This window comes from Methylobacterium sp. 142-1Y (assembly GCF_057747795.1).
The window spans coordinates 2,775,554-2,832,430 of record NZ_CM173224.1; the positions used below are offsets into that span (position 1 = coordinate 2,775,554).

The window sequence follows — 56,877 nt, forward strand, 5'->3', positions numbered from 1 at the left end:
CCCGGTGAGGTACTTGGCGGTGGCATCGGAGCTGGACAGGAAGACGGTGGAGACCACCACCAGCACGATGCCGCGCAGCGGCTGGTCGCCGAGCAGGGCCGGCAGGGCCGGGCGGGCGGACGGGGCGGCGATGGGGAGCGTCAGGGAGGCCACGGGTGTCACGGCGGGTGTCGATGAGGGGCCTCATCTGTAGCACCGCCCCGTCCGGCCAAGCCGTGCCGATTGCGCGCCGCGGCCATGCTGCCGGATCAGCCCTAGTTAAGGCGGGCTTTACCCGATCGTGTCGGGGCAGCGGCGACTTGCGAGAGTGTCGCCATCATCCCGCCGCAAGCGTTACGGGTGTATCCTGAAAGACTCGTGAACGAAATTCGTCTTGGCCGGAACCGGATCCGGCATTGCGTGTTGTTTTGCCCGCGCAAGGTTAAGACCCTTGCGCGGGCAAGCAGATTCAGCAGCAGCGGAAGCCGCCGCGGCCGCCGACGCCGAACCGGGCGTTCTGCCGCTCGCGGAAGAACTCGGTCGGGGTCATCGGCTGCTGGTCGGGGTGGGTCTTGCGGATATGGGCGACGTAGGTGTCGTAGTTGCCCTGGCCGACCATCAGCCGCGCGCCGTCGCAGACGCAGCGCGTCAGGGTCGCCCAGCGCTCCCGCAAGGTCTCGGCATCCATCGGCTTTACTCCGCCGCCGCCGGCACGATCCGCGGATCCGCCTCGACGGCGGTCCACCGGTCGGCCCGGTAGGCCTTGAGGCAGGCCTGCACGCCGAAGGCGATGATCGCCACCACGACGCCGACGAAGACCAGCGCCAGCACCGCGTCGATGCGGTCGTTGAGGACGATCTGGCGCATCTGGTCGGCGGTCTTGGCCGGGGCCAGCACCTTGCCCTCGGCGAGCGCGGTCGCGTAGCGCTCGGCATGGGCCAGGAAGCCGACCCGCGGATCGGCGGAGAAGACCTTCTGGAGGCCGGCGGTGAGCGTGCAGGCGACGAGCCAGAGCGTCGGCACGATGGTGACGAGGGCGTAGCGCTCCCGCTTCATCTTGAAGATCACCACGGTGCAGAGCGTCAGCGCGATCGCCGCCAGCATCTGGTTCGAGATGCCGAAGAGCGGCCACAGGGTGTTCACGCCGCCCAGCGGATCGGTGACGCCCTGGTACAGGAAGAAGCCCCAGGCCGCGACGCACAGACCCGTCGCCACGATGCTCGGCCCCCAGGACGAGGTGTCCTTGAAGGCCGGCACCGCGACGCCGATCAGGTCCTGGAGCATGAAGCGTCCGGCCCGGGTCCCCGCATCGACCGCCGTGAGGATGAACAGGGCCTCGAACAGGATGGCGAAGTGGTACCAGAACGCCATCATCGCCTTGCCGCCGACGACGTTCGAGATGATGTGGGCCATGCCGACCGCGAGCGTCGGCGCGCCGCCGGCCCGCGAGATCACGCTGTGCTCGCCGACATCCGCGGCGGTCTGCTTGATGGTCTCAGGTGAGATCGGGAAGCCCATGGCGGTGACCGCCGCCGAGGCGCTCTCGGGCGTGGTGCCGATCACGGCGCCGGGCGAGTTCATGGTGAAGTACACGCCCGGATCGATGACGGTGGCGGCGACGAGCGCCATCACGGCGACGAAGGACTCCATCAGCATGCCGCCATAGCCGATGAAGCGGGCATTGACCTCGTTGTCGATCAGCTTCGGCGTCGTGCCCGACGAGATCAGGCTGTGGAACCCTGAGACCGCGCCGCAGGCGATGGTGATGAACAGGAACGGGAACAGCGAGCCCGACCAGACCGGGCCGGTGCCGTCGACGAACTTCGTCACCGCGGGCATCTGGAGATGGGGCGCCAGCACCAGGATGCCGAGCGCCAGGCCGACGATGGTGCCGATCTTGAGGAAGGTCGAGAGGTAGTCGCGCGGCGCGAGCAGCAGCCAGACCGGCAGGATCGAGGCGACGAAGCCGTAGCCGATCAGCATCCAGCAGAGCTGCGTGCCGGTGAAGGTGAACATGGCCGCGAGCGTCGGGTCGGCGGCGACGGTCTGGCCGTAGAGGATCGCCGCCATCAGCAGCACGAAGCCGAGGATCGAGACCTCGCCGATGCGGCCCGGGCGGATCCAGCGCGAATAGACGCCCATCAGCAGCGCGATCGGGATCGTCGCCATCACCGTGAAGGTGCCCCAGGGGCTCTCGGCCAGCGCCTTGACGACGATGAGCGCCAGCACCGCCAGGATGATGACCATGATCAGGAAGGCGCCGAACAAGGCGACGATGCCGGGAATCGTGCCGAGCTCGGCGCGGATCAGCTCGCCGAGCGAGCGGCCGTCGCGGCGCATCGAGACGAACAGCACCATGAAGTCCTGCACGGCGCCGGCGAGCACGACGCCGGCGAGGATCCAGAGCAGGCCCGGCAGGTAGCCCATCTGCGCGGCGAGCACCGGGCCGACGAGCGGGCCGGCGCCCGCGATCGCCGCGAAATGGTGGCCGAACAGCACGTATTTGTCGGTCGGGACGTAATCGAGCCCGTCATTGTGGCGGACCGCCGGGGTCTGGCGGGTCGGGTCGAGCCGCATGATGCGGTCGGCGATGTAGAGCGAGTAGTAGCGGTAGGCGATCAGGTAGACCGAGACCGCCGCGACGACGATCCAGAGGGCGTTGATGCTCTCGCCGCGCTGCGTCGCCACCACGGCGAGGGCGGCGGCCCCGAGCGCGCCCACGAGGGCCCAGGGTCCGTGCTTCCGGACGGCAGTCATGAGGGTTTCCTCCCGGCTCCGCCGCCGGGCTCACGACTTGCTTCGGCGGCTTCCTTCGACTTTCGGGTAAAGGAAACGTCGAGAGCTGCCAATGCGGCGACGGGTCGAGGGTGCCGCTCGGAAATTAGACTTTCGTCGCAGGCCTGAAGGAGCGGCGGCGCGGCGCCGGTTGGTCATGAACTGACACGCCGCATCGGCGTCCTGAATTGGTCTCGGGCGCGCGCCAGGGCCGTCGAAGGGGGTGGACATCGGGCGTCTTCTCTGCGGCGGACCTGCGCGCCGCCGCCGGGAGACACGCTCGATGCCAGCCCTGCCGGCCGGCCGATCGTCTCGCGGTTGCCCTTGGCCCGACCGCAATCTCGGGATGAGAGTGCGGGCGGGATGACGTCAAGCAATCGAGCCGGCGCCCCGTGACCGGACACGGCGCTGCCGAAGAGCACTCCGCCTCGAACGGGACCCGCTCAGCTCGACGGCAAACCCGCCAGGATGTGATCGTAATCCAAATTCGCGGTCTCGATCACGATCTGGGTCCGGCTGATGACCCCGAGCTTGCGCAGGATCTCCGAGACGTGCGCCTTCACGGTCGAATCACCGACGCCGAGCTCGTGGGCGATCTGCTTGTTGAGCTTGCCCTGGCGGATCATCAGCAGCACCCGGACCTGCTGCGGGGTCAGCTCGGCGATGCGCTCGGCGATCGGCGCCTTGCCGGCCTTGCGGCCGGGGGCCTCGGCCGGGCCCGACACGCCCTCGGGCACGAAGACCGCGCCGTTGAGCACGTCGGTGATGGCGCGGATCAGCACCGGCTTGCCGGCGGCCTTCGGCACGAAGCCGGCGGCGCCGTGGGCGAGCGCCTCGCGCACGATGCGTGGATCGTCGAGCCCCGAGACCACCAGCACCGGGATGCGCGGGAAGCGGGTGCGGATGGCGATCAGCCCGTCGAAGCCGTTGACGCCCTGCATGGTGAGGTCGAGCAGGGTCAGGTCGATCGAGCGGCCGCGGGACAGGGCCGCGCAGGCGCTCTCGATGCCGTCCGCCTCCTCGACCTCGGCGGCCGGGAAGGCGAGGCGCACCGCGCTGCTCAGGGCATCGCGGAACAGCGGATGATCGTCCACGATGATCAGGTGCATGTCCGACCCCTCGGCGACGGGCGTCGGCGCCCCGTCCGGCCGTGGAAGAGACACCCCGGGGGCCGAACTGGTCAATCCCACCATCGCAGCGGATCATCCTCTCGCAGGCACGCAGCCGCGGCGCAAGGGCCGCGCGGCGCACGCTGGTAGATCGGGCACAGCAAAACCGCCGCACCCTTAAGTCGAGGTAAAAATTACCATGCGGCTCCCTCAGCAGCCACCATGCTTTGGTATGGAGCCGCGGCGACCGGCCCGGCCCTGCACATTGGTCCAATGGTGGCTGGCGCCAAGCCGGTCCTATCGTCGTGTGACCTCGGCGGACGAAGGACCTCCTCAACCGCGGAGTGGGTGGGAGCGGAGCGTGGCATCTGGCGGCGGCGTCGCGTGGGGCGGCGCGGCCGCTGATCGCGGGGGCGATCGCCCGTCCGCCCCCCAGCGCAGGCGCGGCCGCCGCACCGGCCGCGCCTGCGCACCCGTTTTCCCCGATCCGGGCCCCGTTGCGGGGGGGGGGGCGTCCGGGAGCCGTTGCCAGTCGCTCGCCGCCGCCGCATAATGCAGGCCAATGCCGCTACGGAAATCGGCGTGTCGGGAGGGAGATTTCGGTGCGGGGACACTCGGCGCAAGGCACGCGCACGCGCTCGCATCGCTGCGGGATCCAGACTGCCTGGACCGAGGCGGCCGGGGCCGAGGCCGCCGTGGCGGCGCTCGCCGCCTCCCTCGACGTCGCCCGCATCGCCCATCTCGTCATCTTCTTCTCGCCGGTCTACGGAGTCGAGGCGCTGAACGCCGCGCTCGCCCGCGCCTTTCCGGGGGTGCGGGTCGCCGGCTGTACCTCCTCGGGCGAGATCAGCCCGATGGCCGGGCTCGACCGCGGCCTCGTGGCCATCGCCTTCCCGCACGAGGGCTTCCGCATCGCCTCGACGGTGCTGGAGGCGGTCGACAACCTCGACGCCGAGCGGGCCGCGGCCTCGATCCGCGGCTTGCGCTGCGCCATGGAGAAGATCGGCCGCGGCGGGCAGCGTTTCGCGATCTCGCTCATCGACGGCCTCGCCAATGCCGAGGAGACGGTGATCGCCGCGATCGGCTACGGGCTCGACGGGGTGCCCCTCGTCGGCGGCTCGGCCGGGGACGAGCTGACCTTCTCCGAGACGGCGCTGATCCATGACGGGCAGGTGCATCGCCGGGCCGCGATCCTGCTGCTGATCGAGTCCGATTTCCCGGTCGAGATCTTCAAGAACGACAATTTCGAGCCGACCGGCGTCAAGTTCGTCGTCACCGAGACCGACCAGGAGCAGCGCACCGTGCGCGAGCTCAACGCCGAGCCGGCGGCGGTCGAGTACGCCAATGCGCTCGGCCTCGATCCCGACGCGCTGACCCCGACGAGCTTCGCCGCCCATCCGCTGGTGGTGCGGGTCGGCGGCGACTATTTCTGCCGCTCGATCCGCCACCTCAACCCGGACCAGTCGCTGAGCTTCCACTGCGCCATCGAGAGCGGCGTGGTGCTGACTCTGGCGCGCCAGAAGGACCTGGTCGAGGCGACCCGGGAGGAGCTGGCCCGGCTCGACGCGCGGCTCGGCGGCGTCGATCTGGTGATCGGCTTCGAATGCGTGCTGCGCCGCCTCGACGCCGAGATCCACCAGGCCCGCCACAGCATCGCCGAGCTGTACCGGCACTACAACGTCGTCGGCTTCGAGACCTATGGCGAGCAATACCGCTCGATGCACCTGAACCAGACCTTCACGGGCATCGCCATCGGCCGGCCCGCCGGCCCGTGAGCAGGGACGAACCGGGGGCAAGTCGGGCGTCATGACCGAGGACGTCGCGGCCCTCCACCGCCGCATCGCCAAGCTGGAGCGCATCAACGCCGCCCTGATGTCCCAGGTCGAGCGCACGATGGACCAGCGCGGCAGCGCCTATTCCCTGTTCCAGACCGCCATCACCCTCGAGGGCCAGGTCCGCTCCCGCACCGAGGAACTGACGGCGCTGATGCGCAGCCTCGAGCGCTCGAACCAGGCGCTCACCGCTGCCAAGGAGGAGGCGGAGCGGGCCAACCGCTCGAAGACCCGCTTCCTCGCCGCCGCGAGCCACGACCTGCTCCAGCCCCTCAACGCCGCCCGGCTGTCGATCTCGGCGCTGGCCGAGATGCGGATGGGGCCGGAGCCCCGCATCGTCGTCGGCCAGGTCGAGCGCGGGTTGCAGACGATCGAAGACCTGATCAAGACGCTCCTCGACATCTCGAAGCTCGATGCCGGGCTGATCCAGCCGGTGGTGCGCCCGGTGCGGGTCGCCGACGTGCTGGAGAGCATCGAGGCGAGCTTCGGGCCGCTCGCCGCCCGCAAGGGCCTGCGCCTGTCGGTGCGCGGCGGCCGGTACTGGGTGTCGAGCGACCTCGTGCTGCTCCAGCGCATCCTGCAGAACCTGGTCTCGAACGCGATCCGCTACACCGCCGCCGGCGGCGTGCTGGTGGCGGCCCGCCGGCGCGGGCCCGAGATCCGGATCGACGTGGTCGATTCCGGCTCCGGCATCCCGGAGGACGAGCGGGAGCTGATCTTCGAGGAGTTCCATCGCGGCGGGCGCGAGAGCGTCGACGGCGAGATCGCGCTCGGCCTCGGCCTGTCGATCGTCCGGCGCTCGGCCCAGGCGCTGGGGCATCCCTTGAGCCTCGAATCCCGGGTCGGCCACGGTTCGCGCTTCAGCCTGCACCTCACGCCCTGCGCGGCCGAGCCCCCCCGGCCCGCCCCCTCGCTGGTGCCGCCGACGAGCCTCACCGGCGCCCGCATCGCGCTGATCGAGAACGACAAGGCGGCGTTGGAGGCGCTGGCGCGGCTCTTCCACGGCTGGGACGCCAACGCCTTCGCGGCCCGCGACCACCTGAGCCTGGTGCGGCTGCTCGGGACGACCTGGAGCCCGGACGTGGTCGTCGCCGATTTCCACCTCGACGGCGGCGCCTGCGGCCTCGACACCGTGGAATGGCTGCGCTCCGTCCACGGCCACGACATCCCGGCGGTCATCACCACCGCCGACCATTCCTCCGAGGTCGAGGCCCGGGTGCGGGCGGCGCGCTGCGAACTGGTGCACAAGCCGCTCAAGCCCGCCCAGCTGCGGGCTTTGCTCGCTCATCTGCTGAGCCGCGGCTGAGCCCGCGCTGCGATTGTTTCCGAAAGATGTCTGAGTCGCGCGCCGCCGTGATCCGCGGCGGACGAACGATCTTGCATGCTATGACATAGGCCGTTTGGCTTATATCTATAGTTTCTATTGTGTTTCTTGGATCGTTTTTGCTCAGATGGACTAACCAAAACGAGAAATAGACGGTTGCTCTGGCGCAACATACTGCGTGAATGAGAGGATGATGCCGCCAGGGTGGATTTATTGCCTGATCGTCTGTGGCATCTCTCCAGGGCACGGGGAGGTCCAGCGTGGCACGGATATTACTGACGGGCGCAACCGGTTTCCTGGGTGGCGCCGTCCTTCATCAGGCCTTGAGCCGGCGCGACGGTGCCGAGTGGGTCTGCCTCGTGCGCTGCACCAGCGTCGAGCAGGGCCGGCAGCGGATCGCCGCGCGGCTGTCGCGCTTCACCGACCCGTTCACCGCCCAGCGCCTCGCGCGCCTCGTCGAGGTGGTGCCGGGCGACTTCACCCGCGCCGACCTCGATGCCGACCCGCGGCTCGATTCGATCACCCACGTTCTGCACCTGGCCGCCGATACCTCGTGGTGGGGCGAGGAGCGGGTCAGCCGCACCAACCACGACGGCACCCTGGCGCTGGCCCGCCGCGCCCGCGCCATGCCGCGCCTCGTCCGTTTCCTGCACGTCAGCACCGCGATGATCTGCGGCGCCGAGGCGCCCTCCCTCGTCGAGGAGGCGGCCTATCCCTCGCCCCAGGCCCGCCACCTCGTCGCCTACACGGTCTCGAAGGCGGCGGCCGAGACGTCGCTCGCCGGCAGCTTCTCCGACCTGCCGATCGTGGTCGCCCGCCCCTCGATCGTCGTCGGCCATTCGACCCTGGGAGCGGCGCCGAGCTCGAGCATCCTGTGGGTGATCCGCGCCGCCGACCGCCTGCGGCTGGTGCCCTGCGCGCCCGAGAGCGCCGTCGACATCATCCCGGTCGACTGGGCCGCCGACAGCCTGCTCGGCCTTTTGCGCAAGCCGCAACTCGCGCATGACCTCTACCATATCTCGGCCGGCGAGGGCGGTCGGGCGCGCTGGGACGACCTGATGCGCGCCTTCGCGGCGGCAGACCCCGAGGGCGGCCCGCGCGACGACTTCACGCGCTTCGATCTCGTCGCCGACCGGGCGCTGCTGCGCCGGCGCTTTTCCGGGACGTTCGGCCTCGACGGAGCCCTGAAGCAGGCGATGCTGCGGGCGGTGCGGGCCTATTACGCCTTCTGCTCCCTCGACCTGACCTTCTCGAACGCCCGGCTCCTCGCCGAGGGTTTCGCTCCCCCGCCGTCCTTCACCGATTACCTCAAGGTCTGCCTGGAGAACGCGCCCGAGATCGCCGAGCAATTCGCCGACGACCTCGAGATGTTCGTGGCGCCGGATCCGGCCCAGGGTCCCGCGCCCGTCCTCCCGCGGACGGCGCGCGCATGAACCCGTTCCTGATCCTCGCGGTGGCGATCGGCGCCGAGATCACCGCGACGCTCGCCCTCAAGGCGGCCGACGGCCTCACCCGCCCGGGCCCGACGCTCCTCGTGGCGCTGGGCTACGGCACCGCCCTGTGGCTGATGTCGAGCAGCATGGACATGCTGCCGATCGGCATCGTCTACGCGATCTGGGCCGGGGTGGGCATGGTCGGCGCCGCGCTCGGCGGCGCGATCCTGTTCGGCGAGCCGGTGACGCCGCTGATGATCCTCGGCATCGGAGTCATTGCGGTCGGCGTCGGCATCCTGGCGGCGGCCCAAGTTCACACCTGAGCGAGGTCACGCCCGAGGGCGGGTGACGGCGTCGAGCACCTGCACGGCGCCGTCGATCGCCGCGCGCATCGCCGCCTCGTCCCAGTGCACCCGGGCGAGCACGTAGCCGCCCTCGACCACCGCGATCAGCATGGCCGCGAGCGCGGCGGGCGCGATTCCCGCGGCGAGGCCGCCCGCCGCATCCGCCTCCTCCAGGCTCGCGCGCAGCTGCGCCTGGATATGCCCGACATAGGCCGCGACCGGCGCGCGCAAGGCCGGCTCCTCCATGGCGGATTCGTTGGCGAGCCGCGCCAGGCGGCAGCCGCGCAAGGCCTGCCGCTCGCGGGTGAGATAGGCGCGCACGCGGTCGAGGGGCGGGGTCCCGGGCGAAAACAGCGCGTCGATCACCGCGATCTCCTCCTCGGCCATCTCGGCGAGCGCCGCGGCCGCCACCTCCCGCTTGCCGGGAAAGTGATGGTAGAGGCTGCCCTGGCCGGCACCGCTCAGCGCCAGCACGTCCCGCGGGCTCGTCGCCTCGTAGCCGCGCTCCCAGAGCAGCGCCTTCGCCGCCGCGACGATCGCCTCGCGCTTCGATGATCCGGGCCGTGCCACGTCGTGTCTCCTGCCGGCGGGCGGAACTGTCAGAGGGAGAGACCCGCGCCAGTCTCGTCATCGAACAGCCTGACGCCGTCGGACGCGGTATGCCGCGACGCTCCCCGCTCGGCCAGCCCTCAGGCCCTGCCCGCGAGATGCGGCGGCGCGGCATCGGCGTACTGGGCGATGCCGTGGCCGAACGACCAGTTCTCCCGGGCGATCTCGACCAGGGTCACGAACACGTCCTCCGGCCGGATCCCGACCCCGCCGAGACTTTTCGCGATGGCCTCGAACAACGCCTTCTTCTGCGCGACGCTGCGCCCGGTCGAGAGATGGACCTGGATCATCACCAGGTCGTCGCTGCGGGCGATACCCAGGTAACCTGGATCGTAGATCACATCGTCGAATTGGTGCGACACGACCTGGAACCGGTCGTCGGGCGGGATGCCGATGCTCTCGACGAGGGCGGCGTGAACCGCATCCGCGATGTCGCGGCGCTCCGGTGCAGGGCGTTCGCGCTTCAGTGTCAGGGTGACCAGGGGCATGGGAAGGTCTCCGCGGCTGCCCGAGCAGCCTCGATCCTTTTATTGTACCTACTGGTATGTATGGAAGTGCGGCCCGCGCAATCCGGGTCTGCGCCGCGCTCAGCGCTCCGTCATCGTTCCCGCCTCCTGCCGCTCCTGCCAGCCGTGCCGCACCAGTTCCGGGTCGGCATGCTCCTCCACCGGGTAGCCGACGCACAGATAGGCGATGAGCCGCCAGGACGGCGCCACGTCGAGGACGGCGGCGACCTCCTCGGGGCACAGGATCGAGACCCAGCCGACGCCGAGGCCGTGGCTGCGCGCCGCGAGCCAGAAGGTGTGGACCGCCGTGACGGCGGAGTAGCGCAGCATCTCCGGCATGGTGGCCCGGCCGAGGCCGTGGCCGGCCCCCGTGGCCTCGTCGCAGAACACCGCGAGATGCACCGGCGCCTCGCGCAGGCCCGCGAGCTTGAGGCTGCGATAGGCGCTGGCCCGGGCGTCGTCGTAGGAGGCCGCCGCCGCGTCGTTGCAGCGGGTGAAGCTCGCCGCGACCGCTGCGCGCCGCTCAGGGTTCGAGACCCGGACGAAGCGCCAGGGCTGGCTGTTGCCGACCGAGGGGCTGAGGCAGGCGAGCGCCAGGCTCTCCCGCAACGCCTCCTCCGGTACCGGATCGGGACGGAAGCGCCGCACGTCGCGGCGCCAGGCGACCAGGTCCGCGAAGCGGGCCCGGAAGTCCGCCCCGAATTCCGGCGCGCTCATCGCTGCGCCAAGTCCTTCTGCGCCAAATCCCCGAGCAGGCTCGCCGCCACCGAGACCTTCGAGACCGTGAGGCCCGAGGCGGCGATGGCCGCGACCGCGGTGCGGATGCGGGCGAGCGAGGCGCCGCGGGCCTGGCCCCAGGCCTCGACCGCGGCGGCGCCTTGCGCGTCGAAGGCGGCGGCCTCGGCGGTCAGCGCCCGGTGGGCGCCGGCGATGCCGGAGATCGCGCGTTCCAGGGCGATGCGGTCGAAGGTGTCGGCCACCGGTACCGCCCGGGCGGCGGCCGCGAGGGCATTGAGGCGGAAGAGGTCGGCCAGCGCGAAATGCGTCGCGGCGATCGCCGCCGGCGGGCGCCCGGTCGCCTCGGCGACCTGGACGATGTCCGGCGCCGCACCCAGCTCGCCCAACGCGGCGAGGCGGGAGGCCAGGGCGTCGGGCACGCCGTGATCGACCAGGGTCCGGATACGCCGGGCCAGGGCCTCGGCGGCGGCAGGCGGCAGGGCGCCCGGCAAGGCCGCGGAGACCGCCGCGATGCCGTCGCGGTAACGCGCCACCGCCGCCTCGATGCCGCCCGGCGCCGCCTCGCCGTTGCGGATGAACCAGACCATGCGCTGGCGCAGCAGGTCCTGCAATTCGGCGTAGAGCGCGAGCTGCTGGTCGCCGGAGATCGCGCCGTCGAGCCCGTCCACCGCCTTGTTGAGCTCCATCAGCCCGAAGGCGTCGCGGGTCACCGCGAAGGCGGCCGCGATGGCGGCGGCCTCGGCGCCGGTCTCGTCGGACAGCCGGCTGACGAGCGTCGGCCCGCCGCGGTTGACGATGGCGTTGGCGAGACTCGTGGCGATGATCTCCCGGCGCAGGCGGTGGCTCTCGACCGCGTCGGGATAGCGGGCGACCAGAACCGGCGGGAAGGACCGCTCCAGCTCCCGGGCGAGATACGGATCGTCCGGCACCGCGGAGTCGAGGAGCGCGTCCTTCAGCGACAGCTTGGCGTAGGCGAGCAGCACCGCCAGTTCCGGCCGGGTCAGGCCTTCGCCGCCCTGCGCCCGCTCGGCGAGCACCGCATCGGAGGGCAGGAACTCGACGTTGCGGTCGAGGCGCCCGTCGGCCTCCAGCCCCTGCATCAGCCGGGCGGCGAAGCCCGTCTCGGTCGTGGCGGAGCGCTGGGCGAGCGACAGGGCCAGCGTCTGGAGCTGGTTGTTGCGCAACACCAGATCGGCCACCGCCTCGGTCATGCCGGAGAGGAGCGCGTTGCGGCTTTCCGGGCTGAGCCGCCCGTCGCGCTCGGGCGTGGCGAGGGCGATCTTGATGTTGACCTCGACGTCCGAGGTGTTGACGCCGGCCGAGTTGTCGATCGCGTCGGTGTTGAGGCGCACCCCGCGCCGCGCCGCCTCGATCCGGCCGCGCTGGGTGAGACCCAGATTCGCGCCCTCGCCGACGACCCGGGCGCGTAATTCGGCGCCGGTGATGCGGATCGCGTCGTTCGCCCGGTCGCCGGCCTCGTCGTCGCTCTCGGCAGCCGCGCGGACATAGGTGCCGATGCCGCCGAACCACAGGAGATCGACGGGCGCGCGCAGGATCGCCTGCATCACCTCGGCCGGCGTTGCCTCCGCCCGGTCGAGCCCGAGGCGGGCCCGCACCTGCGGCGAAAGCGGCACGGTCTTGGCCTGGCGCGAGAACACCCCGCCGCCGGCCGAGATTTTTTGCCGGTCGTAATCGGCCCAGGACGAGCGGGGCAGATCGAACAGGCGCTTGCGCTCGGCGTAAGCGACGGCCGGATCGGGATCGGGATCGAGGAAGATGTCGCGGTGGTCGAAGGCGGCCACCAGCTTCAGGCAGCGCGACAGCAGCATGCCGTTGCCGAACACGTCGCCCGACATGTCGCCGACGCCCACGACCGTGACCGGCTCGGCCTGGATGTCGATATCGACCTCGCGGAAGTGGCGCTTCACCGCCTCCCAGGCGCCGCGGGCGGTGATGCCCATCTGCTTGTGGTCGTAGCCCTGGCTGCCGCCCGACGCGAAGGCGTCGCCGAGCCAGTGATGCGCCTCCAGCGACAGGGCGTTGGCGATGTCCGAGAAGGTGGCGGTGCCCTTGTCGGCGGCGACCACCAGGTAGGCGTCGTCCTCGTCGTGTCGCACGGTGGCGGGAGGCGGCACGATCCGGCCGTCGACGATGTTGTCGGTGAGCGAGAGCAGCGTGCGGATGAAGATCCGGTAGCTCTCGGTGCCCTCCTGCATCCAGGCCTGGCGGTCGTTCGTCGGGGGCAGGCGCTTGGGGAAGAAGCCGCCCTTGGCGCCGACCGGCACGATCACGGCGTTCTTGACCTGCTGCGCCTTGACGAGGCCCAAGACCTCGGTCCGAAAGTCCTCCGGCCGATCCGACCAGCGCAGGCCCCCGCGGGCGATGTAGCCGAAGCGCAGGTGCACGCCCTCGACGCGGGGGCTGTAGACGAAGATTTCGAAGAGCGGCCGGGGCAGCGGCATCCCGTCGACCTTCGCGCAGCGGAACTTGAACGCGATGGTCTCGGGGGGAAGGCCGTTGCGGCCGATCTGGAAGAAGTTCGTGCGCTGCGCCGCCTCGACCAGGTTGACGAAGCGGCGCAGGATCCGGTCCTCGTCGAGGCTGGTTACGTTCGCCAGATCCGCCTCGATCTCGGCCCGCACGGCGTCCTGCTGCGCGGCGCGGTCGCCGTCGAGGCGGGGGTCGAAGCGGGCGTAGAACAGCGCCACCAGGCGCCGGGCGAGGGCCGGATGGCGCGACAGCGTCGCCGCCAGATAGTCCTGGCCGTAGCGGATGCGCAACTGGCGCAGGTAGCGGCCGAGCGCCCGCACGAGCGCCACGTCGCGCCAGCCGAGTCCGGCTTCCAGCACCAGGCGGTTATAGGCGTCGGATTCGGCGAGATCGCGGGCGAGCGCGAGCAAAGCCGCCTCGACCGGTCCTTCCACGGCGGCCACGTCGACCGGGCCGCCGCCGGCGCGCTCCAGCACCATGTCGTGCAGGAAGACCCGGGCGCCGGCACCCTCCGGCTTGAGGCGGTAGGAGCGCTCGTCGATGACCCGGAAGCCGAGATTCTCCAGGACCGGCACCCGCTCGGAGAGCGGCAGGGCGGTGCCGCGGGAAAAGACCTTCAGGCCGATCCGGGTGTCGGGGTCGCCGGGGCGGCGGAAGAGGTCGACCGCCCGGGGTTGGCCTTCCGAGATCCGCTCCAGGATGGCGATGTCGGGGAGCGCCTGGGCGCCCGAATACATCTCGCGATAGCCGGCCGGGAAGGCGTCGGCATAGACGGCGGCGAGGCCGCGGGCATCGCCGCCGCGGCTCTGGCTCAATGACTCGCGCAGGGAATCGGCCCAGGTGCGGGCGAGATCGGCGATGCCGGCCTCGAGCGCGCCGGCATCGATCTCCTCCGGCGGCGCGCCGGGTGTGGCCACGATGACGTGGAGGCGCGCGAGCGGACCTTCCGGGTAATCCGGCGCGATGGTCGAGACCCGGCCGCCCAAGGCCTCCGCGAGGTAGGCGCCGATCCGGGCCTGGAGCCGGGCGTCGGTGCGGTCCTTCGGCAGGTAGGCGAGCAGCGAGACGAAGCGGCCGAACTTGTCGGGCCTTGCCAGCACCCGCACCCGCGGCCGGTCGGCGAGCGACACGATGGCCAGCGCGAAGCGCAGGAGGAGGCCCGGCTCGATCTGGAACAGGTCGTCGCGCGGATAGGTCTCGAGGACGTGGAGGAGGGAGCGCCCGGCATGGCTCGTCGGGTCGAGGCCGGCCTTGGCGACCACCCGGGCGACCTTGCGGCGGAGATACGGCACTTCCTCGGCCCGGCTCGCATAGGCGCTGCCGGTGAACAGGCCGACGAGGCGCAACTCGCCCGAGAGCTGCCCGTCGCTCGCGAACAGCTTGATCCCCACCATGTCGAGATGGGCCTGCCGACGCACCCGCGAGCGCAGGCTCGCCTTGGTGACGAGGAGCGCTTCCGGCCCCTCCAGGAAGGCGCGGATCTCCGGCGTCACCGCCACCATGGCGTCGCCGCGGCGCAGGACCTCGATGGCGGGATCGCGCAGGAGGCCGAGCCCGCTGCCGGTCACGCCGGCATGGTCGGCGCCGTCCCGGTCGCGGTACTCGCGCAGGCCCAGCAGCACGAAATGCCCGTCGCGCAGCCAGTCGAGGAAGGCGCGGGCCTCCGACACTTCCTCGCGCGCCAGCGGCGCCGGCGCCTCGGCGAGCCCCGCCGCCGCCTCGGCGAGCCGCTCTACCATCGCCGTATGGTCGGCCGCCGTCACGGCGACGTCGGCATAGATCCGGGCGAGGCTCGCGGCGAGCGTCGCGCGGGCGGCTTCGTCGTCGATGCGGTCGAGGTGGACGTGGATGAAGCTCTCGCGGGCGAGGCCCTCGGCGTCGGGTCCGCTCTCCTGTGCGGTGGTCTCGCCGACGACCCGCACCAGGGCGCCGTCCGCGTCGCGCTCGACGCCGAGGATCGGGTGGGCGACGAGGCGGGGCTGGTAGCCGCGGGCGACGAGCTCAGCGAGCGTCGAATCGAGCAGGAACGGCCGGTTGGCGTTGACCGCCTCCAAGACCGTGAGGTCGCGCCGGCGCCCGTCCCGCTCCACCTCGCTATCGGAGAGGCGCACCGCGCTGATCGTGCGGGCGGGCCGCGCCGCGGCGAGATGGGCGCGGGCGGCGAGCGCCAGGTCGGCCAGGGCCTCGGGCGGATAGGCGGTCAGGTCCTCCGGCGCGACGCGCCCGAAGAGGTCGCGGACGAAGCCGCCGGGTCCCCCCCGGTCCTCCGCCAATGCCGCCGCGGCGGCGATCAGGTCGGTTCGGCTGGCCTTCGCTTCGGGGGTCGCGGTCGCGGTCGAGGGTTCCACGTTCGGCCTTCCTCTTCTGCTCGTCCTCTGCCGAGGGCGAGCGGAGCGGTGGCACAGCGTCGGGAGCCCCGCAAGCCCGGCCTCGCTCTGCGGAGGCAAACTGCCTATAGCTGAGGCACGATGATCGGGAGGGCAGGGGCATGAGCGGCGGCAGGACGAAGGCGGGACGGAAGCCCGAGACCGGCGAGCGGCCGGTCCCGCAGGAGACCGAGGAGCGGGTGATGGCCCTCGACCTCCCGCCCTCGCCCGACCTGTCGCCGGAGATGCGGGCCTATTTCGACAAATGCCGCGAGAAGATCGGCTTCGTGCCGAACGTGCTGCTGGCCTATGCCCACGACACCGCCAAGCTCGAGGCTTTCGCCGCCCTCTACAACGACCTGATGCTGGCGCCCTCCGGCCTGTCGAAGCTGGAGCGCGAGATGATCGCCGTGGCGGTGTCGAGCGTGAACCGCTGCTATTACTGCCTCACCGCGCATGGTGCCGCCGTCCGCAGCCTCTCGGGCGATCCGGTGCTGGGCGAGATGATGGCGATGAACTACCGCGCCGCCGACCTCTCGCCCCGCCATCGCGCCATGCTCGACTTCGCGGTGGCGCTCACCGAGGCGCCCTGGACCATCGAGGAGGAGGACCGCGAGGCCCTGCGCGATGCCGGCTTCTCCGAGCGCGACCTGTGGGACATCTCCGCGGTGGCGAGCTTCTTCAACATGTCGAACCGCATGGCCTCGGCCGTCGACATGCGCCCGAACCGCTCCTACCACGGCGAGGCGAGGGCCTTGCCTGGTCCGGACGAGGCCTGACCGGTCACCCGGTTGCCGCATTGTCGGCGTAAGGGCGCTGCCGATGCATGAACCGGGTCGGGGGCGCTCCCTTGCGTCGTCGACCGAGCGGGAGCGGTGGATGGCGTACCAGGCGAAGTCGGCGCTCGAGGTCCAGCTGGACGTGCTCGGCGCACTCATGCTGCGCGACATCCGCACCCGCTTCGGCGGCACGATGTGGGGTTACTGCATCGCCGTCGGATGGCCCTGCGCCCACGTCCTCGTCATCACCGGCTTCTACGCCGTCCGGCACATGCCGACGCCGATCGGCGACAGCATCGTGCTGTTTGCCGTCTCCGGGTTGTCGCCGTATATCATCATGAACTATACGGCCCGAAAGATGATGGAGGGTCCCCTCCAGAACAAGCAGCTCATTTATTTTCCGCAAGTCAAATTCTTCGACGTCGTCATGTCGCGCGCTCTCGTCGAAATCTGTACCAGCAGCCTCAGTATTTTCTTGGTATTCTTCATCGCGGCATGTTGCGGTGCGCAGGTCCTTCCGCATGATGCGTTTGCATTTTGTGAAGCCATGCTGCTTGCGTTATGCTTTGCTCTGTCATTGGGGTTTTTGAATGTTTTTATATCGCAAATATTTCCGCCGTGGCAGATCGGCGTCATCGTTCCAATGCTTATCATGTATTTTACTAGCGGCGTCGTCTTTGTGACCGAATCGATGCCTGCCGTCATCTACGAATACGTGCAGTGGAATCCCTTGATGCATATCGTCAAGGTCTGCCGGTCGTCGTTCTATCCGGGTTACGGTGCGGATGCGTCGATCCTGTACGTGCTCATGGTGTGCGGAACGCTGTTGATGGCCGGTCTTCTGGGTATCCGTTTCATCGTGCCGCGCTTCTACAACTGAGGCAGGGTGCATCGACGCCGCAACGGACGAGAGGGGATGCGCGCGCAGCCAGATCGTCCCGCGGCGGGCAGGGCTGTTCGGGGACGGGGAGAGGTGTGCGATTCCCCTACGTTCCACAGTAGACCACCGACAGGTCGGTGAACCGCGCCGCTGCTCCGGCTATTCGATTTTGCATCACGTTCTGCGGCGAACCGGGCTATCCGCGTCGTCGGACAAAATGCGCAGGCGCCTCCGAGGCCTGCCGAGCAGGCGCCTCGAGATGAGGTCGTGGATGGGAGATAAGCCCGATCTCGGCGGACTTCTCACACGGCTGCGGCGTACCCCGCCGCGCGCCCATCGGAGGACGTGCCGCGCTCGATCCCTCGAGGGTTCTTCCTCCGGATAAACCTGTACGAGGGGGGTTGCGGGCATCGGCGGAATGTCCGGTCTTCGCGGACGGGGCGCCGCAGGCGCGCCGTGCGGAGACGTCCGGGGCCGCCGCAGTGCCGTCCTGACGGTGTCCCGCCCGGCGACCAGACCGAACGCATATCCTGCATCGGCCGGACGGACCGCGCGTCGATCGCTCAGTGAGAGAGCCGGTGATCGGTTTCCGGAGCGCTCGGCTTCCGGAGAGAGAACCCTGCCTCATGAGCGGGTCCGGCCTTCCTGCGCATCGGCAGGATGGTGCGGCCGAGAGGACTCGAACCTCCACTGGTTACCCAACTAGCACCTCAAGCTAGCGCGTCTACCAATTCCGCCACGGCCGCGGAGAATGCCGGACATCGAAAACCGGTCCAGCCAATCTGAAAAACCTACATCAATGACCATCAGGGCAGCAGAGCGGCCCTCTTCGTCGGCAACCTCGCCCGGCTCACACTCTCGACGAGGATCGAGATGCTCACACCGAACCCGGTTTCCATTCCAACCCGCTGCGGTCATGGACCCCGCGGGATGAATGGTGCGGCCGAGAGGACTCGAACCTCCACTGGTTGCCCAACTAGCACCTCAAGCTAGCGCGTCTACCAATTCCGCCACGGCCGCGGAGCGCTTGTTCTCGCCGGAGCCGGCGGGGCGGGGGTGAGACCCGTCCGAAGCGAGGCTGCGAATACCAGTCCCCTCCCGGGGACGCAAGCGCCCCGATATCGATCCGGCGAACATTCTCGCCTAGAGGGCGTCCGACAGGGCGCCGAGCAGGCCGGCGCTGCCGTCGCCGATGCGGATGCCGGGCTCCTGCACCACCTCGGCCTTGCGGATCAGCTCCGTGACCTCCACGGAGATGCGGTTGCCGGTGACCACGATCTGCCCGCGGGCGATCGGGTGGTTGTTGGCGAGGATCTCGACCATATCGGAGTCGGTCGAGTCGAGTTCGATGACCGCGCCGCGGCCCATGCGCAGCAGCATGTGGATCGGCATCCGGGTCTGCCCGAGCACGACCGCGAGGTCCACCTTGAGAATGTCGAGTACCGCCAACGGACGCACCCACCCTGACCACGAGACGATGCGACAACAATCTGCTCTTATGGTGAAGCCTTGGTAAACGACCGGCTCGGAACCGCTCCCGGCAGCCTCCTGCCCGCCCCCGGCAGCCCCCCCGTCGAGTGGGTCGTTCGCGACGCGCTCCTCGACTACCGCGAAGCGGAAGGCGCGATGGAGGCGCGGGCCGCCGCGATCTCAGAGGGCCGCGCCCTGGAGCGCGTCTGGCTCGTCGAGCACCCGCCGCTCTACACCGCCGGCACCTCCGCCAGGGAGGCCGACCTGGTGGCGCCGGAGCGCTTCCCGGTCCACCGCACGGGGAGGGGAGGGCAATACACCTATCACGGCCCCGGCCAGCGGGTCGCCTACGTGATGCTCGACCTCAACCGGCGTCGGCCGGACCTGCGCGCCTACGTGGCCGCCCTCGAGGCCTGGCTGATCGCGACCCTCGACGCCTTCACGGTGCGGGGCGAGCGCCGGGAGGACCGGGTCGGGGTCTGGGTGCGCCGGCCGGAGAAGGGGCCGGGCGTCGAGGACAAGATCGCGGCGATCGGCATCCGGGTGCGGCGCTGGACGACCTTCCACGGCATCAGCCTCAACGTCGAGCCGGACCTGTCGCATTTCTCCGGCATCGTGCCGTGCGGCGTGCGCGAGCACGGCGTCACCAGCCTGGTCGATCTCGGCCGGCCGGTGACGATGCCGGAGGTCGATGCGGTGCTGCGGGGGCGCTTCGAGGCGATCTTCGGGCCCACGGTGCTGGTCGACGACGAATGAGCGGGCTTAAGCCGGCCGGCGCCGGGCCTCGCCGTTTCCCCGCAGCCCGGACTTGCTCTAGAATGGGCCCCGAGACCGCGGCGATGCCGCGGCCGCCGCGAGGGGGGCTTCCTTCCCGCGCATCACGGAGGTCCGCCCGTGACGGATGTCCCCGCGCCAGTGCCGGCCGCTGAGGCGCCGGGGGAGGCCGGGCTCCTGCGCGCCGTCCTCTCGGCCGCCCCCCTGCCGTCCCTGCTGGTCGCGCCCGGCCCCTCGGGCGCGGTGTGCTTCGCCAACCCGGCCGCCCTCGCCCTCTTCGGGGAAGCGCCCGCCGGCCTCGCCGGCCTCGGTGCCGAGCCGGAGGCCGAGGTGGCGTTGCGCGCGCTGCTTGCCGCCGACGGGCCGGCGAGCGCCGAGGTGCTGCTGCGCCGGCACGACGGCGCGACGCTCTGGGCGCTCCTCCATCTCTCGCCGGTGGCGGGGGCGGAGCCGTGCAGCCTCGTCCAGGTCGTCGAGACCTCCCGCTGCCGCGACCTCGAGGCGGCGCTCAGCCTGGCGGAGCGGCGCGAGGCTTTGGGCCAACTTACCAACGGCGTCGCGCACGAGTTCAACAACCTGCTGCAGATCCTGGTCGGCTACGTCGACGGCCTGCGCCGGCGCCTCGGCGAGCATCCGGACGCCTTCGTCCAGCGCGCGCTCAGCCGTTCGACCGACGCCGCCGAGCGCGCGTCGTCGCTCACCCGCCACCTCCTCGCGTTCTCGCGCAGGCACCGGCCCGAGCCGCGGCCGGTCGACCTCAACGGCCTGCTGCGCGACTACCGGGAGCGGGCGCTGGGCGTCCTGGGGGAGGGGATCGCCCTCGACCTCGATCTTGCCGGCGATCTGTGGATCGCCTGCGTCGATCCGATCCAGACCGAGCTGATCCTGCAGATCCTGCTGCGCAACGCCGCCGAGGCGATGCCGGCGGGCGGGTGCGTCACGATTCAGACCTGCAACCACGGCGGCGAGGGCGTGGCCGCCGACGGGGCGGCGGGGCGCCACGTCGCGCTCACCCTGGCGGATACCGGGGCCGGCATGCCGCCGGAGGTGCTGGCCCGGGCGCTCGAGCCGTTCTTCACCACCCGCGAGCCCGGCCGCGGCACGGGGCTCGCCATCCTCAACGCCCTGGTCAAGCGCCAGAACGGCGCCGTCGCCCTGCGCAGCAGCCCCGGCGAGGGCACGGTGGTGCGCCTCACTTTCCCGGCTGCCGCGACCCCGCGGTCGCAACGAAGTGCCGCCGCACGATAATCCCGGTCAACTCAAAAATTTATCGCTTGGCAGATCTGGCGCCGATCGGCGACTCTTCATCGGGTGTAGTGAGAATCCGGAAGGCATTCGGCGCGATGCCTCCCTTCTACTGCGCCACCCGCACCCCCATATGCGGGCTTAAGGGGCGGGCCGCCCCTCACTGGTGATGGCACGAGGCGACACGAACCGATGATGACCCCCTTCTCCCGCGGCCGCCGGACGGCTCTGGCTCTCGGCCTGGCGGCCCTGATGGCCGTGGCGGCGACGCCCGGCGAGGCGCGTCCCGGCGGCGGCGGCTCCATGGGCTCGCGCGGCAGCAAGACCTTTTCGGCGCCGGCTCCGACGACGACCGCTCCGGGCGCCGCAGCACCGATGCAGCGCTCGATGACCCAGCCCGGCTCGTCGATGGGCGCGCCTGCGGCGCCGCAGCGGCGCTTCGGCGGCGGCTTCTTCGCCGGCCTGCTCGGTGCGGGTCTGCTCGGCGCCCTGATCGGCGGCGGCTTCTTCGGCGGCCTTGGCGGCATCGCCTCGTTCCTCGGCCTGCTGCTCCAGGTCGGCCTGCTGGTCGGCGTGGTGATGCTGGTGATGCGCTTCCTGCGCCGTCGTCGGGAAGAACCGGCCATGGCGGGCGCCTATCACCGCAGCGGCCCGGCTGCCGGCCCCGGCGGCCCGCTCGGTGGCGGGCTGGGCGGTGGTCTCGGCGGAGGCCTTGGTGGCCTCGGTGCCGGTCTCGGCGCGAATGCCGGTGGTGGGGCTGCCGCGCAAGGTCGCCCGCCCCAGCGCGACGAGGTCGGCATCGGCCCGCAGGATTTCGACGCCTTCGAGCGCACGCTGACCCAGGTCCAGCTCGCCTACGGCGCCGAGGATGCCGCCACCCTGCGCCGCCTCACCACGCCGGAGATGTTCGGGTATTTCGGCGAGGAGATCAGGGCCAACGCCGCCCGCGGCGTGGTCAACAAGATTGCCGACGTGAAACTGCAGCAGGGCGACCTCGCCGAGGCTTGGCGCGAGGGTCCGGTCGACTACGCCACCGTGGCGATGCGCTACACCTTGCGCGACGCGCTGATCAGCCGGGCCAACGGGCAGGTCGTCGAGACCAACCCCTCCGAGGCGACGGAGGTCTGGACCTTCATGCGCCAGCGCGGCGGCGAATGGGTGGTCTCGGCCATCCAGCAAACCCGGTAACGGTTTGGTCGCGGGGAGCGCATCTCTTCCCGCTGCCCTCAGAGCGGAGCCCCCGATCCCGCCCGGATCGGGGGCTTTTCTTTTTTCGTTACGTGACGGGGCGGCATCCGGCCGCTCAGCCCTCGCCTCCGCCCATCATCCGTTGCATCTGGGAGAGCTGCGAGATGTGCAGCCGGATCAGCGGCAGGGCCCCTTGGGCGATGCGGCGCAGGGCCAGATCCTCGCCGCTCTGCGCGTAGGTGCCGTGGACTGCCATCGCCTCCCGGTGGCCCTGGAGCGAGGCGTTGACGAAGGCGGCGTCGTTTTGCGGACCGCCCTGCATTCCGGAGAGCTGCGCCTGGATCTGCGCCTTCTGCTCGTCCGAGGTCATGCCGCTGGGAGACGCACCTCCGGGAACCCCGAGCACACCGCCGACGGTGCCGGCCGCAGCGCCAGCTACCCCACCCGCGACCGCGAGCGGCGCCGCCACCAGGCCGCCGACGAGCCCACCCGGACCGGGCTGGCCGCCGCCGACCGGCACCGCGATCGTGCCGCCGGTCACCCGATCGATCTTGTTGGCGAGCGTGACCTGCTCGGTCACCTCCGCCCGCGCGAACTTCTTGACCCGCGGATTGTCGGTCTTGGCGAAGGCGTCGCGTGCGGTGCTCTCGAGAAAGAGGCCGCCCTTGGTGGCCATCGCCAGGTAGACGGGCGTCGGCATGGCGCCGGCCGGTATCGGTTGCGCCACGGCGGTGCGGGTGACCGCGAGGGACGCGGTGGCGGTGAGCAGGCTGACCAGGACGTCGCGACGGTGCATGGATGAGGCTCCCGGGAGGGCACGCATCCCGGCGCTGCCGCCTCGGATGCTCGGGGGGAGTAATTTCCCCGCCCGACCGGTGTTCCGTCGTGCCGCGTTCCGGTCCGCGCCCGCGGCGATATCGCGCAGATGCGAATCGCGCCTCAGGCCCGCCGCGGCCAGGGCTCCGGCTGCCTGCGCCGGGTCCAGCGCCGCCACGGCCGGCTCATCAGGACGAAGGCCAGCACCACGCCGGCGGCGTACCAGGCGTGCATGCTCTCGTAGCCGCCCTCCGGCGTCCAGGCGAAGCCGCCCAGGAACACGTAGGAGACGGCCGCCGCCAGGGTGCGGAAGGCGAGCAGCCAGGGATGCTGCAGGATCGGGTCGCCGTTGACGAGGGCGATCCCGAGCCCCGTCAGGGCGAAGAGCACGCCGCCGAGCGGCAGGCCCAGGAACAGCGAGAGCACGGCGCGCAGGAACAGCCCGGGCCAGTCACGGCGGCGGCGGGTGGGCGCAGTGGGCGCGGTGGGCGCGGGGGCGTCGGTCACGGTCGTGTGCGGCATGCGGCTTTCGGCGCTGGCGGGCCGCGCGACGGCGCGGCCTCGACGGGACAAGCGTCCAGCGTGTAGCGCAATCCGCGCCGGTCCCTCCAGGGTGTCGCGCGGTCAACCGGTCAGGTTCGATGCGGGCGAGTGCGGCGTGGCTGCCAGCGCGTGTCCCGGTAGAGGTCCCCCACCTTGCAGGCGAGACCCATCGACGGAATCGCGAGATCGTCGCCGAGGCCGGTCAGCACCCGGCAGGTCCAGCCGCCGGCCTCGCGGGCATGCAGCGTCACGTGCACGCGCTCCTGCTCCACGACGAGGATGGCCCGGCAGGGGCCATGCTCGCGATAGAGCCGGACCTTCACGTCGATCCAGCGCGCGCCGCTGACCGGCGTCAGGTCCTCGTCGGTGCTGGAGACCACCTCGGCGAGCAGGGTCGCCGCGTCGGTGAAGCGCTTGCCCCCGACCACGTCGTCGTAGGCGACCACCGCGACATCGGGCTCTGGTTTATAGGCGCCGTTCCGCTCCATCTCTACCAGGATGGAGCGGGGCCAGGGGAACTCGATGCCCGGCCGCTGGACGGCGTAGAGGCTCTCGTCGTGGTCCCGCAGCGCGGCGTTGAGCAGGGTCTGGAGGTTCGTCGCGATGACGTTGTGCTCCATGAGGGGCGGCGTCATCATGACCGGAACCCCCTCGATCAGTTCCCAGCGCTCGTCATCCGGCCGCTCCGCCTGAAAGGCGCGGAACTCTAGTCCCGACATCCGGGATGCGCGCGCGACCGCCGCGACAGGCATGGTTCCGCTCCTCCTTGCGACCGGTCCAGGCCGGCCCGCCGCCCGCTCAGGTCTCCAGCTCGCTGTCCCAGTACAGGTAGTCGATCCATGTGTGGTGGTACTGGCGGTGGTCGAATTCCGGCTGGCGGCGGTGCAGCTCGTGGCGGCTCGGCCGGCGCGGCTCGTTGAGGAGGGGCATCTCGGCCTCCTCGGGAGTGCGGTTGGCCTTGCGCAGGTTGCACGGGCTGCAGGCCGCGACCACGTTCTCCCAGCTCGACTGGCCGCCGCGGGAGCGCGGCACCACGTGGTCGAAGGTCAGGCCGCCCGACGGCAGGCGCAGGCCGCAATACTGGCACGAGAACGTGTCGCGCAGGTAGATGTTGTAGCGCGTGAAGGCGGGGCTGCGCGCCATGGCGACGTAGCTCTTGAGCGCCACCACGCTCGGCACCTGCAGGGACCGGCTGGGCGAACGCGCTTCGACGTCGTAGCTCGCCACCAGGGTGACGCGGTCGAGGAACAGGGCCGTGAACGCGTCCTTCCACGACCACAGCGAGAGCGGATTGTACGAGAGCGGCCGGTAATCCGCGTTGAGCACGAGGGTTTGAAGGTCCAGCATCATCCTGCCCTGGCGACGGGCCGACCGCAGCGAGGGGGGCCGGCACGGTGCCGGTCCTCGCGTCGCTCGCCAGGAGAGGAGATGGGGACCATCGCCTATCCTCCGAGCCGGTCGGGGAGAGTGGGGGGAAGAGTCGGAGGACAAGGCGGATGCCCGCCGCGGCCGCTCGGGGCGCGGACGCCGGGGGGCGCGGCCGGAATGCGATCCGGGCGCCGTCCGGGCTGCTGATGAGGGGCGATCACCGACATCCTCCCGCAGCGAGACGAAAAGGCCGTGTCCATTGAGGCTTAGTCTAATAGCAGCATGACAGGGTTGTGAAGGTTTCGCGGCGGGGCGTCTCGTCACGCCTCACACGAATTCGCTGCCCGCGCGGCATCCGCCGGCCGGCCTCCCGCCGCGCGAGGGTCCGCCCGGCCCGGATTTTCGCCCCATTGATCCGCGATGCCGCCACCGGCCTCGTCGTCCCTCGTCCGGTTTCCCCGTCCGGGCGGATGACCTAGGTAGAAGGCTCGAACCGACCCCATCGCGAGGATCGCCGGCCGACGCGCCGGGCGTCCCGCCATGGCCGACCGGATGACCGACCAGACCGGGCCGCCGGGAGACGAGCCCGACACGCGGGTGAGAAGGATTGCGCATGAGACAGCTTCGCCGATGGACGATCGCCCTGGCGGCCGTGCTGCTGAGCCCCGGGCTCGCGGCGGCGCAGGGACACGTCGCGAAGCCCGATGCGGCGAAGCCCGAGCGGGCGACGGTCGCGCAGGCCCCGGCACCGGCGCCGGCTGCCAAGGCGGATGCGAAACCCGCCGCCGGCCAGCCCGCCGCCGCACCCGCCGCACCTGCGGAAGCGCCCAAACCTCCGCCGCAGACCCCGATCTCCGAGCAGATCAAGCAGATCCGCGCCCAGCTCGACGCCGAGAAGGCGGACCTCGACCAGCGCGAGCAGGCCCTGACCCACCGGGAGCTGAACAAGGACGACCTCGCCCTCCTGCGCGAGGGCATCCCGCCGGTGGCCGATCGTCTGCGCCAGGTCGTCGACCATCTCGGGCCCCGGCTGGATGCGGCCAAGGAGCGGCTGAACCAGCTCGGGCCCAAGCCCAAGGAGCCCGAGGGTGCCGACGTGGCGCAGGAGCGGGCCCAGCGCGAGGCCGGCGTCGCCGAGATCGACGACACCCTGCGGCTCGCCCGCTCGCTCCTGGTGCAGAGCGAGCAGATCACCGACCAGATCAGCAACCGCCGCCGCGCCGCCTTCACCCGCGCCCTGTTCGAGCGCACCGACGGCCTGGTGAGCCCGAACCTGTGGATGCGGGCCACCAGCGACTACGCCCGCGACTTCCGGGCGCTGAAATCCTCCCTCGACGATTCGGTCGTCCAGGTCCAGCGCCGGGGCACGGCGCTCAACCTGTTCCTGCTCGCGCTGGCGATCGGCGTCTCGGTGGCGCTGTATGTCGGGCGCCGGCACATCGCCCCGCGGGTCGGCCACCGCTCGTCCAAGACCGCGCAGCCGACCCGCTACGCCCGGGTGATGGCGGCCTGGCGGGTCTTCCTCGTCGGCGCGGTGCCGGCGGTGCTCGGCAGCTTCCTCGTCGGCTACACCCTCGACGTCACCGAGCTGCTGCCCCTGCGCCTGCTGCCGGCCGCCCACCGGATCGTCGCCTCGCTCGCCTTCGTGGCGGTGGTCGAGGCGATGGCCGATGCGCTCCTCTCGCCCGACCGCCCGGCCTGGCGCCTCGTCGCGATGACCGACGCCACCGCCGAGCGGCTGAACCGCCTGATCATCGCCATCGCCTCGGTGATCGCGGTCGGGCGCACCATCGAGGGCCTGAACGAGGGCATCTCGCTCAGCCTGCCGATCACCATCGTCACCAAGGGCGTCTTCGCCGCGGTGGTCGCCGTGGTGCTGGCCGAGGGCCTGCGCCGGTTCGCCGCGCGGGCCGAGGAGACCGACGAGGCCTGCCTCGGCCCCTACATCGCGGCCGAATCGACGACCGGCATCGGCGGCCCCTTGCGCATCCTCGGCTGGATCGTGGTGGCGGCGATCGGCGTCTCGGCGCTGGTCGGCTACATCGCCCTGTCGTCGTTCCTCATCGACCAGCTGATGTGGACCGCGATCGCCGCGGCGATCCTCTACCTGGCGATCTCGAGCGTCGACGCGGTGGTCAGCTCGGCCCTCCAGGACGATTCCCGCATCGCCACGGCGCTCCAGGCCAATACCGGCCTGCGCAAGCGCTCGCTCAACCAGATCGCGGTGCTGATCTCGGGCTTCGTCCGGGTGCTGCTGCTCACCGCCGCGGGCGTGCTGCTGCTGGCCTCCTGGGGCGTCGATTCGACCGACATCTTCTCCTGGGCCCAGGCCGCGTTCTTCGGCTTCACGGTGGGCGGGGTGACGATCTCGCTCTCGACCATCGCCCTCGCGCTCGGGCTGTTCACGCTCGGTCTCGTCATCACCAAGGCGATCCAGCGCTGGCTCGAGAATACCTACCTGCCGGCGACCGATCTCGATCCGGGCCTGCGCAACTCGATCTCGACGGTGAGCGGCTATGTCGGCTTCCTGCTCACCCTGGCGCTCGCCTTCTCGTATCTGGGCCTGAGCCTCGAAAAGCTCACCATCGTCGCCGGTGCCCTGTCGGTCGGTATCGGTTTCGGCCTGCAATCGATCGTCAACAACTTCGTCTCCGGCCTGCTGCTGCTCTGGGAGCGGCCGATCCGGGTCGGCGACCTGGTGGTGATCGGGGACAACGAAGGCTATGTCCGCCGCATCAGCGTGCGCTCGACCGAGATCCAGACCTTCGACCGCTCGGCGGTGATCGTGCCGAACTCGAACCTGATCTCCGGCGTGGTGAAGAACCGGGTGCGCGGCGACCGCACCGGCCGGGTCACCATTACGGTCAGCGTCCTGCGCAACCAGGACCCGGTCCACGCCGCCGAGCTGATCGCCGGTTGCGCCAAGGCCCATGCGGAGGTGCTGAAGGAGCCGCCGCCCCGTGTGGTGTTCCGCAAGATCGGCGATCCCTTCCTCGAATTCGAGCTGATCGCGATGATCACCGACGTCGGCTCGCAGGCGAAAGTGCAGAGCGACCTCAACTTCGCGGTGTTCAAGACCTTGTCGGAGGAGGGTCTGATCCCCAATCTCGGACCCGGTGCGAGCATCGTCACGGTTCAGGGGCTGGACGCGATGCAGGACGCCATGGGGCAGATCGCCCGCATGACGACCCCTGCCGCGCTGCGCCCCGAATCCCGGAACGAGGCCCGTCCCGAGCCCGAGGCCGAGCGTCGCAAAACCCCCGAGACCGTGCCGTGATCCTCCTTCCCGCCGCGCTGAAGCGTATCGCCTTGCTGGCCCTGCCGCTTTCCCTCGCCGCCTGCTCGGCGAGCGAGGCGACGCGGGTCTCGACCGGGGCGGCGGGACCGAGCCTGTACTGGCCGATGGCGGCGACGGGGGCGCAGATCGATGCCGGCGCGGCCCAGGCGATGATCGCCGCCTATCGCAGCAACAAGGGATTGCCTCCGCTCGCCCTCGATCCCGGCCTCCAGCGCCTCGCCGAGACCGAGACCGCCGCGATGGCCGCCGCCGGCCGCCCGAGCCAAGCGGATATCGTCAAGACCGTGGCGGCCCGGATGGGCTATCCGGAGCCGGCCGCCAACCTCTCGGCCGGCTATCACACCCTGGCCGAGGCGTTCTCGGGGTGGCGCGAGAGCCCGTCCCACAACGCGGTGATGCTCGATCCGACGGCGACCCGGATGGGGATCGCGACGGCCTATGCGCCGGGGTCGAAGTACAAGGTGTACTGGGCCTTGCTGGTGGCGAAGTAATCGCCCTCAGCCCGCCCGGATGGCAGTCAGGGGAGATGGGGCGATGCCCGGTCGCTCTCCCCTCGCGTGCGGGCCACCGCGGCGCTCTCCACCCGGTTCCGCCCGGCCGCCTTGGCGGCGTAGAGCGCGGCATCGGCCTGCGCGAGCAGCGCATCCAGGGCCTGCGGCAGGCCGGCCTCGCAGGTCGCGACGCCGAAGCTGGCGCTCAGCCCTGCAAGCGGCAGGTGCGTTCCGCCCGCATGGTCCTCGCCCGGGAGGGACAAGGCCGCCACCCGCAGCCGCAGGTGCTCGGCGGTCATCCAGGCCTCCGCCGCGCCGCTGCCGGGCAGGAGAATGGCGAATTCCTCGCCGCCGAGCCGTCCCAAGGCCGCGTCTTCGCGCAAGCCCGCTCGCAGCAATGCAGCCACCGCGACCAGCACCCGGTCGCCCTGGGCGTGGCCGAACCGGTCGTTGATCTGCTTGAAATGGTCGATGTCGATCATCAGCACCGCCGCCGGCCGGCCCGCTGCGGGCAGCTCGGCCAGCAGCGCGCCGGCGCGTTCGAGGAAGGCCCCACGCTGCAGAACCCCGGTCAGGTGGTCGTAGCGGGCGACGTGGTCGAGCCGGCGCAGCAGGTCGTTGCGCGCCGCGTTGACGATGGCCACCGCCATCGGCCCGAGCGCCACCAGGGCGATGCCGAGGCGCGCCGACAGCATGGCGTTGATGTAGAGCAGGTTGATGTCCGGCAGCCGCAGCAGCCCCAGGGCGATGGCGAAGAGCTGGGCGGTGCTCAGGAGCGCCGTCAGCACCATCGTCGGAAACACCGGGTAGCGCAGCGCGCACCAGATCAGCGCCGGAACCGGCAGGGCCAGGACGCCCGGTCCGCCGAGCAGAATGGCGAGGGCCAGGGACGCAACGAGGGCGACGACCGGCAGGATGTCGGGGAAGTGCCACCGGCGCGACGGCCACAACTCCGCCAGCAGGCGCCGCGCTGACCCAGGTTGCGGCGCGGTGAGGAAGAGCGGCAGCAGGAGGATGTCGATGGCGACCTGGCCGTGGAACCAGTCGAGCAGGCTGGGCAGCAGAGGCCGCCCGAACAGCACCGGGCCGGCCGCGCCGCCGATGGCCGCCTCGGCCCCGGCGCTGGCGAGGCAGACGATCAGCAGCGACAGCATGGTGCGCGGCTGGTCGAGCCGGCGCGCGCCGACCGGCAAGCAGCGTGCCGCCGCCCGGTAGCCCGCCGCCACGCCGGCCATGTTGGCGCCGTTGAGCCACAGATTCGCGAGCCAGCCGGTGCCGGCGAGCAGATCCGCCGCCAGGTAGGCGACGAAGGCCCCCAGCCACCCCGCTCCGGTGGCGCGTCCGGGATTGCGCAGCAGCATGCCGAGCAGGACGGCATTCGCCGGCCAGAACAGCGACAGCGGGCCCAGCAGCCGGGTCAACAAGGCGGAGAACAGCGCGCAGGGCAGGATGATCGCCGCGGCCCAGCAGAAATCCCGAACGGCCCGCCGGGCCCACTCCCCGGGCTCGGTCGCCTCGGACGAGCCGAAGGAGGACGCAGTCGGAAGATGCATGCGGCGGACTCTCGGGCGGCCTTGGCGCGGTGGACAGGCCTTGTCGTCGGGCCTGCGGCGAGGCGGCACCGCCTGCTTCGAGCCATGTCCGCTTCAGGTCAGATCGTGGCTCGGGTTATCATGCTTCAGCGATAGGGCCCAAGTTCTCACGGCTTATGTCGTGCGGGTTTCGTCGCTCCTTGACAACGTCTTCCCCTTGCCTCCGGGCCTGACTGAAGGACCCCACACGAGGCTCGACCTTACGGAAATCCCACCCCCCGCGGCGTCGGCGGCGCCTCGTTGAGAAGCGTCACCGTCACCCGGCGGTTGGCCGGCAGGTACGGATTATCCGGGAACAGCGGCTCGGTATCGGCCTTGCCTGACACGGAAGCGAAGCGGTCGCCCGGCAGGCCGTTGCCGGCCAGGATCTCGCGCACGCTGACGGCACGGCCGGCCGACAGCTCCCAGGGCGGGGCGGCGGGGCGGCGGCCGGGGCGGTCGGCGGCGGTGTAGCCGGTCACCGCGATGCGGTTGGGCAGCCGGCGCAGGGTGGGCACGATCCGCTCCAGCACCTGGCGGGTGCGGTCGTTCGGCCGGGTCGAGCCTTCCGGGAACATCGAGCGGTTGTCCTGGTCGACCAGCGAGATGTCGAGGCCCCGTGCCGTCACCTCGATCACGATGCTCTTCGACAGTTCGGCGATCTCCGGCAGGTCCTGCAACGCCTGGCGCAGGGACGTCACCGCCAGGCCGAACCCGTCCTTGTAGGAGTTGCGTTGGGTCCCATTGGCCAGCACCTCGTCGGGGCTGGGCGGCTCGGGCTTGTCGGTCGCCTGCTCGGGGGCGATGTCGCGGGTGTCGCGCGGCTTGGTCGCGCCGGGCAGGCCGGCCTTCTCGATGATGCCGTTGAAGCGCGACTCGCGGTTGTTGCCGAAGGCGTCGCGCATCGAGCCGGCCACCGCCTGGAGCTTCTTCTGGTCCTGCGTCGAGTAGGCGGCGATCATGACGAAGAAGCTCATCAACAGCGCCATCAGGTCCGCGAAGGTCACGAACCAGCCGTGGCCGCCATGGGCCCCGCGCTTCTTTCTAGCCACCGCTCAGGTCTCCTCGAAGGGCGCGCAGGCGTCGGGCCGCCTCGGGCGGCCGTCTCGTCACGATGCGTCAGGCCGCCTCGGCGGCCATCTCGTCGCGGTGATTGTGCGGCAGGTAGGCGATCAGCATCTCGCGCACCAGCGAGGCGCTCTTCGAGTCGCGGATCAGCAGCACCCCGTCGATGATGAGGGTGCGCGACACGTCCTCCTCCTCGAGCTTGACGTGCAGCTTGTCGGCGATCGGCAGGGTGATCATGTTGGCGATGAGCGCGCCGTAGAGGGTGGCGAGCAAGGCGGTCGCCATGGCGGGGCCGAGCTTCGAGGGATCGGACATGTTGGCGAACATCGTCACCATGCCGAGAATCGTGCCGATCATGCCCCAGGCCGGGGCGCAGTCGCCGAAGGCGCGGTAGACCTTCGAGCCCTCGTCGAGATGCATCAGGAAGTTGTCGCGGTCGCGCTCCATCGTGTCGCGGATGAACTCGCGGTCGTAGCCGTCGGCGATGTAGCGCACGCCCTGCGCCAGGAACGGGTCCGAGATCTCGAGGTTCTCGATCGCCATCGGGCCCGAGCGCTTCACCACGTCGGCGATCTTGGTGATCTCGTCGATCAGCTCGCGCGGCCGGATCGCCCGCATGTTGAAGGCGTAGCGCAGGCCCATCGGCACGCCGTGGACGATGACCGAGAACGGGAAGCGCAGCATGGTGGCGGCGGTGGCGCCGCCGAAGATCACGATCACCGCGTGCTTGTCGAAATAGGCGGCGAAGTTGCCGCCATCGATCATGATGAGCACGAACACGACCGCGATGCCGCCGACGAGGCCGGCGCCGGTTGCGATATCCATCTGAACTCGGCCCCTTCATGCGTCGTCGCGCGGCCCCGGTCGCAGGGCGCGGTCCCGACCGTCGCGTGTGTCCTGGCCCGGAGATTACGGCGAACAGGCTCAACGAACGGTAAAAATGCCGAACCCGGCGCCCGCGCCGTCATGCGCCGTTCAGCGAGACACAGTCATACACATGACCATGCGATCGAACGGCCGCCACAACAGGCCGCGCGCGGGGCAGGCGGTGGGCGAGGGCCCGGTCCGCACACAAGGGCATCTCATCAGGGTTCACCGTCGATGCGGTTGATCAGGCTCTACGTTCGGGTCATGGGCCAGCTCGGGTCCGATCTGCGCCTCGGGGCGCTTCTGGCCGCCGCCAACATCGCGCTGGCAGTGGCGGCCTTCGCCGAGCCGGTGCTGTTCGGCCGCATCATCGACCGACTCACCCACCTGCCGGCCGGCGGCGCCGGCACGTCGAGCCTGCTTCTCCTCGTCGGCGCCTGGGTGGGCTTCGGGCTTTTCTCGATCGGCGCCGGGGTCCTGATCGCGCTCCATGCCGACCGGCTCACCCATCGCAGCCGGCTGTCGGCGATGGCGAACTACTTCGAGCACGTCCTCGACCTGCCGCTCGCCTTCCACTCGGCCAACCACTCGGGCCGGGTGCTGAAGGCGATGCTGGAGGGCACGAGCGGCATGGCGGCGACCTGGCTCGGCTTCTTCCGCGATCATTGCGCGGCGCTCGTCTCCCTCGTCGTGCTCCTGCCGATGACGCTGTTCCTCAACTGGCAGCTCGGCTCGATCCTGGTCGCCCTGATGGTGGTGTTCACCGCGCTCACCACCTTCGTCCTACGCCGCACCGAGACGCTGCAAGGCCAGGTCGAGGCCTACCATTCGGGCCTCGCGGCCCATGCCTCGGACGCGCTCGGCAACGTCGCGGTGATCCAGTCCTTCACCCGCGCCAAGGCCGAGAAGGAGGCGATGCACGGCATCATCCGCGACCTGCTCGCCGCGCAGATCCCGGTCCTGTCCTGGTGGGCGCTCGCCTCCGTCGCCACCCGCGCCTCGGCGACCCTGACCATGACGGCGATCTTCGTCACCGGCATCGTGCTGCACGGCCACGGCCTGGCCACCGTCGGCGACGTGGTCTCGTTCATGAGCCTCGCCACCATGCTGGTCGCCCGGCTCGACCAGGTCGTCGCCTTCGTCAACAGCCTCTTCCTGCAGGCGCCCAAGATGCAGGAATTCTTCGACATCCTCGACACCGTGCCCGCCGTCCACGACCGGCCCGGCGCTAGGTCAGTGGCGCGGCTCTCCGGCGACGTGTCGTTCGAGGACGTGCGCTTCTCCTATGACGGCCGCCGCCCGGCGCTGGACGGGGTGTCGTTCACGGCGCGGGCCGGCGAGACCGTGGCGCTCGTCGGTACCACCGGCTCGGGCAAGTCGACGACGCTCGGCCTCCTCCACCGCGCCTTCGACCCGGATGCCGGCACGATCCGCATCGACGGCGAGGATCTTCGCGACATCGGCCTCTCGTCGCTGCGCCACAACATCGGCGTGGTATTCCAGGAGCCGATGCTGTTCGCCCGCTCGATCCGCGAGAACCTGCAGGTCGGCCGGCCCGACGCCACCGACGCCGAGATGCTCGACGCGCTCGAGCGGGCCCAGGCCTCGGAATTCATGGCGCGCCAGCCCGACGGGCTCGACACGGTCATCGGCGAGCGCGGCCGCTCGCTGTCGGGCGGCGAGCGCCAGCGGCTCTCGATCGCCCGGGCGCTCCTGAAGAACCCGCCGGTCCTGATCCTCGACGAGGCGACCAGTGCCCTCGACGCCGCCACCGAGCGCAAGCTCCAGGGCGCGCTGGAAGCAGTGATGGAGGGACGCACCACCTTCGTGATCGCCCACCGCCTGTCGACCATCCGGGACGCCGACCGCATCCTGGTCTTCCACGAGGGACGGATCGTCGAGAGCGGCACGTTCGAGGACCTGGTGGCCGAGGGCGGCCGCTTCGCCGACCTCGCCCGGGCCCAGTTCATGGCGGCGCCGGAGCCGGACGAGTACGCCCTGGCGGCGTGAGGACATGTGTTCCGAGGGGCAGGTGCGCCTGCCCCTTCCCGCATCGCTGGTCGAGCTTGCGAGCTGCTGGTCACGAGACCGGGGTCATGTCATGGCAGACGGGTGACCGATCTTTCCCACCTCCTCCCCCTTACGCCGCTGGCGAGCCTGGGCTGGCTCACCTTCTTCGAGGAGCAGCGTGAGCCGCACGAGACCGATCTCGCTCCCATGCGGATTGCCATGGTTCACCGCTCACGGCTGAGCGCCCTGTCGGTGGAGGGACCGGTCGAGCTGACGCTTCCCGTCCATACGAACACCGGTGACTTCGCCGTCGGCGACTGGGTCCTGGTTCATCCTCGAACCCGGATGCTCCATCGCCGCCTGAACCGGAGGACGGTCCTGGAGCGGCGCGTCGAAGGCAGCCGGGCGCTGCAGCCCGCCGCAGCCAATGTCGACACGCTGTTCATCGTCACCTCCTGCAACGCCGATTTCAACCAGGCCCGCCTCGAGCGCTATCTGGCTCTGGCCAACCAGGGCGGCACCAATCCGGTGATCCTGCTCACCAAAGCCGACATGGCGGCCGATGGCGACGCCTACCGCCGTCAGGCCGCCGAGTTGCAGCGCGGGCTCGACGTCGTGACTGTCAATCCCCGGCGCCCGGAGGCGGCACACACGCTGGCCCCGTGGTGCGGGGTGGGGCAGACCCTCGCGCTGGTCGGCTCGTCCGGTGTCGGCAAATCGACCCTGGTGAACACGCTCGCGGGTCCCGGGCAGGCGCTTCCCCAGGAAACCGGGGCGATTCGCGAACACGATGCCAAGGGACGCCACACCACGACCTCTCGGTCCTTGCACGCCATCGCGGGGGGCGGCTGGGTGATCGACACGCCGGGGATGCGAACGCTGCACGTCAGCGGCGCCGAGGACGGGATCGCAACGCTGTTCGCCGAGATCACCGAACTTGCCCCCTCGTGCCGGTTCCGCGACTGCACGCACGCGCACGAACCCGGCTGCGCCGTGCAGGCCGCCATCGCCGACGGCGCGATCAACCCCGAGCGCCTGACCCGCTGGCGCAAGCTCCTCGATGAAAACCAGGACAACACGCCGGCCCCCGCCGGCCCCCGCGGCCGACGGGGTGGCGGCGGGTAGGCATGTCCTATCAGCGGCCCGGGCCGCGGTGAGCGGCTCACGCTGGCGGCGCATCGATTAGGTCTCGGGCAAGCCGATCGGACTTCGAACCAACGCCGTCGATCGCAGCCGACGCTCCCGCGCCGAAAAAATGCGTTTGCCCGATCGCCGATCGGCGAAAACGAATTTTTAGAAATCAGAGAAATTAAGCGGAACGCTTCGTTTGACGAAGCGGCATCCGTCGGCAATTCTTCTGCGGCACGATCAAGTCGAAGCCATTGATCGCGATCATCCTTGTCCGATTCATGTCTGACGAGCCGGCAATCCCGCCTGCGCGAGCGTCGGACCTTTTGCCCCGCGCGCCGGGGAAGGGGACGCCCCCGCCTACCGCCAATCCTGTCCACCGATTGCGGAGCCAGCCCATGAACATCGCCGTCAATCCGAGCCACATCGCCGAGCCTGCGCCGCGGGGCGCGCCCGGCCCCGCCCGCCCGGCCGAGCCCGCGCACGTCATCCGCGACGACGCGGAGGCGATCCGGATCGCCCACGCCCTCGCCGCCCGGTTCCGGGAGGGCGCCTCGGAGCGCGACCGCACCGGCGCCCGTCCGCTGGCGGAACTCGACGCCTTCTCGCAGAGCGGGCTATGGTCGATCAACGTGCCGCGCAGCCATGGCGGGCCCGAGGTGTCGTACCGGACCCTCGCCCAGGTGATCGCCATCGTGGCGGCGGCCGATCCATCGATCGCGCAGATCGCCCAGAACCACCTCGGCATCGTCGCGGCGATTCGCACCGTGTCCGATCCGGAGCAGCAGGCCGACCTCTTCGCCGCGGTGCTCGCCGGCACCCGCTTCGGCAACGCCTTCTCGGAGAAGGGCACGAAGCGCGCCGCCGAGTTCGAGACGCGCTTCACCGATCACGGCGACCACGTCGTTGTCCGGGGCCGAAAATTCTACGCGACGGGGGCGCTGCTCGCCCATCTCGTGCCGATCGTGGCCATCGATGACGAGGGCCGGCCCTGGTACGCCATCGCCGATCGCGACGCGCCGGGGCTGACCGTCATCGACGACTGGTCGAGCTTCGGCCAGCGCGGCACCGCCAGCGGCACCGTGCTCATCGACGACGTGCGGGTTGAAAAGAGCCGCCTGGTGCCGGCCTGGCGCGGCTACACCGCTCCGCGGGTCGACGGCGCGATCTTCCAGATCATCCAGGCGGCGATCGATGCGGGAATCGGGCGCGCCGCCCTCGACGATACCATCGCCTTCGTGCGCGAGAAGGCGCGGCCCTGGATCGACAGCGGCCAGGAGCGGGCCTCCGACGACCCCTACACGATCCGCGCCGTCGGCGACCTGACGATCCGCCAGCACGCGGCGGAAGCCCTGCTCGACCGGGCCGGCCTCGCCATCGACGCGGCGGTCGCGGAGCCGACGCCCGACAGCGTGGCGGCGGCCCAGCTCGCGGTGGCGGAATCGAAGGTGCTGACCACCGAGGTCGCGCTCGCCGCGTCCAACACGCTGTTCGAACTGTCCGGCACCCGCTCGACGCTCGCCGAGCACAACCTCGACCGGCACTGGCGCAACGCCCGCACCCACACCCTTCACGACCCGGTGCGCTGGAAGGTGGCGATCGTCGGCAACCATGCACTCAACGGAGTCAACCCGCCGTTCCACGCCTGGAGCTGACCGGGCCGGGCGCCGGGCTTCGCGGACGGTGAGGGCCTCTCCCCACCGATCCGCTCAGAGATCGTCATCGAAGGTCGCGGTCGGGATGCCGTCCCGGTTGAGGCTGTTATGCGCGCCGTAGCGGTTCACCGCGTTCCGGAACTGGCAGGAACGGCAGAGCTCGGGCGGGTCGCTCGAGTTGATGCGTTGGCGCAGGCGGCGATAGCGCTCCCCGGTCCAGATCCCCTCCAGGGTATCCTCCGTCAGGTTGCCGATCTTCGCGCCCGGCACGCAGCAGGCCATGACGTCCCCGTTCGCCAGGACGGTCGCGGTTTCCCATGGCAGGAGGCAGGGCTGCGGGCTTCCGGTGCCGGGACGGTCGTGGAATTCCTCGCCGATATTGAGCTGCACGCCGAGGGTCTCTGCCAGGGCCACGGCGTCGCGGCGCATGGCGTTGAAGCGCTCCGGCTCGTGGACGAGGGACTCGGCCAGCATCGGGGCGTGGTAGACCTCGAGATGGCGGCAGCCGATGGTATCGACGCCGGCCTGCGCGGCCCGCTCCACGAAACGCGGCAATTCGTGGATGTTCGACCGCATCAGCGTGAATCCCAGGCCGATGACCAGGTTCCGGTCCCGGCCGTGCCGCGCCCGCGCCTCGACCAGCCGCGCGGCGGCATCGAAGATGGTGTCGAGGTGGGGCGCGCCGATCCGGATGGTCCGGTAGGTCTCGTCGGTCGCGGCATCGATCGAGATGCTGACCGCGTCGACCTTGGACGCCATGATCTTGGCGATGCGCTCATCCGTCAGGTAGGCGCCGTTCGTGTCGATATGGACGGCGATGCCGAGGCCCGTCACGTAATCCAGTTCGCCGGGCTTCTTGTGGTCGGCGAACAGGAGGTCGCCGCTGTAATCGGTGAACATCCAGGTGATCTTGCCCGCCGCGACGAGGCCCTTGATCTCGTCCTTGATTGCCGACGACATGCGGACTGCACGCTTGCGGGAATGCCGCGAGATGCAGTGCGTGCAGTTCATGTTGCAGGAGGTGAGCGGGCTGTACAGCAATCCGGGCGGCGAACTCGCCACGGTCTCGGGCGAGCTGAAGATCAGTCTCGCCTGCAGGCCGTGGGACACGAACAGGCCGTCGCGGGTGTGAAGCCCGCCATGGCCCGCGATCCGCTCCTCGCCGCGCGAGACGAACGCCGTCGGCGACTCGTGCGCGCCGATCGCCGGCGAGGTGAGCCTGAGGGCGAACAGGGCGCCCTTCGAGTTCGGGAAATTCGGGAAGTAGACGTGGTGGTACGCGTTGTCGATCAGTTCGCCCGGCTCGATCGTGCAGCTTGCCAGGGCCTCCGTCGCGATCTCCGGCCATGCGGCCGGGCCGACATGATGCTCGTCGACCTCGAAGAGTTCGACGACGATCGGGATCGCCTGGGGGCGGCAATGGATCCCGAAGCGGATCGAGATGCCGCTCAGATGATCGTCGGGGCAGCGAATGAGCTGAACGACGCCGCCGAGTTGGTCGATCGGGCCGCAGATCCGATGGTCCTGGCTCTCGTCGATCGGTCCGCGAGGGGCGAGCGTTTCGACCGGCGGCAAGTCTCGTGGCAGTGACGGGACGAAGGTCCGACGCATCGCCTGCGAGGCAAGCGCGATGAAAGATCGTCCCATATGCCCCATCATCTTGGCCGCCCTGGTCGTTCGACGATCACCCGCTCCGACGATGTCCCGGCTGTGACGCGTCGCAAGCGAAGCACCAGCATACGCCATCGCGCCGGCCGCCTCAGTAACTTGCGGGACACAATCACGCGGTGAAAGCGTGTGTCGGCCACTCTACCGGGGAAGACGTTGGGCGTGGGCCAGGAATGACCCTGCGCCGGCCGGGATGCCCCCGGCCACCCTCTTGAGCGGAAGGCCCCTACATCAGCTTCACGGTGTCCCGCCGGCTCTGGGCCCGGGCCTGGAGCCGGCGGCGGCGGGCGGCGATCACCGTGCCGTTGATCTCGCCGCCGAACAGGAACATCGCGGCGAGCCAGTAGACGAAGACCAGGAACACCATCGCGGTGGCGAGGCCCCCGTAGGTCGACACGTAGGCGCTCGAGAACCGGTCGAGGTACATCCCGAAGCCGAGGCCGGCGAGCACCCACAGGCACAGGGTCACGGCGATGCCGGGCAGCACCATGGCCACCGGTCGGCGCCCGGCGGCGATGAACTTGTGGGCGATCACCAGCACGCTGGCGACGAGCAGCACCGTCACGCCGACCCGGCCGACCGCGACGGTAAGGCCGAGCGGCTCCAGCCCCGGCGCCACCAGCAAGAGACCGCGCCAGACCAGGGGGCCCAGCACCACCAGGAAGGTGAAGGCCAGCATCGCGAAGGCGGCGCAGATCACGTAGCCGATCGATTCCAGCCGCGTGAGCCACCACGGCCGCATCTCCCGCAACCCGTAGGCCCGGTTGAGCCCGACCCGCAGGCTCTCGACCCCGCTCGACGAAAAGTAGAGCGCCAGCACCGCGCCGAGGGTGAGGAGACCGCCGCGCTGCTCGGTCAGCACCCGGTGGACCTCGTTGGCGATCGGTCCCGCCACCTCGCTCGGCCAGATCTCGAACAAGAGGTTGCCGGCTTCGTCGGCGAGGGACTTGGTGCCGAACACACCGGCCAGCGCCGTGAGCAGGATCAGGAACGGGAACAGCGAGGTCAGGAGCGAGAGCGCGATGTGGCTGGCGATCGCCCAGCCGTCATGGGCGACGAAGCGCTGGGCCGCGAGGGCGGCGATCTCCAGGGCGGTGCGGGGACGGATCACGGCGCGCGGGCTCTCGGGGTGGTCGTTCCGGCGGAATCGTCGTCTCAGGTAGAGCGTGGGCGCCGGTCCTGGAAAGGCGAGAGGGCAGAATTGCGGCCTGCGCGTCCTTCCGGGCACGCAGGGTCGTCCGGGGAAAGGGGAAACCCGCGCCGTTCTCGTCTCAAAAGCTTATTCGGACAGCCATGCCCGGCACGGGCGGGGGGCTATTCTCGCGGCGCCGGTTGCGGAACGGCCGCGCTCGTGCTCGTTGCGCAGGCATCATGAGCCGCCTCCTGCCTCTGTCCGACGCTTCCTGGCCCGCCCGCCTGGCGCCCGGCCTGTTCGTGCTGATCTGGGCCACGGGCTTCGTGGTGGCGCGCCTCGTCGCGCCGCATGCCGAGCCGTTGACTTTCCTCGCCGTGCGCTTCGGCCTCACCGCCATCGTGCTGACGGGCCTCGCCCTCGCGGTCGGCGCCCGGTGGCCCCGGGGCTGGCGCGGCTGGCGCGACGCGATGGTGGCCGGGATCCTGATCCAGGGCCTCTACCTCGACGCGGTGTTCTGGGCGGTGCATCGCGGGCTGCCCGCCGGCATCGCCGCCCTGGTGGCGAGCCTGCAGCCGTTGCTCACCGCGGCGGTGGCCGGGCCGCTCCTCGGCGAGCGGGTCTCGGGCTTGCGCTGGCTCGGCATCATGGTCGGCCTCGTCGGCGCCGGGCTGGTGCTGGCGCCGAAACTCGGGGCGACCGGGGCGGCCGGCGGCATCCCGCCGGAGGCGCTGGCCGTGTGCTTCTGCGGGACCATCGCCATCACCCTCGGCACCCTGTGGCAGAAGCGCACGGCTGCCGCCGTCGACCTGCGCACCAACGCCGCCGCGCAGTTCATCGGCGCCGTGCTGCTCACCCTGCCGCTGGCACTCCTGACCGAGCGAGGGGAGTTCGACCTCTCGGTCCCGCTTCTCCTCGGTCTCGCCTGGGCGGTGTTCGGCCTGTCGGTCGGCGGCATCCTGATCCTGCTCGGGCTGATCCGCCGCGGTGCGGTGGCGGGCGTGGCGGCCCTGTTCTACCTCGTGCCGCCGGTCTCGGCCGCGATGGCCTTCGGGCTGTTCGGCGAGACCTTGGGCCCGGTCCAACTCCTCGGCATGGTGGTGGCGGTGGCCGGTGTGGCGATCGCCAGCCGCGGTTAAGCCCCTGGTGGGATTCGAGGCCTTAGGCTGCGGCGGTCTCCGGAGACCACCCGCATGCTGCGCCCCGCCCTGACCGCTGGCCTGACGATTTCGGTGCTCGCCGCGAATGTAGCGCTCGTCGCCCCCGCGATGGCGGGAGGCGAGCCCGACGCCTTTCGCCCGGCGCCCGCCGCGTCCGGCCGAGTCCGCCCGGGAGACGTGCCGGCTCCCCGATCCGTCCGCGGGCCGCACCGGCCCGGCCTCGTGCGCTTCCGCGGCTCGCCGGTGCAGCCGGTCTCCTACGGCGAGACCGACGGCGCGGTCTTCCACGCCTGGCTGCCGCGCAACGCCGACCTGCCGATCTACAACATTCCGCCGCCGTTCTTTCCCGAGCCTTGACGGGGTCTGCCCGAGCCTTGACGGGGTCTGCGCGAGCCCTGGCGGGGGCCGCCGGAGCCCTGACGGAGCCGTCTTGAAGCACCGACATCCGGCCTGGATCGAAGCGGGACACTTGGGCGTTAGACCTGGCGTAAAGACCCGTCAGGGAGCCGAGCCGTGCCCGATGCGATCGCACCATCCCACGATCACGTGCCGCCGTCTCCGATACCACTCGACCCGGACCTGCGCCCGATCGACCTCGCGGCGCCGGGTTCTCCCGACCGTCTCGACGACGAGGCGCGCCTGCACCTCGCCCGTGCCGGGCAGGACGCCCTCGATGCGTGCCTGAGCCGGTTCGCCCCCGAGGAGCGCGCGGCGTTCTGGCGCGCGTTCTGCCGCTGCTACAACCGGCCGTACAATGCCGCCGAGATCCCGCCGCCCGAGACCCCGCCGCCCGAGGCTTCGCATCCCGGCGCCGTGCTTCAGGCCTCGCCGGGCGCCGTTCCGGCCCCGCACGTGATCGAGGCCGTCGGCATCCTGCCGGAGGTTGCACTCCGGTGATCGCACGGGCGGCCCGCAGCGGGCGAGCCGGAGGCCGATGAGCAGGACACCCCCCGGCGGTCCGTCCCTGGCTCCCGTCCTGTCCCTGGACGAGCAGATGGGCCGGGTCGCCGCGGCCTGCCGGAACCTCGCCTGCGAAGTCGTGCTCCTCGGCCTCGCGGTGCAGAGCGCCTGGTTCGAGGCCTGGATGCAGCCGTTCCTCGACGCGGCGGAGACACAGGCCGCCGGCCTCGCGCGTCGGGCAAGGCGCGACCGTCTGATGCGCCGCGGCGTGCCGGCCCACCTCGCCGGGGAGGCCCTGCGCCTCGTCCCGCGCGGCTCCCGGCCTGAAGGCGCGGGCAGGGGGGCGGATCAGCCGCCGTAGCTCTGCACCAGGGACCCGGCCACCAGGGTCCAGCCGTCGACCAGCACGAAGAAGATCAGCTTGAACGGCAGCGCCACGGTGGCGGGCGGCAGCATCATCATGCCGACCGACATCAGGATCGACGCGACCACGAGGTCGATGATCAGGAACGGGATGAACAGCAGGAAGCCGATCTCGAAGGCGCGGCGCAATTCCGAGATCATGAAGGCGGGGGTCAGGATCTCGAGGCCGACCGCCTCCGGTGTCGCCGGAGTCTGGGCCCGGGCGAGGTCGAGGAACAGCTTCAGGTCCTTCTCGCGCACGCTGCGCAGCATGAAGGCCTTGAACGGCTGGCTCGCCCGCTCGAAGGCCTGCGTCTGCTGGATCTGGCCCGCGAGCAGCGGCTCGATCCCGGTGCGGTAGGCCTCCCGCGCCGTCGGCGCCATCACGAAGGCGGTGAGGAACAGCGACAGGCTGACGATCACGGCGTTCGGCGGCGCCGTCTGGGTGCCGAGCGCCGAGCGCAGGATCGACAGCACCACCACGATGCGGGTGAACGAGGTCGCCATCACCAGCACCGAGGGCGCGAGCGCCAGCACGGTGATGAGGGCGACGAGCTGCAGGGCCCGTTCGGTGACGCCGCCGCTCGGGCCGAGATCGACGGTGAGGCTCTGCGCCATCGCCGTCCCGCCCGACAGGACCAGCAGGGCCACCGTCGCTCGGCAGAGAATCGGGAGGAGGGAGCGGGGAGTGCGGGGCGCCATGGCGGCGCACCCTGGCCTTCACGGGCACGGCCCGCAAGCGCCGCGCCCGCCGCACCCTGTCGAGGGCGGGCGGGCGCGGTTCCGATGCAACAGCCCCGGACGCCCGGGGATCGGCGCCAGGATCGGCGAGAGGATCAGCGCTTGTCGAGCGGCCGGCCGAGGAGCCGGGCGAACTCGGCCTCGATCTCCTCGACCGAGAACGGGTTCTGGACCGAGGCCGGCTTCGCGGCCGGGGCCGGCTCTTCCGGCGGCGGGGGCGGAGGAGCCGGGGGCGGCTCGGGGATGGGTTCCGGCTCCGGCGGGGGGGACGAGGCCGGCTCGGGCTCCGGCGGCGGGGGCGGAGGCGGCTCGGGGATGGGTTCCGGCTCCGGCGGGGGCGGTGGGACCGGTTCGGGCTCCGGCGGCGGGGGCGGCGGGGGCGCCGGCTCCGGTGGGGCCGGCTCGGGCTCCGGCGGCGGGCTCGCCGTCACCGGGGCGGCCGGGCGAGCCGGTGCCACCGCCGAGGAAGGCCGCCGCAGGGCCTCCTCGAGCTGGCGGGCCATGTCGTTGAGGATCGCTGCATCCACGGTCCGCGGCTCGGCCCCGCGGGTGCCGGCCGGGGCGGGAACCGGCTCGGGGGTCGGGACCGGTTCCGGCATCGGCGGCGGAGCCGGCACCACCGGCGGCACCGGCGCGGTGAAGGCGGGAGCCGCGAAAGGAGGCGCCTCTGGAGCCGACGGCATCTCCAGGGGAGGCGGCGTCTGGCGGGCGGCGCGCAGGCTCGGCGGCTCGACCCGGCGCGAGGCGTTGAAGCGCGAGGACGGCCGCGCCGGCTCGGGCGGCAGATCCGGGGCCGGGGCATCCTGCCGGGGGATCGGCGCGAAGGCGGCCGCGACCCGTTCGGGCTCCGGCTCGGGGAAGGGCGGCGGCAGGGGCGCCGGCTCGGTGCCCGCGGGCAGGGGGAGCGGGGCCTCGCTCTCGGGCTCCGACCGGTCGGCCAGCTCCGCCGTCACCCGGGTGCTGCCGGTCCGCACGATGTTGCGCTCGACCACCACGTCGTTCGGTCCGCCGACCAGCAGCAGGTGCTCGGTGTTGTCGCGCCGCAACAGGATCAGCTGGCGCTGCCGGTCCAGCTCGTAGATGTCGACGATGCCGAGCCGCGGCTGCCGGCTGCGGCCGGTCCCGCCGTTGCCCCCCAGGGTGAGGCGGCCCCGGGCGAACCGTTTCGCCCCGAGGGCGAACAGGCTGAGGAGCACGACCATGATCAGGAAGACGATCAGGTAGGAGAGCAAGGGCGAACCGTCCGTCCCGAGGATCGAGGAGAGCAAAGCATGGTCTCTCAGATGAGGCGCACGCGGGGCACGCCGACGATGGGGAGCCTTCTAGCACGGCTGTGCCGGGCCTGCGCAGGGGACGTTTACATATCGTTAACAGCTTTGAGAGGCGTTGCGGACGAGCCGCGCGGGACGCGACGACAGGTGTCGTCTTAACCAGGTTTTAACCATGCGCTAGGCAGATTGTGCCGGTCAAAACCGGAAGGCCCGCCCGTGTCGGTCACCGATCTCCCCCTCGTCGCGATGTTGCGCAACCGGATGCAGTGGCAGCAGACGCGCCAGAAGGTCCTGGCCGAGAACGTCGCCAATGCCGACACGCCGGGCTTCAAGGCCCACGACCTCAAGGCGCCGCGCTTCCGCCCGGACGGCGCCCTGGCAGCCGCCGGCTTGCCGGGGGTCGGCCTGGAGCGCACCAGCCTCGTGCATCTCGCCGGGACCGGCCAGGCCTCCCCGCCGGAGGAGCGGGCGGGCACGCGCTTCGAGATGATGCCGAGCGGCAACGCCGTGAGCCTCGAGGACGAGATGCTGAAGGCCGCCGACAACCAGGGCGACTACCAGCTGGCGAGCCTCCTCTACCGCAAGAGCCTGCAGACCCTGCGCATCGCGGTCGGCAAATAAGTCCTACCGAACCCGCCGCCGCGCCGGCTCCTGCCGCGACGGTCGTCTCCCCGAAACTTCGTCACACCGACCCGAGGTGGGTTCCCATGGATTTCAGCAAGGCGATCGGCATCGCGGCCTCCGGGCTCAAGGTCCAGTCGGGCCGGATGCGGGTGATCTCGGAGAACATCGCCAACGCGGATTCGGCGCCGACCAGCGCCACCGCCGAGCCCTACCGGCGCAAGATCCCGACCTTCACCAACCACGTCGACCGCGAGCTCGACGCCTCGGTGGTCGATCTCGGCCGCGTGCGCAAGGACCAGAGCCCGTTCCGCTCCAAGCAGGATCCGGGCAACCCCGCCGCCGACGCCAACGGCAGCGTGCGGATGCCCAACGTCAACGTCCTCGTCGAGACCGTCGACATGCGCGAGGCCCAGCGCTCCTACGAGGCGAACCTCAACATGGTCACGCTCACCAACCGCATGGTGTCCCGCACCATCGACATCCTCAAGGCCTGACCATGACCACCAACGCTTTCGCGGCCGGCGCCTACGCCGCCATCCAGAACATGGGCCGCACGCCCACCTCCGGCATCGCCGGGGGAGCCGGCACGGGGGAGGGCGGCTTCACCCAGCTCCTGTCGTCGGCCCTCGACGGGGTTTCGGAAGCCGGCAAGCGCGCCGACGGCCAGGCCATGGCGGTCGCCGCCGGCAAGGCCAACGTCGTCGACGTGGTGACCGCCGTGGCCGAGAGCGAGACCGCGCTCCAGACCCTGGTGGCGGTGCGCGACCGGGTGATCTCGGCCTACGAGGACATCATGCGGATGCAGATTTAAGGAAGCGTTGGCGCCCGATGACCGGTCTCGCCATTCTCGACGTCGCCCGCGACGGCATCCTCACCTTCCTGAAGGTCGCCGGCCCGCTGATGGTCGTCGCCCTCGTCGTGGGCCTCGTCGTGTCGCTGTTCCAGGCCCTGACCCAGATCCAGGAACAGACCCTGATCTACGTGCCCAAGATCGTCGCGGTCTTCGCCGCGATGCTGCTGATGCTGCCCTTCATGGGCGATGCGCTGGCCGGCTACATGACCCGCATCGCCGCCCGGATCGCCTCCGGGGGTTGAGCGGGGGAATCCGGATGAGCGGGTCGAGCACGGATTTGACTTGCGGGCGGCGAATCACGGAAGCCTGTTTCATCCTACCCGCGACCTCATCCTGAGGTGCCGAAGCGAAGCGGAGGCCTCGAAGGAGGGCTCCAGATGCCGCTGCGATCCCTGGAGCACTCCTTCGAGGCTCCTTCCAGTCGCACCTCGGGATGAGGTCGTGGTTGGGACGGGCCGCTCGATGCGCCGAGCCGAGTTCGACAATCCCCATCCACCCCGAGTCGCCCCGGACGTGAACCTCCTCCTTCCCGGCCTCGCCTCGGCCTACCTCCTCACCTTCGCGCGGGTCGGCACGCTGGTGATGCTGATGCCGGGCGTCGGCGAGGCGATGGTGACGCCGCGCCTGCGCCTCGCCTTCGCGCTGCTGCTCTCCCTGGTGCTGTTTCCGGTCGCCCGCCCGCTGCTTCCCGGGGGCACCGGCCCGGAGCCCGGCGGCGCCGGCACGGCGCTCGTCGGCGTGCTGTTCGGCGAGATCGCGGTCGGGCTGGTGCTGGGCCTGAGCGTGCGGGCGGTCATCGCCGCGCTCCAAACCGCCGGGACGATCATCGCCCAGCAGCTCGGCCTCTCCTACGCGATGACGGTCGACCCGTCCCTCGGCAATCAGCAGGCGACGCTCGGCAGCTTCTTGAGCCTGCTCGGCCTCACCCTCGTGCTCGCCTCCGACCTGCACCACCTGGCGCTCGCCGGCATCCGCGATTCCTACGCCCTGATGCCGCCGGTCGGCATGCCGGCGACGGGCGATGCCGCCGCCTTCGCGGTGCAGGCGGTGGCCCGCGGCTTCACCCTGGCGGTGCAGATCTCGGCGCCGTTCATCGCCTTCGGCATCCTGTTCAACCTCGGCCTCGGCGTGCTCTCGCGCCTGATGCCGCAGATGCAGGTGTTCTTCGTCGCCACCCCGGCGGCGATCCTGATCGGCATGCTGGTCTTCCTGGCGACGATCGGGGTGATCATGGGGGTGTTCGTCGACGATCTCGGCCGCTTCCTGGCCGATCTCGGGAGGGCGTGAGCGGATGTCGGAACAGGCCGACCAGGAAGACCGCACCGAAGACCCGACCCAGCGACGCCTCGACGACGCGATCAAGCGGGGCGACGTCGCGACGAGCCAGGAGGTCAACACCTTCCTGATGCTCGGCGCCTTCACGCTGGTGTTGATGATCGGCGCCGCGCCCCTCGCCCGCGGCCTGCTCGCCGACCTGCGCGGTCTCCTCGCACATCTGCACGAGGTGCCCTCCGATCCGGCCGGCTACCTCGCCTTCGGCCGCCGTGCGCTCCTCGCCGGGCTCCTCGCGCTCGCCGTGCCGATGGGGGCGGTGGCGGCGGCGGGCCTCGTCGGCGGCCTGTTCCAGCACCCCCTGGTCTGGACCACCGAGACGCTCGCGCCGAAATTCAGCCGGGTCTCGCCGATGGCCGGCCTCAAGCGGCTGCTCGGCCCCGAGGCGTGGTTCCAGTTCGGCAAGGGGGTCGTCAAGATCCTCCTCGTCGGCATCGCCGCCGGTATGGTCCTGTGGGGCGACCGCGACCGGCTCGAGGCCTTCGCCCGGATCGAGCCGCAGGGCGTGCTCCAGGGCACCCTCGCGCTCTGCCTGCGGCTGATGGGCGCGGTGCTGGCCTCCTACGTCGTCGTCACCCTCGGCGACGCCTTCTACCAGCGCTTCCGCTGGCGGGCCAAGCTTCGCATGTCGAAGCAGGAGATGAAGGAGGAGATGAAGGAGCAGGACGGCAACCCGGAGGTGAAGGGGCGCCTGCGCCAGATCCGCATGCAGCGGGTCAAGAAGCGCATGATGGCGGCGGTGCCGGGGGCCAGCGTGATCGTCACCAACCCGACCCACTACGCGGTGGCGCTCCGCTACGAGGCCGGGATGGCGGCACCCGTCTGCGTCGCCAAGGGCGTCGATGCGCTCGCCTTCCGCATCCGCGAGGTAGGGCGCGAGCACGGCGTGCCGGTGGTCGAGAACCCGCCGCTGGCGCGCGCGCTCCACGCCACCGTCGACATCGACGAGGCGGTGCCGCCCGAGCATTACCGCGCGGTCGCCGAGGTGATCGGCTACGTGCTGCGCCTGCGGCGGCGGCACTGATCCGCGGCCCGGACGATTCCGCCCGGGCCGCGTCAAGCCCGCGCGGCGCCTGAGCGAAGGCGCTTTAGCGTGCCGGAACGAACCGGGAATTCATTCCACGGAAACGCCGTGCCTGCTAGGGAACGGACGAGACGGCCCGTTATGGGCAAGAGAATCGGGATCCGGACGCGGCGCCGGCCCCTGGGGAGTGTCGAGGCGACATGCCGGAGTTGAGCTCATCCGCGGCGGAATCCGCCCTCGACCGCTCCGAGCGGCCCGGCCGGGTCAGCCTGCTCCTGCTGCTGGCCGGCCTCCTCGTCGGCGCGGCGGTGGGCCTGAGCTTCGTCGCCAACGAGCAGGCGCAGCCGATCATCCTCGGCCTCCTGGCGCTGCTCGCCATGGCGGGGGTGTTCTGCCTGTTCGCCTTCGCCATCGGGGCGATCCAGCTCACCGGCCAGGGCACCCGCAACGACGTCACCAAGGCGGTGGTCGATGCAGCCCCCGACGGCATGATCGCGATGGAAGAGGGCGGCCGGCCGATCTACGCCAACGCCGCCTACCTGAAGCTCGCCGGCAGCGACACCTTCACCAACCTGCGCCCCGTCGAGCGGGTCTTCGTCGGCTCGCCGGAGGTGTCGGAGGCGGTCTACCGCCTCGCCCAGGCCGCGCGCGAGGGCCGCTCCCTGTCGGAGGAGATCCGCATGGCGCCGCCGCCCGGCGGCACGGCGGAGCGCGACTTCGCCTGGTTCCGCATCGGCGTGCGGCCGCTGCCGCTGCCGCGCCGGCCGGTCTCCCTGTGGAGCGTCGCCGACATCACCCACGAGCGCGAGCGCCAGGAGAACGTCTTCCAGGAACTCCAGCACGCGATCGACTACCTCGACCATGCCCCTGCGGGCTTCATGGCGGTCGATCCCAAGGGCTCGGTCGTCTACATGAACGCGACGCTCGCGGCCTGGCTCGGCCACGACCTGGCCCAGGTCGGCTCGGGCGGCTTGCGCCTGTCCGAGATCCTGCCCGACGATCTCGGGCCCGTCCTCGTCGGCGGCAAGGGCGAGCCCGGCGAGGTCCGCACCGACCGGTTCGACCTGGACCTGCGCCGGCGCAACGGCCACCCGCTCTCGGCCCGGCTCTACCACCGGGTCGCCTACGGCCAGGACGGAAGGCCGGGCGATTCGCGCACCCTCGTACTCAACCGTTCCGCCGGCGGCGAGACCGACGATCCGCAGCAGGCGGCAGAACTCCGCTTCGACCGCTTCTTCAACACCAGCCCGGTCGCGGTGGCGACGCTCGCCGCCGACGGGCGGCTCGTTCGCGCCAACGCCTCCTTCGCGCGGCTGTTCGGCACCCTGCCGCGCACCGGCGACGGCAGCGAGGTCGGTCCGCCGGTGCGCGACTTCGTGGTCGAGCGCGACCGCCACGTCATCGAGGCGGCGGCGCGCGCCGCTGCGGAAGGCCGGGGCGACGTGCCGCCGGTCGAGATCGGGGTCTCGGCGCCGGTCAACCGCTCGGCCCGGATCTGGCTCAGCCCCGCCGGTACGGCCGGCGGCGCCGAGGGCGCGGTGATCCTCTACGCCCTCGACACCACGGCCCAGCACCAGCTCCAGCAGCAGGTCAACCAGGCCCAGAAGATGGAGATGGTCGGCCAGCTCGCCGGCGGCATCGCGCACGACTTCAACAACGTGCTCCAGGCGATCATCGGCTACTCGGACCTCCTGCTCGCGAGCCACCGGCCGACCGACCCGGCCTTCCAGGACATCATGCAGATCAAGCAGAACGCCAACCGGGCCGCGAGCCTGGTGCGGCAGCTGCTGGCCTTCTCGCGCCGCCAGACCCTGCGGCCGGAGGTGATCCATCTCGGCGAGGCTTTGTCCGACCTCACCCTGCTCTTGAAGCGCCTGCTCGGCGAGAGGGTCGAGCTCGACCTCAAGCACGGCCGCGACCTCTGGCCGGTCAAGGCCGACGTCAACCAGTTCGAGCAGGTGATCGTGAACCTCGCGGTCAATGCCCGCGACGCGATGCCGGAGGGCGGGCGCCTGCTGATCCGCACCGCCAACATGATTGCGGAAGCGGTGGGGGCGTTGCGCCTCAACGGCCTGCCGGGCACCGACCACGTCTTGATCGAGGTGAGCGACACCGGCACCGGCATGACCCCGGAGGTGATGGAAAAAATCTTCGAGCCGTTCTTCACCACCAAGGAGGTCAACAAGGGCACGGGCCTCGGTCTCTCGACGGTGTTCGGCATCGTCAAGCAGTCCGGCGGCTATATCGACGTGCGCTCGACCGTCGGCCAGGGCACGGTCTTCGCCATCTACCTGCCGCGTCACGTGCCGGCACCGGAGGTCGAGGCTCCCGAGGCTCTGCCCGAGATCGCCTCGCCCGCGTCCGGCACCGCTCCGGCCGCAGCGGCAGCGCCCGCGTCTGCGGCGGAACCGCCGAAGCCGCCGGCCCGCGACCTCACCGGCCAAGGCACGATCCTGCTGGTCGAGGACGAGGATCCGGTCCGCGCCGTCAACGGCCGGGCGCTCACCGCCCGCGGCTACACCGTGCTGGAAGCCGCTTCGGGCCTGGAAGCCCTGCAGATCATGCAGGAGCGCGAGGTGCCGGTCGATCTCGTCGTCTCCGACGTGGTGATGCCCGAGATGGACGGCCCGACCCTGCTGCGCGAACTCCGCAAGGCCCATCCGAACCTGAAGGTGATCTTCGTCTCGGGCTATGCCGAGGACGCTTTCCGCAAGAACCTGCCCGACGGCGAGGAATTCAACTTCCTGCCCAAGCCGTTCAGCCTGAAGCAGCTCGTCGAGACGGTGAAGACCACGATGGCGGGGTGAGGGGAGGCCGATCGCGTCCTTGTGGCCGCCGCCCGCCGGACTTACATCCATGTATGTAACCAGGAGGTGGCCATGAAGACCGCGATCAGCATGCGCGAGCTCCAGAAGATGTCGGCCGGCGCGATCCAGGCGCTGCCGCACGCGATGCCGATCAAGAACGGTACCGCGACCGTCGGCATCCTGTTGCCGATCCACAGCGTGCCCGAGGAATACATGCGCAAGGTCATTGCCGATATTCGGGCAGATGCGGAAAAGTATACGCCGGAAGAGAATGCGGCCATCGATCGGCTGCTCGCCGAGCGCGGCGCCGAGTGACGGAGGAGCCAGCCGCCGCGGGCATGCCTCGGCGGCACCCTTCCAGGGTGTTGGTCGTCGACACCAACATCGTTCTGAGTGCTGCCTTGGGGCGTCGCTCCATATCAATCTTCGGTACTCTGAATGGCCGGAGGCTCGTGGCGACCTCCGCCCGTGTGGCGGAGGAAGTCCGGCGCGTGCTGGGCGGCCTTCCGGATCTCCCAGCGATTGCACGAGTGCGCGCGGAGATGATCCTCGGCGGAGTCGATGTTATCGATGCCGCGCGTTACGCCGACCACATCGAGCGGGCGGCCGCATTCCTCTCCGACGCCGTCGCCTCCCGCAACGGCTCGACGGCCGACGCCCACGTCCTCGCCTGCGCCTGGCTGCTGGATGCCGACATCTGGAGCCACGATCGCGACTTCGCCGGGACCGGTTGGCCGTCCTGGTCGAACGCCAACCTCCTCCGGGCCCTCGACGGCCCCTGATCCCCCGAAAATCCCCCGGTGAATGCCCCTCCCGCCCTTGCCGACAGAGAACAAAACAAGTACGAAAGACCCAGCCGCGCGATTGAGACTTAGCGCCCCTCCTGCCATAAGGACCCCGCCGACATGGCTCAGCCCCAGACTCGAGTGGTGGAATTTCCGACCATGGACAAAGACAAGTCGAAGGCGATCGACGCCGCCCTCGCCCAGATCGAGCGCGCCTTCGGCAAGGGCTCGATCATGCGGCTCGGCAAGGGCGACAAGGTGCAGGAGGTCGAGGTCGTCTCGACCGGGTCGCTCGGCCTCGACATCGCGCTCGGCGTCGGCGGCCTGCCGCGCGGCCGCGTGATCGAGATCTACGGGCCTGAATCCTCCGGCAAGACCACGCTCGCCCTCCACACCATCGCCGAGGCCCAGAAGAAGGGCGGCGTCTGCGCCTTCGTGGATGCCGAGCACGCCCTCGATCCGGTCTATGCCCGCAAGCTCGGCGTCAATCTCGACGACCTCCTGATCTCCCAGCCCGATACCGGCGAGCAGGCGCTGGAGATCACCGACACCCTGGTGCGCTCCGGCGCCATCGACATCCTGGTGGTCGATTCGGTGGCGGCGCTGACCCCGCGGGCCGAGATCGAGGGCGAGATGGGCGACCAGCAGCCGGGCCTCCAGGCCCGCCTGATGAGCCAGGCCCTGCGCAAGCTCACCGGCTCGATCTCGCGCTCGAACTGCATGGTCATCTTCATCAACCAGATCCGGATGAAGATCGGCGTGATGTATGGCAGCCCCGAGACCACGACGGGCGGCAACGCGCTGAAGTTCTACGCCTCGGTCCGCCTCGACATCCGCCGCATCTCGACCCTCAAGGACCGCGACCAGCCGATCGGCAACAGCGTCCGGGTCAAGGTGGTCAAGAACAAGGTGGCGCCGCCGTTCAAGCAGGTCGAGTTCGACATCATGTTCGGCGAGGGCGTGTCGAAGGTCGGCGAGCTGATCGACCTCGGCGTCAAGGCCGGCATCGTCGAGAAGTCGGGCGCCTGGTTCTCCTACGACAGCCAGCGCCTCGGCCAGGGCCGCGAGAACTCGAAGGGCTTCCTGCGCGACAACCCCGACATCGCCAACAAGATCGAGGCCTCGATCCGGCAGAATTCGGGGCTGGTCGCCGACAAGATCCTGGAGAACGCCACCCCGACGGCGGACGATCTCGACGAGGGGTCGGCCTGATCTTAACGGATCGGCACCGACGATATCGGGGGCCGCCGCGCGATGAGCGCGGTGGCCCCTTCCGTTTTACGGGGCTGTAAAGGACCGAAAAAGCGCGGGTATCCCCCCTCTCCCCGCGGGCGGGGAGAGGGCTCCATCGACCTTGTCGTCGATGGAGCAAGCGCAGGCGAAGCCGGAGCGAGGGTGAGGGGGCCTCGACGAGTGAGGCTCCTCCGGAAACACCCCCTCACCCTCGCCCTGCGGGCTCCTTTCGTCCCCTGCAAGGGGGACGAAAGCCTCTCCCCGCCCGCGGGGAGGGGGGATACCCGCGCCACATCCGGCTGCCGGAAGGCCTGCTCACGTTACGGTGCCCCCGGCCCGGCCCAGCCGAACAGCCCGGCGAACACGAACCCGATCCCGACGATCGCCACGCCCCAGACCGGCGTGCGGATCCACGGAATGCCGAAGCCGTAGATCGGCAGGTAGAGGAGGCGGGCCCAGAAATAGAGCTCCGCTCCCCACGCCACCGCGCCGCCCTGACGGCCCGAGACCGCGGCGGCCAGAACCAGGGCGACGAAGAGCGGGAAGGTCTCGAAGAAGTTGGCCGAGGCCCGCTTCAGCCGGGCGGCGGCGCCGGTGACCTCACCCTCGTTGTCGCGGTTGCCCGCCGCCCAGGTCAGGCCGCCGCGCTGCTGGAGCCCGGCGACGGACGCCGCCATGATGTGGACGAAGCCGAGGGCGGCCGAGAGGGCGAGGAGGCGGATCTCGTCGGTCATGATGGCGTGGCTCCTGCCGGGCGGGCCGGCGGCCGCGCGTCCCCGGGCTTCAGATACTTGCCCCGGCTCAGATAGCGGCGCGGGCCCGCCTCGACACGGGGGAAGCGCGTGACTAAAGACACGCGGATGCATCCGCGGGCCGCCCGCCGGTGCGCCCCGATATCCGCGCCCGCCCGGCCCGCCTTCCGCAGAGACGATTCTTCCCATGAGTGGCGTCAACGAGATCCGGTCCACCTTCCTGGACTACTTCGCCAAGCACGGCCACGAGGTGGTGCCGTCCTCGCCGCTGGTGCCGCGCAACGACCCGACGTTGATGTTCACCAACGCCGGCATGGTGCAGTTCAAGAACGTCTTCACCGGCGTCGAGAAGCGGCCCTACCAGCGCGCCGTCACGGCCCAGAAATGCGTGCGCGCCGGCGGCAAGCACAACGATCTCGACAATGTCGGGTACACCGCGCGCCACCACACCTTCTTCGAGATGCTGGGCAACTTCTCGTTCGGCGACTATTTCAAGCCGCTGGCGATCGAGCTCGCCTGGAATCTCGTCACCAAGGAATTCGGGCTTTCGCCCGAGAAGCTGCTTGTCACGGTCTACGCCGACGACGAGGATGCCGCCACCCTGTGGCGCAAGATCGCCGGCTTCTCCGACGACCGCATCATCCGCATCGGCACCTCCGACAATTTCTGGCAGATGGGCGATACCGGCCCCTGCGGCCCGTGCTCGGAGATCTTCATCGACCAGGGCCCGGAGCTGTGGGGCGGCCCGCCCGGCAGCCCGGAGGAGGACGGCGACCGGTTCCTCGAATTCTGGAACCTCGTGTTCATGCAGTACGAGCAGATCGAGCCGGGCAACCGGGTCGGCCTGCCGCGGCCCTCGATCGATACCGGCATGGGCCTCGAGCGCATGGCGGCGATCCTCCAGGGCGTCAAGAGCAACTACGACACCGACCTGTTCCGCAGCCTGATCGACGCCGTGGCGCATCAGGTCGGCCGGGCGCCCGAGGGCAAGCAGACGGCGTCCTACCGGGTGATCGCCGATCACCTGCGCGCCTCGTCCTTCCTCGTCGCCGACGGCGTCCTGCCGAGCAACGAGGGCCGCGGCTACGTGCTGCGCCGGATCATGCGCCGCGCCATGCGCCACGCCCAGCTCCTCGGCTCCCGCGACCCGATGATGTATCGGCTGGTCCCGACCCTGGTGCGCGAGATGGGCCAGGCCTATCCCGAGCTCGTCCGCGCCGAGAGCCTGATCGCAGAGACCCTGCGCCTGGAGGAAACCCGCTTCCGCCGCACCCTGGAGCGCGGCCTGTCGATCCTCGACGCCGAGACCCGCGACCTCTCGGAGGGCGGCAGCCTGTCGGGTGAGACCGCCTTCACCCTCTACGACACCTACGGCTTCCCCCTCGACCTGACCCAGGACGCGCTCAAGTCCCGCGGCATCACGGTCGACACGGACGGCTTCACGGCCGCGATGCAGCGCCAGCGCGCCGCCGCGCGGGCCGCCTGGTCGGGTTCGGGCGAGGCCGCCACCGAGACCCTGTGGTACGGCTTGCGCGAGCGCACCGGCGCCACCGAGTTCCTCGGCTACGACACCGAGGAGGCCGAGGCGGTCGTCACCGCCTTGGTGCGCGGCGGCGTCGAGGTCGAGGCGATCCGGGCCGGCGAGGAGGGTCTCCTCGTCGTCACCCAGACGCCGTTCTACGGCGAATCCGGCGGCCAGGTCGGCGATACCGGCATCGTCACCGGCCAGGGCCTTCGGGTGCGCGTCACCGCGACCGAGAAGAAGCTCGGCGATCTCTTCGTCCACCACGTCGCCGTGGAGGAGGGGAGCCTGACCCTCGGCCAGCCGGTCGAGCTGAAGGTCGATCACGGGCGCCGCTCGGCGATCCGCGCCAACCATTCGGCCACCCACCTGCTGCACGAGGCCCTGCGCCAGGTGCTCGGCGACCACGTCGCCCAGAAGGGCTCGCTGGTCGCCCCCGAGCGCCTGCGCTTCGACATCAGCCATCCGAAGCCGATCGAGACCGAGGAGCTGGCCCGGGTCGAGGAGATCGCCAACCGGGTGCTGCTCCAGAACGAGCCGGTGGTGACGAAGCTGATGGCGGTCGACGACGCCATCGCGTCGGGCGCCCGGGCGCTGTTCGGCGAGAAGTACGGCGAGGAGGTGCGGGTCGTCTCGATGGGCCGCGACACGGCCGCCGACGGCCGCGCCAAGACCTTCTCGGTGGAGCTCTGCGGCGGCACCCATGTCGGGCGCACCGGCGATATCGGTCTCGTGACGGTGCTGGCCGAGAGCGCGGTCGGGGCCGGCGTGCGCCGGATCGAGGCGATGACGGGCGACGCCGCCCGCCGGCATCTGGCCGGCGAGAGCCGTCAGCTCGCGGCGATCGCCGCCCTGCTCAAGGCGCCGGTGGCCGAGGCGCCCGAGCGCCTGGCGAGCCTGCTCGACGAGCGCCGCCGGATGGAGCGGGAACTCTCCGATGCCCGCCGCAAGCTCGCGATGGGCGGGGGCGCGGCCGGCGGCAGCGACGACGGCGTGCGCGAGGTCGCCGGCACCAAGCTGATGGCCCGGGTCGTGCAGGGGGTCGAGATGCGCGACCTCAAGAGCCTCGCCGACGAGGGCAAGAAGCGGCTCGGCTCCGGAATCGTGGCGATCGTCGGGGTGGCGCCGGACGGCAAGGCCGGCCTGGTCGTCGGCGTGACCGAGGACCTGACCGGCCGGTTCGACGCCGTCGCCCTGGTACGGGCGGGTGCGGAGCGGCTCGGCGGCAAGGGCGGTGGCGGACGCCGCGACATGGCCCAGGCGGGCGGCCCCGACGGGGCGGCGGCCGAGGCCGCCCTGGAGGCGATCGCGGCGTCCCTCTCGGCCATGTGAGGCTGCACAAGCCGGCCGGGCCTGCGAGGCAGACCCGGCCGCGGCCGACGAGGTTTCGCGCCATCTCGCCTGAGCGTATAGGCCGACCTGTCGGGACATCGTCCCGAAGGTTTGCCCATCCGTCCAGAAATTCCGCGGCGTGCCGATCCACGCGGCCTTCCCGGTTGCGCGGGGCTGTACGCACGCCTGGAGCATCGTCCGATCGCGCTGCAATCAGACGATGCTCCAGGCCTTTGATTCTGCCGCATTTTCTGCGACGAACCGGTCTCCACTTCGTCGGAAAATGCTCTATTGCCCTTCGCCGTCTCCGGTCTGCGGCCGATCTTGCTCATCTCGCGCCTGCGAAGTAGAGGCTGCAGGCATGCGGCCTGCGGCAGGTCCGGGCGACGCCGTTGTGCCATGTTTGCCGGGCAAGAGCCCCGCATCGATCAGGCGCGCGTTATCGGAAGGTGGGCAGGATGCAGGTCATCGATCAGGCGATCCCGGCGGTGAAGCTGGTGATCCCGAAGCGGCACGGCGATGCCCGCGGCTGGTTCTCGGAGACCTACCGGGCCGACCTCCTGGCCGCCGGCGGCATCGAGGACCGCTTCATCCAGGACAACCAGTCCTTCTCGGCGCAGCAGGGCACCGTCCGCGGCCTGCATTTCCAGCGCCATCCCTTCGCCCAGGCCAAGCTGATCCGC

At 70.6% G+C, this 56,877-nt stretch carries 51 protein-coding genes and 2 tRNA genes (2 of these 53 only partly in view); 30 read left to right on the forward strand and 23 right to left on the reverse strand.

Annotated features, from left to right (window positions below; translation table 11 throughout):
* From AC3AOF_RS12560 to AC3AOF_RS12575, 4 genes are all read right to left on the reverse strand, one after another.
* Positions 1–162 carry the 5' end (the start) of a DMT family transporter gene (locus tag AC3AOF_RS12560; RefSeq protein WP_442919287.1) on the reverse strand. It extends 819 nt beyond the left edge of the window, so 162 of the gene's 981 nt are visible here — the first part of the coding sequence; its start codon is at positions 160–162; its stop codon lies off the left edge, out of view.
* Between the two features lie 286 nt (positions 163–448).
* On the reverse strand, positions 449–667 hold the full coding sequence (locus tag AC3AOF_RS12565) for a YbdD/YjiX family protein (RefSeq protein ID WP_488348707.1): 219 nt from the start codon (positions 665–667) through the stop codon (positions 449–451).
* Between the two features lie 5 nt (positions 668–672).
* Complete coding sequence (locus AC3AOF_RS12570) at positions 673–2,736, reverse strand: carbon starvation CstA family protein (protein ID WP_236990477.1); 2,064 nt, start codon at positions 2,734–2,736, stop codon at positions 673–675.
* Between the two features lie 461 nt (positions 2,737–3,197).
* Entirely contained in the window at positions 3,198–3,947 is a 750-nt protein-coding gene (locus AC3AOF_RS12575) for a response regulator (protein WP_442919286.1), read from the reverse strand.
* A gap of 518 nt (positions 3,948–4,465) precedes the next feature.
* Here AC3AOF_RS12575 and AC3AOF_RS12580 point away from each other — a divergent pair.
* From AC3AOF_RS12580 to AC3AOF_RS12595, 4 genes are all read left to right on the forward strand, one after another.
* A complete protein-coding gene (locus tag AC3AOF_RS12580) occupies positions 4,466–5,638 on the forward strand; it encodes an FIST N-terminal domain-containing protein (protein ID WP_236990475.1) in 1,173 nt (390 codons plus the stop codon).
* 31 nt (positions 5,639–5,669) lie between these two features.
* Positions 5,670–7,001: an ATP-binding response regulator gene (locus tag AC3AOF_RS12585; protein WP_236990474.1), complete on the forward strand. Its 1,332-nt coding sequence runs from the start codon at positions 5,670–5,672 to the stop codon at positions 6,999–7,001.
* Positions 7,002–7,279: 278 nt separating this feature from the next.
* Complete coding sequence (locus AC3AOF_RS12590; protein ID WP_488348708.1) at positions 7,280–8,452, forward strand: SDR family oxidoreductase; 1,173 nt, start codon at positions 7,280–7,282, stop codon at positions 8,450–8,452.
* The gene (locus AC3AOF_RS12595; protein ID WP_236990472.1) at positions 8,449–8,775 is read left to right on the forward strand and encodes a DMT family transporter; all 327 of its coding nucleotides are present in this window, start codon (positions 8,449–8,451) and stop codon (positions 8,773–8,775) included. The genes AC3AOF_RS12590 and AC3AOF_RS12595 overlap by 4 nt, the downstream gene beginning before the upstream one ends.
* 6 nt (positions 8,776–8,781) lie before the next feature.
* Here the strand turns inward: AC3AOF_RS12595 and AC3AOF_RS12600 are convergent, their stop codons facing one another.
* The 4 genes from AC3AOF_RS12600 to AC3AOF_RS12615 all read right to left on the reverse strand — a co-directional run bounded on the left by AC3AOF_RS12600 (position 8,782) and on the right by AC3AOF_RS12615 (position 15,487).
* The gene (locus AC3AOF_RS12600) at positions 8,782–9,366 is read right to left on the reverse strand and encodes a TetR/AcrR family transcriptional regulator (RefSeq protein WP_488348709.1); all 585 of its coding nucleotides are present in this window, start codon (positions 9,364–9,366) and stop codon (positions 8,782–8,784) included.
* Positions 9,367–9,485: 119 nt separating this feature from the next.
* A complete protein-coding gene (locus AC3AOF_RS12605) occupies positions 9,486–9,893 on the reverse strand; it encodes a tautomerase family protein (protein ID WP_488348710.1) in 408 nt (135 codons plus the stop codon).
* A gap of 99 nt (positions 9,894–9,992) precedes the next feature.
* Positions 9,993–10,628 (reverse strand): 5,6-dimethylbenzimidazole synthase, encoded by a 636-nt coding sequence (gene bluB, locus AC3AOF_RS12610; protein WP_236990469.1) that lies wholly within the window; start codon positions 10,626–10,628, stop codon positions 9,993–9,995.
* Positions 10,625–15,487, reverse strand: coding sequence for an NAD-glutamate dehydrogenase (locus AC3AOF_RS12615; RefSeq protein ID WP_488348711.1), 4,863 nt, complete (start codon positions 15,485–15,487; stop codon positions 10,625–10,627). The genes bluB and AC3AOF_RS12615 overlap by 4 nt, the downstream gene beginning before the upstream one ends.
* A 221-nt stretch (positions 15,488–15,708) precedes the next feature.
* Here AC3AOF_RS12615 and AC3AOF_RS12620 point away from each other — a divergent pair, with 221 nt between their 5' ends.
* Both AC3AOF_RS12620 and AC3AOF_RS12625 read left to right on the forward strand, forming a co-directional pair.
* Positions 15,709–16,284, forward strand: a complete 576-nt coding sequence (locus AC3AOF_RS12620; RefSeq protein WP_488348984.1) for a peroxidase-related enzyme — start codon at positions 15,709–15,711, stop codon at positions 16,282–16,284.
* A gap of 100 nt (positions 16,285–16,384) precedes the next feature.
* A complete protein-coding gene (locus AC3AOF_RS12625; protein ID WP_236990466.1) occupies positions 16,385–17,164 on the forward strand; it encodes an ABC transporter permease in 780 nt (259 codons plus the stop codon).
* A gap of 661 nt (positions 17,165–17,825) precedes the next feature.
* On the opposite strand, the gene AC3AOF_RS12630 is transcribed toward AC3AOF_RS12625, so the two are convergent.
* The 3 genes from AC3AOF_RS12630 to AC3AOF_RS12640 all read right to left on the reverse strand — a co-directional run bounded on the left by AC3AOF_RS12630 (position 17,826) and on the right by AC3AOF_RS12640 (position 18,613).
* Positions 17,826–17,910, reverse strand: a tRNA-Leu gene (locus AC3AOF_RS12630).
* 189 nt (positions 17,911–18,099) lie between these two features.
* Positions 18,100–18,184 (reverse strand) — tRNA-Leu (locus AC3AOF_RS12635).
* A 123-nt stretch (positions 18,185–18,307) separates the two neighbouring features.
* Positions 18,308–18,613, reverse strand: coding sequence for a FliM/FliN family flagellar motor switch protein (locus tag AC3AOF_RS12640; RefSeq protein ID WP_203154711.1), 306 nt, complete (start codon positions 18,611–18,613; stop codon positions 18,308–18,310).
* Positions 18,614–18,673: 60 nt separating this feature from the next.
* Here AC3AOF_RS12640 and lipB point away from each other — a divergent pair, with 60 nt between their 5' ends.
* The 3 genes from lipB (at position 18,674) to AC3AOF_RS12655 (ending at position 21,841) form a co-directional block, all read left to right on the forward strand.
* Positions 18,674–19,390, forward strand: coding sequence for a lipoyl(octanoyl) transferase LipB (lipB, locus tag AC3AOF_RS12645; protein WP_236990465.1), 717 nt, complete (start codon positions 18,674–18,676; stop codon positions 19,388–19,390).
* Between the two features lie 138 nt (positions 19,391–19,528).
* Positions 19,529–20,656 (forward strand): ATP-binding protein, encoded by a 1,128-nt coding sequence (locus tag AC3AOF_RS12650; RefSeq protein WP_236990464.1) that lies wholly within the window; start codon positions 19,529–19,531, stop codon positions 20,654–20,656.
* 189 nt (positions 20,657–20,845) lie between these two features.
* Positions 20,846–21,841, forward strand: coding sequence for a TIM44-like domain-containing protein (locus AC3AOF_RS12655; protein ID WP_488348712.1), 996 nt, complete (start codon positions 20,846–20,848; stop codon positions 21,839–21,841).
* A gap of 115 nt (positions 21,842–21,956) precedes the next feature.
* Here AC3AOF_RS12655 and AC3AOF_RS12660 read toward each other — a convergent pair whose 3' ends face one another.
* From AC3AOF_RS12660 to AC3AOF_RS12675, 4 genes are all read right to left on the reverse strand, one after another.
* Positions 21,957–22,637, reverse strand: a complete 681-nt coding sequence (locus AC3AOF_RS12660; RefSeq protein WP_488348713.1) for a DUF4142 domain-containing protein — start codon at positions 22,635–22,637, stop codon at positions 21,957–21,959.
* A 143-nt stretch (positions 22,638–22,780) separates the two neighbouring features.
* Positions 22,781–23,179 carry a hypothetical protein gene (locus tag AC3AOF_RS12665; RefSeq protein WP_488348714.1) on the reverse strand — a complete coding sequence of 133 codons (399 nt, stop codon included), beginning with the start codon at positions 23,177–23,179 and terminating at the stop codon, positions 22,781–22,783.
* Between the two features lie 110 nt (positions 23,180–23,289).
* Positions 23,290–23,919 (reverse strand): Uma2 family endonuclease, encoded by a 630-nt coding sequence (locus tag AC3AOF_RS12670; RefSeq protein WP_488348715.1) that lies wholly within the window; start codon positions 23,917–23,919, stop codon positions 23,290–23,292.
* Positions 23,920–23,998: 79 nt separating this feature from the next.
* A complete protein-coding gene (locus tag AC3AOF_RS12675; protein WP_488348716.1) occupies positions 23,999–24,547 on the reverse strand; it encodes an HNH endonuclease in 549 nt (182 codons plus the stop codon).
* A gap of 634 nt (positions 24,548–25,181) precedes the next feature.
* On the opposite strand from AC3AOF_RS12675, the gene AC3AOF_RS12680 reads away from it, so the two are divergent.
* Both AC3AOF_RS12680 and AC3AOF_RS12685 read left to right on the forward strand, forming a co-directional pair.
* Entirely contained in the window at positions 25,182–27,845 is a 2,664-nt protein-coding gene (locus AC3AOF_RS12680) for a DUF3772 domain-containing protein (protein ID WP_488348717.1), read from the forward strand.
* A complete protein-coding gene (locus AC3AOF_RS12685; RefSeq protein ID WP_236990458.1) occupies positions 27,842–28,357 on the forward strand; it encodes a CAP domain-containing protein in 516 nt (171 codons plus the stop codon). Before AC3AOF_RS12680 ends, AC3AOF_RS12685 begins: the two co-directional genes overlap by 4 nt.
* Before the next feature lie 26 nt (positions 28,358–28,383).
* Here the strand turns inward: AC3AOF_RS12685 and AC3AOF_RS12690 are convergent, their stop codons facing one another.
* From AC3AOF_RS12690 to AC3AOF_RS12700, 3 genes are all read right to left on the reverse strand, one after another.
* Positions 28,384–29,910 carry a GGDEF domain-containing protein gene (locus AC3AOF_RS12690; protein WP_488348718.1) on the reverse strand — a complete coding sequence of 509 codons (1,527 nt, stop codon included), beginning with the start codon at positions 29,908–29,910 and terminating at the stop codon, positions 28,384–28,386.
* 239 nt (positions 29,911–30,149) lie between these two features.
* Positions 30,150–30,980, reverse strand: coding sequence for an OmpA/MotB family protein (locus tag AC3AOF_RS12695; RefSeq protein WP_236990456.1), 831 nt, complete (start codon positions 30,978–30,980; stop codon positions 30,150–30,152).
* A 67-nt stretch (positions 30,981–31,047) separates the two neighbouring features.
* On the reverse strand, positions 31,048–31,821 hold the full coding sequence (locus tag AC3AOF_RS12700; protein WP_236990455.1) for a motility protein A: 774 nt from the start codon (positions 31,819–31,821) through the stop codon (positions 31,048–31,050).
* Positions 31,822–32,097: 276 nt separating this feature from the next.
* Here AC3AOF_RS12700 and AC3AOF_RS12705 point away from each other — a divergent pair, with 276 nt between their 5' ends.
* The 3 genes from AC3AOF_RS12705 (at position 32,098) to AC3AOF_RS12715 (ending at position 36,656) form a co-directional block, all read left to right on the forward strand.
* Positions 32,098–33,873 (forward strand): glucan ABC transporter ATP-binding protein/ permease, encoded by a 1,776-nt coding sequence (locus AC3AOF_RS12705; protein WP_488348719.1) that lies wholly within the window; start codon positions 32,098–32,100, stop codon positions 33,871–33,873.
* Positions 33,874–33,975: 102 nt separating this feature from the next.
* Positions 33,976–34,998 carry a ribosome small subunit-dependent GTPase A gene (gene rsgA / locus AC3AOF_RS12710; RefSeq protein WP_488348720.1) on the forward strand — a complete coding sequence of 341 codons (1,023 nt, stop codon included), beginning with the start codon at positions 33,976–33,978 and terminating at the stop codon, positions 34,996–34,998.
* Between the two features lie 401 nt (positions 34,999–35,399).
* A complete protein-coding gene (locus AC3AOF_RS12715; RefSeq protein ID WP_236990452.1) occupies positions 35,400–36,656 on the forward strand; it encodes an SfnB family sulfur acquisition oxidoreductase in 1,257 nt (418 codons plus the stop codon).
* Positions 36,657–36,710: 54 nt separating this feature from the next.
* Here the strand turns inward: AC3AOF_RS12715 and AC3AOF_RS12720 are convergent, their stop codons facing one another.
* Both AC3AOF_RS12720 and AC3AOF_RS12725 read right to left on the reverse strand, forming a co-directional pair.
* Entirely contained in the window at positions 36,711–38,231 is a 1,521-nt protein-coding gene (locus AC3AOF_RS12720; protein ID WP_488348721.1) for a radical SAM protein, read from the reverse strand.
* Between the two features lie 319 nt (positions 38,232–38,550).
* Positions 38,551–39,432, reverse strand: coding sequence for a YihY/virulence factor BrkB family protein (locus AC3AOF_RS12725; RefSeq protein ID WP_236992812.1), 882 nt, complete (start codon positions 39,430–39,432; stop codon positions 38,551–38,553).
* A 263-nt stretch (positions 39,433–39,695) separates the two neighbouring features.
* Here AC3AOF_RS12725 and AC3AOF_RS12730 point away from each other — a divergent pair, with 263 nt between their 5' ends.
* The 4 genes from AC3AOF_RS12730 (at position 39,696) to AC3AOF_RS12745 (ending at position 41,877) form a co-directional block, all read left to right on the forward strand.
* Positions 39,696–40,595, forward strand: coding sequence for a DMT family transporter (locus AC3AOF_RS12730; protein WP_236990450.1), 900 nt, complete (start codon positions 39,696–39,698; stop codon positions 40,593–40,595).
* A gap of 54 nt (positions 40,596–40,649) precedes the next feature.
* Positions 40,650–40,973: a hypothetical protein gene (locus tag AC3AOF_RS12735; protein ID WP_236990449.1), complete on the forward strand. Its 324-nt coding sequence runs from the start codon at positions 40,650–40,652 to the stop codon at positions 40,971–40,973.
* A gap of 156 nt (positions 40,974–41,129) precedes the next feature.
* Complete coding sequence (locus AC3AOF_RS12740; RefSeq protein ID WP_488348722.1) at positions 41,130–41,513, forward strand: hypothetical protein; 384 nt, start codon at positions 41,130–41,132, stop codon at positions 41,511–41,513.
* A 37-nt stretch (positions 41,514–41,550) separates the two neighbouring features.
* Positions 41,551–41,877, forward strand: a complete 327-nt coding sequence (locus tag AC3AOF_RS12745) for a hypothetical protein (RefSeq protein ID WP_488348723.1) — start codon at positions 41,551–41,553, stop codon at positions 41,875–41,877.
* On the opposite strand, the gene fliP is transcribed toward AC3AOF_RS12745, so the two are convergent.
* Positions 41,865–42,620, reverse strand: a complete 756-nt coding sequence (gene fliP / locus AC3AOF_RS12750) for a flagellar type III secretion system pore protein FliP (protein WP_336886936.1) — start codon at positions 42,618–42,620, stop codon at positions 41,865–41,867. The two genes, AC3AOF_RS12745 and fliP, sit on opposite strands and share 13 nt — an antisense overlap.
* A gap of 134 nt (positions 42,621–42,754) precedes the next feature.
* Positions 42,755–43,927 (reverse strand): hypothetical protein, encoded by a 1,173-nt coding sequence (locus AC3AOF_RS12755; protein ID WP_488348724.1) that lies wholly within the window; start codon positions 43,925–43,927, stop codon positions 42,755–42,757.
* Positions 43,928–44,146: 219 nt separating this feature from the next.
* Between AC3AOF_RS12755 and flgB the strand changes: the two genes are divergently transcribed.
* From flgB to recA, 10 genes are all read left to right on the forward strand, one after another.
* The gene (gene flgB, locus AC3AOF_RS12760; RefSeq protein ID WP_203154738.1) at positions 44,147–44,551 is read left to right on the forward strand and encodes a flagellar basal body rod protein FlgB; all 405 of its coding nucleotides are present in this window, start codon (positions 44,147–44,149) and stop codon (positions 44,549–44,551) included.
* A gap of 86 nt (positions 44,552–44,637) precedes the next feature.
* Complete coding sequence (gene flgC, locus AC3AOF_RS12765; protein ID WP_236990444.1) at positions 44,638–45,048, forward strand: flagellar basal body rod protein FlgC; 411 nt, start codon at positions 44,638–44,640, stop codon at positions 45,046–45,048.
* A gap of 2 nt (positions 45,049–45,050) precedes the next feature.
* Entirely contained in the window at positions 45,051–45,365 is a 315-nt protein-coding gene (gene fliE / locus AC3AOF_RS12770) for a flagellar hook-basal body complex protein FliE (protein ID WP_236990443.1), read from the forward strand.
* A gap of 17 nt (positions 45,366–45,382) precedes the next feature.
* On the forward strand, positions 45,383–45,649 hold the full coding sequence (fliQ, locus tag AC3AOF_RS12775; protein ID WP_236990442.1) for a flagellar biosynthesis protein FliQ: 267 nt from the start codon (positions 45,383–45,385) through the stop codon (positions 45,647–45,649).
* A 271-nt stretch (positions 45,650–45,920) separates the two neighbouring features.
* Positions 45,921–46,694 (forward strand): flagellar biosynthetic protein FliR, encoded by a 774-nt coding sequence (gene fliR, locus AC3AOF_RS12780; protein WP_236992810.1) that lies wholly within the window; start codon positions 45,921–45,923, stop codon positions 46,692–46,694.
* 4 nt (positions 46,695–46,698) lie between these two features.
* Positions 46,699–47,763, forward strand: a complete 1,065-nt coding sequence (gene flhB / locus AC3AOF_RS12785) for a flagellar biosynthesis protein FlhB (RefSeq protein WP_236990441.1) — start codon at positions 46,699–46,701, stop codon at positions 47,761–47,763.
* A gap of 200 nt (positions 47,764–47,963) precedes the next feature.
* Positions 47,964–50,570: a cell cycle histidine kinase CckA gene (gene cckA, locus AC3AOF_RS12790; protein ID WP_488348725.1), complete on the forward strand. Its 2,607-nt coding sequence runs from the start codon at positions 47,964–47,966 to the stop codon at positions 50,568–50,570.
* Between the two features lie 72 nt (positions 50,571–50,642).
* Complete coding sequence (locus AC3AOF_RS12795; protein ID WP_488348726.1) at positions 50,643–50,885, forward strand: hypothetical protein; 243 nt, start codon at positions 50,643–50,645, stop codon at positions 50,883–50,885.
* Between the two features lie 23 nt (positions 50,886–50,908).
* Positions 50,909–51,352: a PIN domain-containing protein gene (locus AC3AOF_RS12800; protein WP_488348727.1), complete on the forward strand. Its 444-nt coding sequence runs from the start codon at positions 50,909–50,911 to the stop codon at positions 51,350–51,352.
* Positions 51,353–51,514: 162 nt separating this feature from the next.
* Positions 51,515–52,567, forward strand: coding sequence for a recombinase RecA (gene recA, locus AC3AOF_RS12805; RefSeq protein WP_442919285.1), 1,053 nt, complete (start codon positions 51,515–51,517; stop codon positions 52,565–52,567).
* Positions 52,568–52,908: 341 nt separating this feature from the next.
* Here recA and AC3AOF_RS12810 read toward each other — a convergent pair whose 3' ends face one another.
* On the reverse strand, positions 52,909–53,322 hold the full coding sequence (locus AC3AOF_RS12810; protein WP_488348728.1) for an MAPEG family protein: 414 nt from the start codon (positions 53,320–53,322) through the stop codon (positions 52,909–52,911).
* A gap of 205 nt (positions 53,323–53,527) precedes the next feature.
* On the opposite strand from AC3AOF_RS12810, the gene alaS reads away from it, so the two are divergent.
* Positions 53,528–56,194, forward strand: a complete 2,667-nt coding sequence (gene alaS, locus AC3AOF_RS12815; protein WP_488348729.1) for an alanine--tRNA ligase — start codon at positions 53,528–53,530, stop codon at positions 56,192–56,194.
* 458 nt (positions 56,195–56,652) lie between these two features.
* On the forward strand, positions 56,653–56,877 hold the 5' portion of the coding sequence (gene rfbC / locus AC3AOF_RS12820; protein ID WP_236990434.1) for a dTDP-4-dehydrorhamnose 3,5-epimerase. The gene runs 330 nt beyond the window's last position; 225 of the gene's 555 nt are visible here — the first part of the coding sequence; the start codon lies at positions 56,653–56,655; the stop codon falls past the right edge of the window.

What these genes read in the sequence shown, in the direction of transcription:
- AC3AOF_RS12705 (WP_488348719.1), top strand. Translation starts at nt 32,098, where the DNA reads ATGCGGTTGATCAGGCTCTACGTTCGGGTCATGGGCCAGCTCGGGTCC.
- AC3AOF_RS12795 (WP_488348726.1), top strand. Translation starts at nt 50,643, where the DNA reads ATGAAGACCGCGATCAGCATGCGCGAGCTCCAGAAGATGTCGGCCGGC.
- AC3AOF_RS12595 (WP_236990472.1), top strand. Translation starts at nt 8,449, where the DNA reads ATGAACCCGTTCCTGATCCTCGCGGTGGCGATCGGCGCCGAGATCACC.
- AC3AOF_RS12570 (WP_236990477.1), bottom strand. Translation starts at nt 2,736, where the DNA reads ATGACTGCCGTCCGGAAGCACGGACCCTGGGCCCTCGTGGGCGCGCTC.
- AC3AOF_RS12620 (WP_488348984.1), top strand. Translation starts at nt 15,709, where the DNA reads ATGGCCCTCGACCTCCCGCCCTCGCCCGACCTGTCGCCGGAGATGCGG.
- AC3AOF_RS12665 (WP_488348714.1), bottom strand. Translation starts at nt 23,179, where the DNA reads ATGCCGCACACGACCGTGACCGACGCCCCCGCGCCCACCGCGCCCACT.
- AC3AOF_RS12605 (WP_488348710.1), bottom strand. Translation starts at nt 9,893, where the DNA reads ATGCCCCTGGTCACCCTGACACTGAAGCGCGAACGCCCTGCACCGGAG.
- fliQ (WP_236990442.1), top strand. Translation starts at nt 45,383, where the DNA reads ATGACCGGTCTCGCCATTCTCGACGTCGCCCGCGACGGCATCCTCACC.
- AC3AOF_RS12675 (WP_488348716.1), bottom strand. Translation starts at nt 24,547, where the DNA reads ATGCTGGACCTTCAAACCCTCGTGCTCAACGCGGATTACCGGCCGCTC.
- alaS (WP_488348729.1), top strand. Translation starts at nt 53,528, where the DNA reads ATGAGTGGCGTCAACGAGATCCGGTCCACCTTCCTGGACTACTTCGCC.
- AC3AOF_RS12680 (WP_488348717.1), top strand. Translation starts at nt 25,182, where the DNA reads ATGAGACAGCTTCGCCGATGGACGATCGCCCTGGCGGCCGTGCTGCTG.
- AC3AOF_RS12655 (WP_488348712.1), top strand. Translation starts at nt 20,846, where the DNA reads ATGATGACCCCCTTCTCCCGCGGCCGCCGGACGGCTCTGGCTCTCGGC.
- AC3AOF_RS12625 (WP_236990466.1), top strand. Translation starts at nt 16,385, where the DNA reads ATGGCGTACCAGGCGAAGTCGGCGCTCGAGGTCCAGCTGGACGTGCTC.
- AC3AOF_RS12700 (WP_236990455.1), bottom strand. Translation starts at nt 31,821, where the DNA reads ATGGATATCGCAACCGGCGCCGGCCTCGTCGGCGGCATCGCGGTCGTG.
- AC3AOF_RS12565 (WP_488348707.1), bottom strand. Translation starts at nt 667, where the DNA reads ATGGATGCCGAGACCTTGCGGGAGCGCTGGGCGACCCTGACGCGCTGC.
- AC3AOF_RS12735 (WP_236990449.1), top strand. Translation starts at nt 40,650, where the DNA reads ATGCTGCGCCCCGCCCTGACCGCTGGCCTGACGATTTCGGTGCTCGCC.
- AC3AOF_RS12810 (WP_488348728.1), bottom strand. Translation starts at nt 53,322, where the DNA reads ATGACCGACGAGATCCGCCTCCTCGCCCTCTCGGCCGCCCTCGGCTTC.
- AC3AOF_RS12730 (WP_236990450.1), top strand. Translation starts at nt 39,696, where the DNA reads ATGAGCCGCCTCCTGCCTCTGTCCGACGCTTCCTGGCCCGCCCGCCTG.
- AC3AOF_RS12660 (WP_488348713.1), bottom strand. Translation starts at nt 22,637, where the DNA reads ATGCACCGTCGCGACGTCCTGGTCAGCCTGCTCACCGCCACCGCGTCC.
- AC3AOF_RS12575 (WP_442919286.1), bottom strand. Translation starts at nt 3,947, where the DNA reads ATGGTGGGATTGACCAGTTCGGCCCCCGGGGTGTCTCTTCCACGGCCG.
- bluB (WP_236990469.1), bottom strand. Translation starts at nt 10,628, where the DNA reads ATGAGCGCGCCGGAATTCGGGGCGGACTTCCGGGCCCGCTTCGCGGAC.
- fliP (WP_336886936.1), bottom strand. Translation starts at nt 42,620, where the DNA reads ATGGCGCCCCGCACTCCCCGCTCCCTCCTCCCGATTCTCTGCCGAGCG.
- AC3AOF_RS12670 (WP_488348715.1), bottom strand. Translation starts at nt 23,919, where the DNA reads ATGTCGGGACTAGAGTTCCGCGCCTTTCAGGCGGAGCGGCCGGATGAC.
- AC3AOF_RS12585 (WP_236990474.1), top strand. Translation starts at nt 5,670, where the DNA reads ATGACCGAGGACGTCGCGGCCCTCCACCGCCGCATCGCCAAGCTGGAG.
- flhB (WP_236990441.1), top strand. Translation starts at nt 46,699, where the DNA reads ATGTCGGAACAGGCCGACCAGGAAGACCGCACCGAAGACCCGACCCAG.
- fliE (WP_236990443.1), top strand. Translation starts at nt 45,051, where the DNA reads ATGACCACCAACGCTTTCGCGGCCGGCGCCTACGCCGCCATCCAGAAC.
- AC3AOF_RS12745 (WP_488348723.1), top strand. Translation starts at nt 41,551, where the DNA reads ATGAGCAGGACACCCCCCGGCGGTCCGTCCCTGGCTCCCGTCCTGTCC.
- flgC (WP_236990444.1), top strand. Translation starts at nt 44,638, where the DNA reads ATGGATTTCAGCAAGGCGATCGGCATCGCGGCCTCCGGGCTCAAGGTC.
- cckA (WP_488348725.1), top strand. Translation starts at nt 47,964, where the DNA reads ATGCCGGAGTTGAGCTCATCCGCGGCGGAATCCGCCCTCGACCGCTCC.
- AC3AOF_RS12800 (WP_488348727.1), top strand. Translation starts at nt 50,909, where the DNA reads ATGCCTCGGCGGCACCCTTCCAGGGTGTTGGTCGTCGACACCAACATC.
- AC3AOF_RS12690 (WP_488348718.1), bottom strand. Translation starts at nt 29,910, where the DNA reads ATGCATCTTCCGACTGCGTCCTCCTTCGGCTCGTCCGAGGCGACCGAG.
- AC3AOF_RS12715 (WP_236990452.1), top strand. Translation starts at nt 35,400, where the DNA reads ATGAACATCGCCGTCAATCCGAGCCACATCGCCGAGCCTGCGCCGCGG.
- recA (WP_442919285.1), top strand. Translation starts at nt 51,515, where the DNA reads ATGGACAAAGACAAGTCGAAGGCGATCGACGCCGCCCTCGCCCAGATC.